Origin of the sequence: Mycobacterium novum, from assembly GCF_010726505.1 — a bacterium.
Taxonomy (GTDB): domain Bacteria; phylum Actinomycetota; class Actinomycetes; order Mycobacteriales; family Mycobacteriaceae; genus Mycobacterium; species Mycobacterium algericum.
In genome coordinates, this window is sequence record NZ_AP022562.1 from 2763699 (window position 1) to 2819897 (window position 56199).

Below are 56199 nucleotides of genomic sequence, written 5' to 3' on the forward strand. Positions count from 1 at the left end.
GCGGGTCATGGTCAACTCGTCGCCCTCGGCGAGGTTGTCCAGCAACCAGTTCGACACCTTCCCGCCGGGCACCCGCTTGACCGTGGTCATCAGCTCGGTGTCGGTCTCCGGGGCGCTCGACATGGAGTAGGACCGGTAGAGCTCCTCGCCGTCGACGTGTACCTGGAACGTCGAGTACTGACCGGCCCGGTAGGGGAACGTCCCCTCATGCGGTGCCAGCACGAACGTGTACGCGTCGGCGGTCTCCTTGACGATGCGGGTCACGGTCGCCCGCTGGAAAACATGAGTGACCGCCATGACCACCCCTTCCGGTTTGCGTTCTTCGTTACAGAGAATACTATTCTCTCAAACCGATAGGATCTTCTCAAATGTCTTCTGGGCTGCGTGCGTCATCCACCGCGGTGCTCACGTTCGAGGACCGGCAGTTACCCCTGCCGGAGCTTGACGCACGGGCCGGCGCGCTGGCGGCCGCGCTGGCCGCCGACGGCGTGACGGCCGGTGACCGGGTCGCGTTGATGGCGTCGAACCGGCCCGAGTTCGTCGTCGCCGTGCAGGCCATCTGGCGGCTCGGGGCGGTGGCCGCCCTGATCAGTCCCGCCTGGAAGCGCGACGAGGTGGCGCACGCGCTGGCGCTGACCCAGCCCCGCTACGCGCTCGGCGACCAGTCGGTGCTGGCCGAGCTGATGCCGATGCGGCATCTCGACGACGAGATCGCCCCGGTGACGGCCGTGGCGCCCGCCGATGACCCACCGGAGCCGGGCGCCGACGCACTGCTGGTGTTCAGTTCCGGTACCACCGGCCTGCCCAAAGCGGTACGGCACACCCACGCCTCGCTGGCCGCGGGAGTGCGGCACTGGCGGGATGCGCTGGGGCTGACCGCGGATGACCGGATCCAGGTCGTGACCCCGCCGTCACACATCCTCGGGCTGCTCAACATCCTGACCGCGCTGAGCGTCGGGGCGCAGGTGCGGCTGCACCGCCGCTTCGACATCGACGTGATGCTGGCAACGATCGGCCAAGACCGGATCACCGTGGAGATGGCGGTGGCACCGATCGCGCTGGCCATCGCCGCACACCCGGAGCTGGAATCGTTCGACCTGTCGTCGCTGCGCTACATCATGTGGGGCGCCACGCCCATCACCGCCGCCGTCGCCGAACAGGTCACCCGGCGCACCGGGGTCAGCTGGGTGCCCGCCTACGGCACCAGCGAGCTGCCGGTGCTGGCCTGCAGCCCGACCGACGGGGCCCGCGGGGACGAGGCGGTGCTGGACACCGTCGGTCGCCCGGTTCCCGGGGTGGCGCTTCAGGTGGTGGACATGGCCACCGGCGAGCCGCTGCCGCCGGGCGTCCCCGGTGAGATCCTGGCCCGTTCCGAGTCGTTGATGGCCGGCTATCTTCCCGACGAGGCGACGTCGGAAGTATTGCGCGACGGCTGGTTTCACACCGGTGATGTCGGCTACCTCGACGCCGGCGGTTGGTTGCGGATCACCGACCGCTGCAAGGAGATGATCAAGGTCCGCGGTTTTCAGGTGGCCCCCGCCGAGATCGAGGCGGTGCTGCACGAGCATCCGGCCGTCGCCGACTGCGGGGTGTTCGGGGTGCCCGATGAGCGCGACGGGGAGGCCGTCGTGGCAGCGGTCGCGCTGCGCGCACCGGTCAGCGAGGCTGAGCTGACCGAGCTGGTGGCCGATCGGCTCGCCACCTACAAGCACCCGCGCCGGGTCGTGGTCGTTCCCGAGATTCCCCGGCTGCCGTCCGGAAAGCTGTTGCGTCGACTACTGAAGGAGCGCCTATGGATGTCCGGCTGAATGCCGAGCAGCGACAACTGCGGGAGGCCGCGGCGAAGCTCGCCGACGATCTGGGGCCCGGCTCGGTCGCCGAACTCGACGATGCCGGTCGAGTGGCCCGGCTGGAAAAGGCTGTCGCCCAAACGGGTTGGCGCTCGCTGCGCTCCGACGGGGCGTCCGGCGTGGAGGTGGCGATCGTCGCCGAGGAGTTCGGCCGCGGCCTGGTCGACGTGCCGTTCCTCGGTCCGGTGCTCGCCGACGATCTGGGCCGGCACGTGACGCTGGGATCAGCGCCGGCCACGGTCACCCACCACCGGACCGCCGTCGACGCCCGCGGGGCCGAGCAGGCCGTCACGGTGCGCGAGCGCGCGGTACTGACCGTCCCGCTCGGCGCGCTGCGGTGCGGAGCCGACTTGACCCGGCCCGGCGCCGAACTGGCCGGGGAGCCGCACCAGCTCGGTGAGCTCAGCGCCGAGAGCGCCGCGGCGTGGCAGGCGCTGGCGCTGGTGACCACCGGCGCCGACCTGGTCGGCGCCGCGCGCGGCGCGCACGCACTGGCATGCGACTACGCCAAGATCCGCGAACAGTACGGCAAACCGATCGGCAGTTATCAGGCCATCGCCCATCTGCTCGCCGAGGGTCTGGCACTGATCGAAGGCTCGGTGAGCGTGCTACGGCATGCCGCCTGGGCGGTCGACGAGGCCGACGCGGCCGACGCGGTCCGTGCCGCCCGCATCGCCAAGATCTACTGCGCCCGCACCGCCCGGACGGTCTGCGAGACCGCGATCCAGGTGCACGGCGGTATCGGCAACACCTGGGAATGCCTGGCGCATGTGTACCTGCGGCGTGCGTTGACCTCGACCGGCCTGTGGCCCGTGACGATTAGGGAGATCGCTGATGGACTTTCGTGACTCGCCCGCCGAGGCCGACTTCCGCAACCGGCTTCGGTCCTGGCTGACCGAGCGGGCCGGCACCTTTCCCGCCGCCGGCGACGACGAGTACTGGGCGCGCCAGGGCGAATGGCACCAGGCCCTCTACGGCGCCGGCTTCTTCGGGGTGTCCTGGCCCCGCGAGTACGGCGGCCAGGAGCTGCCACCGGTCTACGACGTGATCGTCGACGAGGAACTGGCCGCCGCCGGCGCCCCGCCGCGACCGAGCCTGGGCTATCTGGTCGTCGGGCTGGGCCGCCACGCGAGCAAGGAACTGCAGCAACGGTTCCTGCCCGGGATGATCGACGGCACGCAGCGCTGGTGCCAGGGGTTCTCCGAGCCCGGAGCCGGCTCGGACCTGGCGTCGCTGACCACCACCGCGACCCGCGATGGCGACGATTACGTTATTCACGGCCACAAGATCTGGACCAGCTACTCCGACGTCGCCGACTGGTGTCTGCTGTTGGCCCGCACCGACAAGGACGCGCCGCGGCACCGCGGTATCTCGGCGTTCATCATCTCCATGCACCAGCCCGGCATCGAGCAGCGGCCGCTGCGGATGATCAACGGTGTCACCACCGAATTCGGGCAGGTGCTCTTCGACGGCGCCACCGTTCCGGCGAGCCAGCTGGTGGGCGAACCGGGCGAGGGGTGGAAACTGGCGATGACCGTCGTCGGCCACGAGCGCGAGCCGTCGACGCTGGGGTACTCGGCCCGCTACGGTAAACTCGTCCGCCAGATGGCGGCTCGGGTGGATCGTGCCGGTGCCGAGGTGCCCGAGGAATTGGCTTGGGCGGCAGTGGAAACGGAGATGCTGCGGTTACACGTCCGTCGGCGGCTCTCCGAACAGCTTGACGGCCTGTCGCACGGGCCCGAGGGCTCGCTGGACAAGCTGCTGATGACCTGGGTGGAACAGTCCGTCGGCCACGCCGCGCTGGCGGTCGGTGGCGTCGACGACCCCGACCTGCTCAGCGCCTACCTTTACAGCCGCGCCCAGAGTGTGATGGGCGGGACCTCGCAGATTCAGAAGAACATCATTGCCGGCCGAATCCTGGGATTGACCGAGTGATCGCGAACGCGGGCGAAGCCCGGGTGAAGCGGGTCACGACAAGATAAGGGAGTCTAGACATGTACGACATGCCTGCTGAAATCGACGTGCGCGCCGATGGTCCGTTGCGCATCATCACGCTCAACCGCCCCGACGCGCTGAATGCCGTCAATGACGCACTGCACTGCGGCCTGGCGAAACTGTGGACACAGCTCGACGAGGATCACGATGCCCGTGCCGCGGTGCTGACCGGCAGTGGGCGGGCGTTCTCTGCCGGCGGCGACTTCAGCTATCTCGACGAGATCCGCCGCGACAACAAGCTGCGCGCCAAGACGATTGCGCACGGCCGGGAGATCGTGCTGGGCATGGCGCGCTGCCGCACCCCGGTGATCGCCGCGGTCAACGGGCCCGCCGTCGGGCTGGGCTGCAGCCTGGTGGCGCTCAGCGACATCGTCTACATGGCCGAAGGCGCCTATCTCGCGGATCCGCACGTGCAGGTCGGTCTGGTCGCCGCCGACGGTGGACCGCTGACCTGGCCGTTGCAGATGAGCCTGTTGCAGGCCAAGGAGTACGCGCTGACCGGAGCCCGGATTCCGGCTGCCCGCGCAGTCGAGCTGGGCTTGGCCAACCACGTGGTGGAAGATCCGGTGGCCGAGGCGATCTCGTGTGCCAAGCGCATCATCGAGTTGCCCCGCCAGGCGGTGGAGAGCACCAAGCGGCTGCTCAACATCCACCTGGAGCGCGCCGTGCTGGCCACCTTGGACTTCGCGAACATGGCCGAGGACCAGTCGTTTGGAACCGACGACTTCAACGCCATCATCGATCGGCTCACCGCGAAGCAGAATTGACCCCGCCGATGCAGATCGCCGAGTTGCTCGTCGCGGCGCGGGCCGGCTCGGTGCGTGCCACCGGCCGACTGCTCAGCCTGGTCGAAAGCGGCCGGCGGACCGAGGTGCTGTCCGCCGTCGGGCCCGCCACCACCCGGGTCATCGGAGTGACCGGGCCGCCCGGCGCCGGCAAGTCCACCACGATCGCGGCGCTGGTCGGGGCGTATCGCGAGCGGGACCTGCGGGTGGCGGTGCTGGCCGTCGACCCGTCCTCGCCGTTCAGCGGCGGCGCGCTGCTGGGTGATCGCATCCGGATGGCCGCGCACATCAACGATCCGGCGGTGCTGATCCGCTCGGTGGCCTCTCGCGGCCACCTGGGCGGGCTGGCCGAAGCGGTGCCGGCGGCCATCCAGTTGCTGGCCGGGCTCGGCTACGACGTGCTGCTGCTGGAGTCGGTCGGGGTGGGCCAGTCCGAGATCGAGATCGCCGCGATCGCCGCGCCGACGATCGTCGTGCTCAATCCGGGTGCCGGGGATGCGGTGCAGGCCGCCAAGGCCGGACTGCTGGAGGTGGCCGACATCGTGGTGGTCAACAAGGCCGACCGCGAAGGCGCGCAACAGACCGTACGTGACCTCCGGGTCGAGCTGAAGCACACCGGCGCGCCGATACTCACCCTGATCGCCTCGCGGGGCGAGGGCCTCGGTGAGCTGGTCGACACCATCGAGGCCCACCACCGCACCGACAGCCGGGAGCGCCGGCTGGCGCGGGCGCGGTCACAGATCCTGTCGCTGGCACAGACCCGGCTGCGGTCCCACCCGGCGCTGGGCAGACTCGCCGAGTCGGTCGTCGACGGCAGCGATGACCCCTATTCGGCGGCGGAGCGGTTGTTGTCGCCGGAGGACGAATGAGGCTTCAGGACCGCTTCCGGGCCGACCAGCGCGGCAGGTGCAGCGGCAGATCGTTGTAGGTGGCGATGCCCGGCTCGGCGGCGACCACGGCCGGGATGGCGTTGATCGGCGGCATCGCGGTCATGATGTGGCCGAGCTCGAAGAAATCATCGATCGACTTCGCCGAGGCGATCAGGTCCGGCGGCGGCGTGAAGCCGACTTGCATGTTGACCGTCGGGCGGCCGTCGATAGTGATCTTCCAACCGTCGCCGTCGAGTTGCCAATCGGGTTCCAGCGTCTGGCCTTTGCGCCACCGCACGTTGATGTCGATTACGGTCTCACCGCCCGCGATGCCCCGCCAGCTGGCGAACACCCCCGCGACGTGGCCGGCCGGGATGGTCCACGACGCCATCGTCAGATCCTCGGTGGTCTGCGCGTATTCGGATACGCAGGTGATCTCGTCGAGCTCGACGCCGATCGCGTCCGCGACCAGCTGCACCGCCTCGGTGAACACCGCGGTGCCGTTGGCGGCCATCGGCGCCAGGTCCGGGTCGTCGATGGCGGCGCCGAACCCCACCGGGCGCTCGGTGTCGGGCGAGTCGTAGAGCGTGGTGTCGGCCGTTTCGGTGATGGTGATCTTGTCGACCCGGTCGCAGGCCGTCGCCGCCACGATGGCCAGCAGTTCGGCGAAGCCGGGACTGACACCGGAACCGAACAGCGTGGCGCCGCCCTTGCGGCACGCCTCCTCGAGGCGGGCCCGATCGTCGCCGAGGTTGCGACCGGTGATGAACGACGCCGACGTCACCACGTTGGCGCCCGCCGACAGGATCTCGACCAGTTCGTCGACGTTGATCCACATCGGGTTGTAGACCACGCAGTCGGGTTTCAGCGCCAGCAGCGCCGCGGCGTCGTTGGTGGCCGGGATCCCGAGCGGATCGATGCCGACCAATTCGCCCGCGTCGCGGCCGACCTTGTCGTCGGACCATGCGAAGAGTCCGACGAGTTCGTAATCGGGATTGGCGGCGATCGCCCGGACGGAACTCTTGCCGACGTTGCCCGTCGTCCACTGGACGATCCGATAGGGGACGGTCGCCATATGTATCACCTTGTCTTGCCTACATCTGCGCCCAGACGACCTTCGTCTGGAGATAGGTCTCGATACCGGCCTTGCCCGACTCGTAGCCCCAGCCGGATTGCTTGTACCCGCCGAACGGCATCGAGTGGTCGAACTGCATCTGGCAGTTCAACCCCACCGTTCCGGCCTTGAGACGCTTGGCCAGCCGGTGGGCCCGGCCCAGGTTGGACGTCCACGCGGTAGCGGCCAACCCGTAGGTGCTGTTGTTGGCCAGCGCGATCGCCTCGTCGTCGTCGTCGAACGGCAGGATCGTGACCACCGGCCCGAAGATCTCCTCCTGGAACAGCCGGCTGGAGTCGGGGTCGACGTCGGTGACGACGGTGGGGTGCACGAAGTAGCCCTTGCGGTCCAGCCGGTGTCCACCGGTGACGAGCTCGGCACCGTCGGACCTGCCTTGCTCCAGGTAGCCGAGCACCCGGGTGAGCTGCTTCTGGCTGATCAGCGGTCCGATCATGACGCCGTCGTCTTTGGGGCCGCCGAGCTGCATGCTGTTGGCCATGTTGGCGACGCCCTCCACGACCCGCTCGTAAACGCCGCGCTGGGCGAAGATGCGCGAGCCGCACACGCACGCCTGCCCGGAGTGCACGAACGTGCCGAACGAGGCCATGGTGATGGCCATGTCGAGATCGGCGTCGTCGTAGATGAGCACCGGCGACTTGCCGCCGAGTTCCAACGTCACCTTATTGAGATTGCTTGCGGCCGAGGCCCGTACGATCTCCCGGCCGACTTCGGTGGAACCGGTGAACGCGACCTTGTCCACGTCGGGATGCGCGGTGATGGCCGCACCGGCGGTGTGCCCGTAGCCCAGCACCATGTTGACCACGCCGTCGGGCACCCCGGCCTCGGACAGGATCCGGTCCAGCACCAGTGCCGAGAGCGGGGTCTCCTCGGCGGGCTTGACGACACTGCTGCAACCGGCGGCCAGCGACGGGGCCAGCTTGGCGCAGAAGTTGAAGACCGGGCCGTTCCACGGGAAGATCAGCCCCACCACGTCATAGGGCTCGCGCAGCGTGTAGACGTGCTGATGGGATTCGATGCCGGTCAGGCCGCCGGTGTTCACGTCGCGTGCGATGCCGTCGATCTTGGTGCACCAGCCGGCGTAGTAGCGGAACCACTCCGAGCCGACCTTGGTGATGATGGCGGCCTGGGCGGCGGGGATGCCCGCATTGACGGACTCGAGTTCGGCGAGGATCTCGGCGTTCTCGTCGATCAGGTCGGCGATGCGCCACAGCACGCGGGCCCGGTCATAGTCGGCCATCTGCGACCACACGCCGGACTCGGCGGTGGCCTTGGCACGGGCGACGGCGTCGTTGACGGCTTCGGGTCCGCAGTCGGTGAACTCGGTGAGCTGCTCTTCGGTGGCCGGATCGATGATCGGGATCACGTCACCGGTGCCGGGGACCTTCCGGATGTCGTCCAACACCGTCTGCACCGACATGGGTAATCCTCTTCTCGCATGCGGATAATTGGGTTCGCAGCATGAGGCTATGCGCTTCACGAGGGGAAGTCCAGGGTTCCGGAATTGCCGGAGCCGCCGCGGAGCGCTCCGCTCGCGCTCGGCGATCAGCGGGCGGACGAACCGGGTCGAGCGCGGCGGTCAGCTGCGCGCGAAGCCGTTCGCGCAGAAGTCCCACACCTCATCGGCGGTCAGCGGTTTGACTGCCGGATCGGTTGAGGCCGGGCTGGATTGGGCGTTGAACATGACCGTCTGCATGATCATCGCCGCCACCCGTTTGGGGTTGGAGCCGGCGCGCAGCCGCCCGGCGGCGGCCGCGTCTTCGGTCAGCTCGGTGAGCAATGCCAACAGCGGGGTGTGGGCGACCTTGACCTCGGCGGGGTGGGTCAGCAGCAGGCTCGGGGCGAAGTCGGTGAACAGCGGCCGTTTGGCCGCCGGGTCCGGCCGCGACGACTCGAACAGCAACTCCACGGCGACTTTGAGGCGTTCGAGCGGATCGGTGTAGTTGGCCGCCGCGGCGCGGATCTGTTCGGCCGCGCGGCTTAGGGCGTCCTCGAACAGCGCCAGCAGCAGCTCGTGCTTGCCGTCGAACTGCAGGTAGAAGCTGCGCAGCGATTGCCGCGAGCGGTCGACGACCTCCTGCACGGTGAAGTCGGTGCTGCCCTTCTCGATGATGATCGACTGGGCCGCGTCCAAGAACCGCTGGACGCGTTGTGCCGCGCGAATTTTCGCTGTCTTGATGGAGCGTTCGACCGCGCGCTGCTTCCAGGCGGGTTCTTCGCTCGGGCTGGTCACCGCCACTCCGGGCGGGTGTGCGGTAGGCGAGGCACAGCGCAACTGTACTGGACGGTAACCAGCCGGCGTCGCGCCACACCGGATCGGTGCTGACGATTCTGAGATCGCAACTTCTCCATTCGAGAATGATATTCTCATCGCTGCGTCTATGGAAGCGGACTCGCAACATCCGAGCCGGTCCGGACGGAGAGCCCGAGACGCCCGAGCCGAGGAGTGTCGGTGCAGCTGGCCTTTGATTCCGACGTCGAGAATTTCCGGGCGGAGTTCTCGGCGTTCCTCGACGAACATCTACCCACCGACGCCGAGGCGCTCGAGCGGTCTCGGTCGTGCTCCCACGTCCCGGACTGGGCACGGCGCTGGCAGCGACTGCTGTTCGACAACGGCTGGCTGCTGCCCGGCAACCCGCCGGAGTACGGCGGCCGCAACGCCACGATCCTGCAGCAGTACGTGCACTCCGAGGAGTTGTCACGCCGGCGGATCTACCCCAGCTTCAATCCGCAAGGGGTCGGCATCATCGCGGCGTCGCTGCTCTCATTCGGCACCGATGAGCAGAAGCGGCGGTGGGCTGTCCCGATCCTGCGTGCCGAGATCACGGCGTCGCTGGGCATGAGCGAGCCGGGCGCGGGCTCGGACCTGGCCGGATTGCAGACCCGCGCGGTACTGGACGGCGACCATTTCGTGGTCAACGGTCAGAAGGTATGGACGTCGGGCGCCCACGACGCCGACGTGCTGTTGACCTTCGTACGGACCGACCCGGACGCCCCCAAACACAAGGGCATCAGTGTCTTGCTGATCCCGACCGATACCCCCGGCGTGGTGCGGCGGCCGTTCGCGTCGGCGTGCGACCACGACGACGTCGACTTCAACGAGGTGTTCTTCACCGACGTGGTGGTTCCCGCCGAGAACCTGGTCGGTCCGCTCAATGGCGGCTGGGGGGTGGCCAACGGCTCGCTCGGGCACGAACGGACGCTGCTGTGGATGAGCTTCGCCGATCGGTTGCGGGACCTGATCCACGACTTCCGGCCGGTCGGGGCGCTGAACCGCGACCGTTTCGCGACCTTGCTGATGGATCACCAGGCGTTGCAGCTGCTCGGCTCGGTGGCACTGGCCCAGGCGGCGCGCGGCGAACAGGACGTCCCTGCGCTGTCGGTGCTGAAGCTGCTGGGCTCCGAGGCGGTGCAGACCGCGGCCGAGCACGCGCTCGACGCGGCCGGCAGCGGCGGCCTGGCACACCCGGGCAGTTCCGGCACCTACATGCCGATGAACGAGGACTACGCGACCGCCGGCTGGTTCGATCGCTACCTGCGCAGCTTCTCGGGGACCATCGCCGGTGGCACGTCGGAGATCCAGCGCAACATCATCGCGCAACGGGTGCTGGGCCTGCCGCGGTAAATAGCGCGAGCAGTCCCCCGCAAGCGGGAGGTGCCCCCAGCTAAAGCCCCCTAAAACGCGTGGATTTGGGGGCTTTGGCGTCTGCTCGGCGGTCTAAAGCTGCGCCAGCCGGGGCGCCGAGCCGCGGGCCCGCAGGCCGCCGCCGACCCGGCGCGTCAGTTCCCGGGAGCCGCCGAGCAATCCGTCGAGCACCAGCACCCGCTCGACGTGACGATGCAGGTCGTGCTCGGCGGTGAACCCGATACCGCCCAGCGCCTGCTGGCAGTGCTTGGCCGCGGTCAGTGCGGCCTTGCCCGCGGCGGCCTTGGCCAGCATGGAGGACAGGTCCGGGCTTTCCGCGGTCAGCGCCGCCAGCGTCGCCTCGGCGCCCTCGATGGCCACCAGGGTCTCGGCGAGCCGGTGCCGAACGGCCTGGAAGGACGCGATTGGCTTACCGAACTGCACTCGGTCCAGGGCGTGTTGGCGGGCCAGGGCGAGCATTGCGCGCGCCGAGCCGATCAGCCACCAGCACACCGCGCGCCGCGCCTCGCCGAGTCGCATCAGCTCGCCGTCGGGCACCTCTCGCAGCGGAAGCCCACCGAGGGCGGCGGTATCGCCCTCGTGCCGGCCGCGTTCCCAGATCACCCAGCGGCCACCGGCATAGGGCATCGGCGGGGTGCCGCCGGGCAGGCCACCGATGGTCTCCAGGATCACGTCGTTGAGCACCGATGCATGTGAACCCGTCTCGCCGAGCAGCCGGAACACCAGCGGTATGGCCAGATCCGGGTTCTCGGAGAGCATTTCCGCCCAACCGAGCTCGGCCAGGGCCCCGTCCAGCTCCGCGCCGGAACATCCCAGCATGGTCTTGCGGAGGGTGCCCTCCAGCAGGGCCAGTGATGCCGCGTCGATCTCGCCGGACATCGTCACTCCTTCCCGAGCTCGAGCAGGCGGCGGGCGATGATGTTGCGTTGCACCTCGGCGGTACCCCCGTAGATCGTGGCGGCCCTGGAGTACAGGTACTCAGTGCGCCATTCGCCCTCGGCCAGCTCGATCGTGCCCGGCAGCAACTCGCGGGCGGTGTCGTAGAGCAGTTGTTCGGCGGCGGCCAGCAGCACCTTGTCGATCGAGGTCTCCGCGCCCAGCCGATGGCCGTCGGCCAGCCGGTGCTGGGTGGCCCGGGAGCGGCAACGCAAGGTGTGCAGCGCCAGATACACCGCGCCCAGGTCGCTGTCGATCTCGGCGCCCTGGCGCTTCACCGCGGCGATCAGTGCGTCGAAGCGCGAGTACAGGTAGGCGATGCGCTGCCAGAAGCAGGTGGACCGCTCATAGGGCAGCAGGTCCATGGCGAGTTGCCACCCGTCGCCGGGCTTGCCGAGCATCCGCGAGCCGTCGACGACCACATCGTCGAAATACACCTCGCAGAACTCGTCGACGCCGTGCATGGTCTGCAGCGGCCGCACCTCGATTCCGGGGCTGTCGACGTCGACGAAGAACGCCGTGATCGCCTGGTGGTTGGGCGTATCCGCGTCGCCGGTACGCGTCAGCAGAATGCACCGCTGCGAGTGCTGGGCGAAGCTGGTCCAGACCTTCTGCCCGTTGATCACCCACTGGTCGCCGCGCGGGGCGGCCCGGGTGGTCAGCGAGGCCAGGTCGCTTCCCGAGCCCGGCTCGGAAAAGCCTTGGCACCACTGCTCGTCGCCGCGCAACAGTCGGGGGACCATCTCGGCAGCGAGCTCGGGCCGGGCGTAGTCGATCATCGTCGGCGTGAGCACCTCGAGCATGGAGTACGGTCCCGGCTCCGCCAATCGGCGACCGACGACCTCTTCACCGACGATGGCCCGCAGCACGTCCGGGCCGCCGAGGCCGCCGGCGCGCTCGGGCCAGCCGTAACGGCCCCACCCGGCCTCGTAGAGCGCGCGCTGGACCCGGGCGAACTGCCGCATGTGCGCTTCCAGCGAGTCGTCCTCGGACGGCGCCAGATCATTGGCGTCGAGCCAGGCGCGTAGTTGGGTGCGGAACTCGGCGGGATCGTGCAGTGCACTCATCCCGCTTCGGGCCTGCCCACGGCGTGCGGCCGCCCCGCATCATGGGCGCCGCTGCGCCGGATGAACGTCATCTTGCGGGTCCGAAGCCGCCAGCCGTCGGCGGTGCGCACGTAGGTGTCGTTGTAGTAGCCGATGCGCATGTCGTGGCTGGCGTGGTCGATGAAGCACAACGGTTGGGTGCCGGTCGCGGTGTCGCCGTCCAGTTCGATCGCCGGGGTGCCGGTCATGAATAAGCCTTTGGGGGCGGCATCGACCAGCACCGGAAACCGGTCCAGCGAGTAGGTTTCGCCGAACGCGCTGTAGGTGCCGTCCGGGGTGAACACCGCCACCAGCCCGTCGATGTCGCCCTGGGTGATGGTCACCGCGTAGCGCGCCAGCGTCTGCTGGATCTCGACGAGGTCGTCAGTTCTTGTTGACATACACCTGACCGCCTTTCATGACGAACTGTACGTTGCGGGTAACGGTGATGTCGGACAACGGATCTCCCGGTACCCCGATGATGTCTGCGAGTAGGCCCTCGGCCAGCCGGCCGCGGTCGGCCGCGTTGATCAGTTCGGCAGCGGTCACCGTCGCCGCCTTGAGCACGGCGGCCGGCGGCATCCCCCAGTCGACCAGGGTGACCAGTTCGTCGGCGTTGCGGCCGTGCGGGATCGCCGGTGCGTCGGTGCCGACGGCGATCTTCACCCCCGCCTCGTAGGCGGCCTTGATGGAAGTGCGCGCCTTGGGGAACATCTCGGCTGCCTTGGCCTGCAACACCGGCGGGGCTTTGGAGACGTCCATCGCCTCGGCCAACCGCCGTGTGGTGACCAGGAAGCGGTCGTGCTCGACGAGCATGGCGATCGCCTCGTCGTCCATCAGGAAGCCGTGCTCGATGCAGTCGATCCCGCACGCCACCGCGTGTTTGACCGCCTCGGCGCCGTGGGTGTGCGCGGCGACGCGCAGCCCGCGGCGGTGCGCCTCATCGACGATCACGCGCAGTTCCTCGTCCGAATAATGTTGGGCGCCCGCCTCTCCGGTCAGCGACATGACGCCACCGGAACAGCACACTTTGATCAGTTGTGCACCGTGCTTGATCTGGTAGCGGACCGCCTTGCGGATCTCGTCGACACCGTTGGCGATGCCCTCCTCGACCGTCAACTCCAGCACGCCGGGCATGAATGCGGCGAACATCGTCGGATCCAGGTGCCCGCCCGTGGGCGTGATGGCATGGCCGGCCGGCACCACCCGCGGGCCTTCGATCCAGCCGGCGTCGATCGCCTTGCCCAGCGCAACGTCGAGCAGGTAGCCGCCGGTCTTGACGAACAACCCGAGGTTGCGCACCGTGGTGAAGCCGGCCCGCAGCGTGCGCCGGGCATTGCCCACCGCACGCAGTACCCGGGTCGGCGGATCGTCCTGGACCTGGGACAGGCCGGGGTTCTCACCCCGGCCGCCCATCAGCAGGTTGACCTCCATGTCCATCAGCCCGGGCAGCAGGATCAGGTCACCCAGATCCAGCACCTCGTCATCCGAGGCCGCGGCGTCGCCGATGCCGACGATCCGATCACCCTCGACCCGGATGACCCCGGGCCGGATGATCTCGCCGGAGTCGACGTCAAGCAGCCCGGCCGCCTTGAGCGTCAGCACCTTTAGACGACCGGTTCCTTGATGCAGTCGATCCAGGCGGCGCCGCTGTCCGGGACTCGCGGCTGCTTCCAGGCCTCGATCGGGAAGGAGACCATCACCAAAGACTGCATGAGGTGCATCAGCGAGCGTGCATCATCGGGCAGATCGTTCAGGTCGAACTTGTCCAGGTAGTTGATGGCGTCCTCGAGTCGCCCGAACGCGGCGTCGTAGAACTCCTGCATCTCGCCCATGGTGGAGGCCAGTCGCTTGGCGTAGCGCTCCGGCTCGGTCGCCAGATCCCAGTCGGCGTAGGGCTGCAGGTCAGCGAAGTCAGACGGTAGCGCCATTGGCGTGCTCCTTCTTGTATTCGGATACGTAGTCGCGGGCGGTCTTGTGCAGGTGTCGAATCAGGACCTCTTGGTCGCACAACAAGAAGTCGTCCACGACCTTCGTGCCGATCATGGTCTGGGTGGCTTCCAGGGTGTTGGCGTCCTGCAGCGCGTACTCCTTGAAGGTCACCGCGGCCAGTTCCTGGGCCAGACGCTCCCGGGCATTGCGCGGCGGCACGAAGTACAGGCTCGCCTCGAAGGTGTGCTTGTCGGCAGCGGTCGGCCAGTACTGGTAAGTCAGGTACCAGCCCGGCTCCCAGATCAGAATCATGAAGTTGGGGAAGAACACGAACGAGTCGATGCCCCACTGCGGCACTCGCTTGATGTTCACCGACGGTGGCAATTCCTTGAGGTCGGCGATGAGATCCGGCTTGTCCCAAGGGCCGAACAATCCGCTGCGCAGCGCCCGGTCCAGCGGCTTGACCATGTTGAGGTCGGCCGGCGGCGACTGACCGCCCCACGTTGATTGCAGGCTGTGTGGTCCGGCCAACTCGTAGTGCAGCGCTTCGTAGCCGTATTTCTGGATCTTGGCGGCTTCTTCCTTGGTGTACTGGCCCTGGTGCAGGATCGGCGCGTGGTAGAACTCCACGAACGCATCGAGGAACAGCTTCCAGTTGCTGCCGATTTCGGACTTGTAGGAGTAGACCTCGGTCATCTCGGCGAACGGGTAGCCCTCCAGGCCCTTGGCCAGCGATCCGAGGTATTCGTTGAGCGGGCCGGCGTTGTCGTCGAAGTTGACGAAGATGAAACCTTCCCACACCTCGCAGCGCACCGGGACCAGGCCGTACTGGCTCTTGTCGACGTCGAAGAACTCGCCCTCCTGCTGGATGAACGTCAGGTCGCCGTCGAGGCTGTAGCGCCACGCGTGGTACTTGCAGGTGAACTGGCGGCAGGTGCCCTCGGTCTCCTCGTTCGGGAAGTCGTTCCACACCAACTTGTTTCCGCGGTGGCGGCAGATGTTGTGGAACGCCCGGACCACGCCGTCCTTGCCCTTGACGATGATGATCGAGGTGCCCTTGCACACCGAGGGGAGTTCCCGGGTGAAGTAGCTGCCGGTCTTGGGCAGCCGCTCGACTCGCCCGACGTGTAGCCAGGTGCGCTTGAAGATCGCCTCCTGCTCGTCGGCGAAATGCGCCGGATCGAACGAGTCGGTGTAATCGACCGGCTCAGTGCCGAGCTCGGGATAGGCCTGCGTCCAGCTACCGGCTGCCGGCTTGGGGAAATGTGCCACGGAAATTACCTCCCTGATTCGGGTTCTTCATCGAGTTCAACGCCAAAAGTGTTGAAGGCCATGGCCAGCATGCTGTAGCAGCCGACCGTGAAGACGAGTTCCATCAGCTGGTGCTCGTCCAGGTGCTGGGTGAGGATCGCCTCGGTGGCGGGGGAGAGCCGGGAATCCTCGTCGAGCTCGTCGGCGGCGGTGAGCACCGCCTGATGCAACACGTCGCCCGCCGCGCCGTGTTGCAGGTCTTCGATGTCGGCGTCCGTGAGCCCGGCCTCTTTGCCGATCGTGATGTGGTGGACCCACTCGTATTCGCAGCCGCGGCGGTGGGCGGTCCGCAGGATGGCGAGCTCGCGCAACTTGTCGGGCAGCGTTCCGCGGTAGAGCAGTTCGACGTTGAACTTCAGGAATGCCCGGGCCAGTTTCGGGTGGTGGACCAGCATGGTCATCGCGGAGCCGGCGTCGCGCGGGTTGCGCCGATCGGCGGTCAGCACCTGGGCGAGCGCACGCTGGACCGCCTCATCGTCCCACTGGGACTGCGACAGCGGGGCCAGCCGCATCTGCTCCTCCTCGCTAGTGAGAATCACATTCTCATATTTGACCAATAGATTTCCATGTTTCTCGCGATTGGTCAACACTCGGCCGTCGCCGCTGGCAGGGCGGTCGGGCCGGGCGCGTTCGGGGGTTGTGCGACCGCGTCCGGCGGCGCCCGGCCCGCCGGGGCGGCCAGAAGGTTGATTCTCCGAAATGGGGAAGCTAGTTTTCATTGCAGACGTCAGAAGCGTCAGGGGACCGGCGCCGCTGCCGGACCCGGATCGGAGGCTGGGCCGTGAACAAGGACGACATGATTCTGGTCAGCGTCGATGACCACACCGTTGAACCGCCGGACATGTTCGCCAACCACCTGCCGCGCAAGTACCTCGATGACGCGCCGCGGCTGGTGCACAACGCGGACGGCTCCGATACCTGGCAGTTCCGTGATGTGGTGATCCCCAATGTCGCCCTCAACGCGGTCGCGGGCCGGCCCAAGGAGGAATACGGTCTGGAGCCCCAGGGGCTCGACGAGATCCGGCCCGGTTGCTACAACGTCGACGAGCGCATCAAAGACATGAACGCCGGCGGCATCCTCGGCTCGATCTGCTTTCCGTCGTTTCCCGGTTTCGCCGGGCGGCTGTTCGCCACCGACGACCCCGACTTCTCGGTGGCACTGGTGCAGGCCTACAACGACTGGCACATCGACGAGTGGTGCGGGGCGTACCCGGGGCGCTTCATACCGATGGGGCTACCGGTGATCTGGGACGCCGAGAAGTGCGCCGCCGAGGTGCGGCGGGTGTCCAAGAAGGGTGTGCACGCCCTGACGTTCAGTGAGAACCCGGCGGCCATGGGCTACCCGAGTTTTCACGATCCCTACTGGGACCCGCTGTGGAAAGCGCTGTGTGACACCGACACCGTGCTCAATGTCCACATCGGGTCGTCGGGCAAGCTGGCCATCACCGCGCCGGACGCGCCGATGGACGTGATGATCACGCTGCAGCCGATGAACATCGTGCAGGCGGCCGCGGACCTGTTGTGGTCCAAGCCGGTGAAGGACTATCCCGACCTCAAGATCGCGCTCTCCGAGGGCGGCACCGGCTGGATCCCGTATTTCCTGGAGCGGGTGGACCGCACCTACGAGATGCACTCGGTCTGGACCGGGCAGGACTTCGGCGGCAAGCTGCCCTCCGAGGTGTTCCGGGAGCACTTCTTGACCTGCTTCATCTCCGATCCGGTCGGTGTGAAGCTCCGGCACGATATCGGCATCGACAACATCGCGTGGGAGGCCGACTACCCGCACAGCGACTCGATGTGGCCGGGGGCGCCCGAAGAGCTCTGGGATGTGCTCAGCGCCAACAACGTCCCCGATGACGACATCAACAAGATGACCCACCTCAACGCCATGCGCTGGTACTCGTTCGACCCGTTCGCCCACATCCCGCGTGACCAGGCCACGGTGGGCGGGTTGCGGAAAGCCGCCGAGGGCCATGATGTCTCGATTCGCGCGCTCAGCCAGCACAAGCACGGTGAGCGACAGGCGAATGCACTGATGGACGCGGCGCGGTCGAACAGCTGAGCGGGGGCTTGCGTTGACGGGCACCCGCGGGTGTGAAAGTGTGTCGATCGTATTCGAGAATGGCATTCTCGGATGCGAGATCCAGGGAGTGGAGCGGGGCTCGTGATGAATCCGGATGACATCGATTTCTTTACCGACCAGGCGGTCGTCGGCGACCCCTACCCCTATCTGCACGCCCTGCGGGAGCGCTCGCCGGTCACCCGCGAGCCCCACCACGGCGTGATGATGGTGACCGGGTGGGATGAGGCGTGCGCCGTGGCCGGCAACGCCGACGTGTTCTCGTCGTGCATCGCGGTGACGGGCCCGTTCCCCGGCTTCCCGGTGCCCCTCGACGGCGACCTGGGCGGCGAGACCGTGGCGGGGCTGATCGACAAGCACCGCGACGAACTGCCGTTCAGCGACCAGCTTCCGACGCTGGACCCGCCGACGCACACCAACCACCGGGCGTTGCTGATGCGCCTGCTGACCCCCAAGCGCCTCAAGGAGAACGAGGACGCGATGTGGGAGTTGGCCGATCAGGTGCTCGACGGATTTCTCGCCCCCGGCGCCGGAGAGTTCATCAACGGCTTCGCCGCCCCGTTCACCCTGCTGGTCATCGCGGACCTGCTGGGCGTCCCCGATGAAGACCGCGACGAGTTCGTCAACAACATGGGGCGCAATGTGGGCGGCGGGATCGGCAGTACCGATGCCAAGGCGCTGGCGCACAGTCCGCTGGAGTTCCTCTACGCCACCTTCGCCGACTACATCGCCGACCGTCGCCGTAATCCGCGCGGCGACGTGCTCACCGGGATGGCCGAGGCGACGTTCCCGGACGGCTCGATCCCGGACCCGATGGACGTGGCGCGGGTGGCCGCCAACGTCTACTCGGCCGGCCAGGAGACGACGGTGCGACTGCTCGGGTCCGCGTTGAAGATCCTCGGGGAGACTCCCGCGATCCAGCAGCGGCTGCGTGACGACCGGGCACTGATCCCCAACTTCATCGAGGAGGTGCTGCGCTTTGAGACCCCGGTCAAGGGTGACTTCCGGCTCTCCCGGGTCGACACCGAGGTCGGCGGGGTCGCAGTCCCGGCCGGCACCACGCTGATGGTGCTGGCTGCCGGCGCCAACCGCGACCCACGCCGCTTCAGCGACCCGGACACCTTCGATCCCGCCCGCAGCAATGCGCGCCAGCACATCACGTTCGGGCGGGGAATCCACAGCTGCCCCGGGGCGCCGCTGGCCCGGGCCGAGACCCGCATCGCGCTCGAGCGGCTGCTGGATCGAACGGCCGAGATCAGCATCTCCGAAGAGCGGCACGGCCCGCCCGGCGCACGACGTTTCAGCTACATTCCGACCTACATCCTGCGTGGTCTGATCGACCTGAATCTGGAGTTCACCCCGGCCGGGGAGGGAACGCGATGAAGGCGTGGGTCGACCCGGATCGCTGTGCCGGCCATGGCATCTGCACCACGATCTGCCCCGAGGTCTTCGCCATCAACGACGACGGCTACTCCGAGGTCACCGTCGATGAGGTGCCGGCGCACCTCGAGGACGCGGTTCGTGACGCCATCAAACAATGCCCGGAACACGCCATCGACGATGTCACCGATTCGCAAGAGGAGAGCTAATGTCCAACGGGCCCAAGGGCTATGTCATTCTGACCGAGGCCATCAACGACCCGGAGGGCATGATCGCCTACGGTAAGGCCGCCCAGCCGACGATGGCAGCGGGCGGCGCGAAGATCCTGGCGGTCGACACCAAGGCCGAGGTGGTCGAAGGCGACTGGCACGGGAATCAAACCGTTGTACTGGAATTCGAGTCGGTGGACGCCGCCCGAGCCTGGTACCACTCCGAGGGCTACCAGCAGGCGGCGAAACTGCGGCAGGCCGCCGCCGACTGCAACGCCGTCATCCTCTCCGGGTTCCCGGCGCGCTAGTCGCCGTCCTCGACGATCGACAGCGCCTGCCGTGGGCACCGGCGGACCGCCTCGAGCACATCATTCTCGGTCTCGGGGGTGATGTCGGGCTGCAGGATGTGCAGGGTGTCGTCGTCATCGAGGTGGAACACGTCCGGGTTGATGCCCATGCAGATCGCGTTGGCTTCACACAGCCCGTAGTCGACGACGACTTTCCGGTTTGTCATGGGCGCCGGCACCTACCGGAGCACCCGGACCGGGACGTTCTGCCAGCCGGCGACGTTCTGCATGTGAACCCGTTGCAGGCCATCCCACTGCACCTCGTAGCGGGGCATGAAGTCCAACAATCGCTCCAGCGCGATGGTGCTCTCCATCCGGGCCAGCGCCGCTCCCAGACAGCTGTGGATCCCATAGCCGAGGCCCAGGTGCTGTGCCTCGGTCTGATCCCGGTCGATGTCGAAGGTGTCGGCGTCGGTGAAGGCATCCGGGTCGCGGTTCGCCGCGGCGTTGAGCAAGAACACCGGCTTGCCCGCCGGGATGGTGCCGCCGCTGACGTGCGCCTCCTTGAGGGTGTAGCGCACGTTGTACTGCACCGGCCCCTCGTAGCGCAGCAGCTCCTCCACGGCAGCCGGCACCTTGCTGCGGTCGTCGAGCAGTTTGCGCCACTGGTCCGGGTTTCGGGCGAAGATCACCGCGGCGTTGCCGACCAGCTTGGTGACCGTCTCGGCGCCGGCGCCGCCCAATAGCGCAGCGAAACCGGTGATTTCAATATCGTCGAGCCGGCGCGGCTGACCGTCGTCGCCGGGGATCTCGGCGGCGATCAGCCTGCTGAGCATGTCGTCCTGCGGGTTGGTCCGCCGTTCCTGCACCAACCCGTAGTAGTACATCGCGGTATCGATGTTGGCCTGCATGTTGACTTCGCTGATTTCGATCTGCCCGGGTTCGTGGTGCAGCGAGATATTCATCCAATGCCGCACCTGCTGCCGGAACTCATCGGGCACCCCGACCATTCGGGTGATCACCTCGACCGGGAACGGGCCGGAGAAATCCTGCACCACATCGAAGTGATCCGGGTTCGCGGCGCCGAGGAACCGCTCGACCTGCTCGATGATGGTCGCCCGCTGCGCCTGGATCGCCCGCGGCGTGAACGCCTTGTTGAGCAGGCTGCGCATGTGCCGGTGATCCGGCGGGTCCATGAAGATGATCGACTTCTGGGGGGGTTCATCCGAGCGCACCATCGCCAGGTCGCAACCGCGGGCCGAGGAGTAGGTCTCGAAATCCTTGAGTGCCGCCGCCACATCCTCGTGCCGGGTCAGTGCGTAGAAGTCCTCCTGCTCGTCGTAGTAGAGCGGGGTTTCTTCGCGCATACGCCGATAGATTTCGAACGGATCGTTGAAATACTCCTCCGAAAACGGGTCGAAGACGAGTTTCGGCTTGGTCATTGAATCCTCCTCAGCGGCGAGAACCGGCTGAAAAACGTGGTGACCGGGCGTTAGACCGTATGCCCAACTGTAAGATAAACAGGTCTACCGCGGAAGGGGATTCGGAAAGTCCGGCGTCGTCATCGCGGATGATCCATCAGCGCCAGCGCGGCGTCGGCGGCGTCGAGCACCGCGCCCGGTGTCGCCGCCGCCTGCTGTGCCAGATCGGCCACCAGGCGCACGTCCTTCTGCAACAGCGTCCCGGCCATTGCCGCCAGCCGATCCAGGGTTCCGCCGGATCCCCGGATGCTGTTGAGCGCAAAGCTGTTCGAACTGCCACGACTGACCACCTCGGCCAGCCGCTCCCGCGACACCCCCAGTTGCTCGCCCAGTGCCAGCGCGGTCGCGGCGGTGCCCAGATTGGCGGTGAACAGCAGGTTGTTGAGCAGCTTGGTCACCTGGCCCGATCCGAGTCCACCCAGATGCACGACGGGGTCGGCGTAGGTGTCGAATACCGGCCGGCACCGCTGCACCACCTCCTCGTCGCCGCCGGCCATCACCAGCAGCGTCCCGGCCTCGGCGGCCGGTCCGCCGCCACTGACCGGTGCGTCGATCAGCGACACGCCCTGCCGGGCGCAGTGTTCGGCCAACCGGCGACAGGTGTCCGGGTGCACGGTGCTGTGAATCGCGATGACGCCGCCGCGCTGCATCCCGGCCAGCACGCCGTTCTCGCCCTGCACCACCTGCTCGACATCGGCATCGCCGACCACACACAGGCAGACCAGGTCGCTGGCATGACCGAGGTCGGCCGGCGAGTCCGCGACGCGCGCCTCGGTGTCGGCGAAGGCCTCCAGCGTGGCGGCCCGGCGTGCCCACAGCGTCGTCGAGTAGCCGCCCTCGATGATGCGTCGCGCCATCGGCGCGCCTTGGCTGCCCAGTCCGATGAAACCGACCCGCATCAACTGACCTCCGAATTCCGCGCGGCGGTCGCCACGCACTTGTCGACGAATGACAACACCGAACGGTGGTAGTTGCCCGCACTGAAGCCGAGGCTGAGATTGTGGCCGGCCTCGGGTTGTTGATTGGTGGTGAAGCCGGCTGTGGCGGTGAACAGGGCGCGAATGTCGCGCTGCGCAGCCGCATCTGATTGCCAAATCTTCTCGTGTTCGGCGAAGGTGAAGCGCACCGGCACCCGGATCTGAGCGGCCAGCGAGGGAAAATCGTGCCGCGGCCAATCGGCCACCATGGCGGCTTCATACGGTGACCCCGGCGATGAGCTGGTGGTCCCGCGCAGAACCGCTTCGGGATACAGCGTTGCCGGCTCCCAGAGCAACTCACGCAGACCGACCGGACGCTGCCCCGGTCCAGCCGAGCTCAAGGCCTGCCGTGCGGCGCCCCGGTAATGCAGTCCGGTGCCGGCCAGTTCGAGCCCGAGTAACTCGGCGCGGCGCGCGTCGACCGCCATCCGCATCGCCAGCTCGCAGCCGTTGGAGTGGCCCAGGATGAACAGCCCGGCGCCTCGCGGCCGGTCACCGAGGACGGCATCGACGGCCAGGTAGGCCAACCGGACACGCTGTTGTGGGTCGGTCACCGCCTCCGGGTACAGCGCCGAGGTGCCATAGCCCGGCCGGTCCAGCGCGATCACCGTGTAGCCCAGTGCCGCACCGGTTCTCAACAGCGACAATTCGGGTTGTCCCGGGCAGTCGAAGTACAGCGAAGTGGTGCCGCCGCCGTGCAGGGCGACGACCACGGCACGCGGATCGGCAACTTCGGCCAGCAGCGCCGACATCGGTATCCCGTCGGCATTGACCGTGCGCGGCCGAACGGGGTGGCTCATCGGGCGGCCCTCACGAGTCGGCCCGCAGCAACATCACCCCGCTGGGAGTCAGCCCGCCACTGCTGGTCACCGCCACGCGGGCGCCGCTCACCTGGCGTGCACCGGCCTCGCCCCGCAACTGGGTGACCGCTTCGTGGATCAGCCCCATCCCGTGGGTGCGGCCGTGGGAGAGCTGCCCGCCGTGGGTGTTCAGCGGAAGCACCCCGTCGCGGGCGATGTTGGCCCCGCCGTCCAGGAAGCTCTTGGCCTCGCCGATGCCGCAGAAGCCCAGTGCCTCGATCCATGACAGGCAGTTGAAGCTGAACCCGTCGTAGAGCTCCGCGACGTCGACATCGGCCGGTCGCAGGGTGGTCCGCGACCACAGGTGCGCGGCCTGGCCCAGCACCTGCGGCTCATGGGTCAGCGTGCTCTGGTCCCAGTCGATCGGCTCGAGGATCTGAGTGCCGACCGCCTCCACCAGTACCGGCGGCTTGGCCAGATCACGGGCCGCGTCGGCCGCGGACACGATCACCGCGACGGCGCCGTCGCACGGGACGTCGCAGTCATAGAGCCCGAACGGCGTGGTGATCATCCGGGCGGACAGATAATCGTCCATGGTCAGCGGGTCGCGGTAGATCGCCGTCGGGTTCAGGGCGGCATTGGCGCGCTGGTTCAACGCGATCCAGCCCAGCGTCTCGCGGGTGGTGCCGTAGCGGTGGAAGTGCCGCTGGGCGTTCTGCGCCAGCGTGTGCGCCGCCGAGATCGCCCCGAACGGCATCTGCCAGCTCGCGGTGCGAGCGCCGCCCAGCGGGGCGACCTTGCCCTGCTTCATCAGTTCGTTGTAGGTGGCTTCCCACAGCGTCCGGAAGCACAGCACGTGCCGCGCCAGCCCGGTGGCGACCGCCAGCATGGCGGCGATCACTGATCCGCCCGGACCGAACGTCTCCATGCCGCCGTTGTGCCAGGTCGGCCGGACGCCGAGCGCCGCCTCGAGCGCGGTCACCCCGCCCTCGCCGAACGGGCCCGGTAGACCGCCGCCTGGATACGTCGACAGGCCGTCGATGTCGTCGATGCTCAGCCCGGCGTCGGCGATCGCCGCATTACAGGCCGCCACCGTCAACGACAGCGGCGGCACCAGCTGCCGGCGTCCCAGCGTCGACATGCCGATGCCGGTGAGCGCCACCTTGTCCTCGAACTTCTCGGTGGTCACCATCGGGCGCACATGCCGCGCGAAGTCCTCGGGTGCGATCTCGTCCTCGGGCAGCGGCTTGGGCGCTGCGCCTGCCGGGCCGTCTGCTCCGGCCGGCACCGGCCGGAACAGCGGCAGCCACACGTCGTCGATGTTTTCGAAGGCGACCTCCACCTGCTGGCCGAGCTCGAGGCCGTCCGGATCGCAATCGATGATGTTGGTGGTCAGGCGAACTCGGGGATCCTCGTTGATCGCCACCTGTGCCACCACGTACGGTGCCGGCATACCGGGCAGGCTGAACCGGTGATTGACGGTGAAGCCGGCCAGGGTGGCCCGCCCGGACAGGTCGCGCACTGCCAGGTTCTGGCTACGGCAGTGGCGGCAGACCGGTTGCGGCGGATGGATGAGGCCGGCGCAGTCCCGGCATTGCTGCATCCGCAGCACTCCGTCGGCGCCTGCGGTCCAGAAGAACTCGTTGTCCAAGGTGAGCGCCGGCAGCGGTCGTCCCGGTGCGTTCACTGGTCGTCGTCCTCGGTGATCTCGATGATGGCGTGCACCGGGCAGTCCAGCAGGGCACGCATGACGTCACGCTCATCCGCCTCGTCCACGGTGCCGTCGCCGGTCAGCGACGCATAGCCCCAGTCGTCCAGCGAGAAGTACTTCGGCGCGTGTTTGGCGCAGTAGCCGAACCCGTCGCACATCGTGCGATCCAGTCGGATCCTCATGCCGTCACCTCCTCGATCGCGTAGGGACGTTCGGCCCGGTAGGCGCCGCCGCGGCAGGTGTCGCAGCTGTCGGCAAGGTGCTCGGCCACCAATTCCGGGAACCGGGTGAGCAGGCTGGCCGCCACCGCGGTGGCACCGTCCAGCGTCCCGCAGGCGCCGCGCCCGGGCAGCACCCCGGCCCACCGCTGCAGTCGCTCGACGTCCTGCGCGGTCGCGACCCCGTCCCGCAGCGCTTCGGCCACTGCTGCCATCGCCACGGTGCCGTTGAAACACGACCCGCACTGTCCGGCGTTCTCCCGCCCGAAATAGGCCAGCACCGAGGCGGCGACCGCCACCGGGCAATCGTCGGTGAGAACGGCGACCGCCCCGCAGCCCAGGCCGCTGCCACCGGCGCGCAGGGTCTCGTGGTCCAGGGTGGCAGCCAATCCGTCGCGGTTGAGCAGTCCGGCGAAGTAACCGCCCATCAGTAGCCCGCGCACCTGGTCGAGCGGAATCCCGTGGAACTCGAGCAATTCGCCGATCTCGACACCGTGCGGCAGTTCGTAGAGCACCGGGGCCAGGCCGCCACCGGTCACCGTTGCCAGGAAGGTTCCCGGCGATGACGTGGTGCCCGCTGAGCGGAACGCCGCTGCGCCGTGGCGCTGCAGGAACGGCAGATTTGCCAGCGTCTCGACGTTGGAGACCAGGGTCGGGCGCTGGGCGACTCCCCGCTGGTAGGGCCGCGGCGGCTTGTCGGTCGGCTTGGCCGGACCGCCGTTGATGGCACGCACCGCTGCGGTCTCCTCGCCGGCCACATAGCCGCCGTCGACGGTGAACACGCTGACCGGCGGCCCGGCGATGGTTTCGGTGCTGATCTCGCCCAGCGCGGCCTCGATGCTGCGGGCCGCTGCCGGGTCGGAGACGTAGACGTAGGTGCGGGTGGCCGCCACGGCCGCGGCCGCCAGCCGCAAGCCGTCGAGCACCAGGTGCGGGCGATTGCGCAGCAGCCAGCGGTCCTTGATCGATGCCGGTTCCCCCTCTTCGCCGTTGGCGACGACGACGGCGTCGAGGCCACGGCGGGCGGCGGCGGCGCGCACCGAGCGCAACTTGACCCCCAGCGGGAACCCGGCGCCGCCGCGCCCGAGCAATCCGCTGCGGTCCACCTCGTCGAGGAATGCGTCGGCATCAGCCAGCGTCCGGTAGCCGCCGGCGGCGGCGTAGGCCGCGCCGTCCTCGACGCCGTCGCGCAGCAGTCGCGGCTCGCTGCCCGGCCAGGCGGCGACGGTGATGTCCGGGCTTGCCGCAGTTGTCGTCATTGCCACCTCGTTTGGTTAGGCTCGCGGTCGTGAGAACCGCGGTAGTGCGCATCGACGTCGACCCGGCCGGACAACTGACACAACAGCAGTTGAGGGCCGGGATGGCGACGTTGCGCGATCTGGTGGTGCCTGCCGGTGCCGGCCTGGTCGAGACTGACGTTGCGGCGATGCCGACGGGGCGGCGCCACGTTCGATTGTTGATCGCCGGCACCGACGCCGACATCATCGATGTCGGAATGCGATTGTGCGCCAAAGCGTTCGGTACCGAACCAGTGCCCGGCGTGGTGACCTATGTGAGCCGGGGGACCGATGACGACGCGCTCGGGGTGCTCGCGGGCCTGGGACTGACCGGCGAGATCGGCCGCACCCCGGGAGCAGACGGCCTCGACGTCGTCCATGTGACGCTGGCCGATGCCGACGTGGCGCGGGTCGGCGAGAGCCGTATCCACACCGCGCTGGAGGCGTCGCTGAACTGCGAGGTTCACATCCACACCCGTTGAGGCCATCAGCGCCCCAAAAATTCCAGGATCGCCGGGGCGGCCAGCACCCAGGTGTCGAACATGTTGAAGTGACTCACTTTTCCCGCGGCTCGCTCTTCGGCGGCCCGCTCCCAGGCGTCCTCCGGCCACGGCGGGTCGATCAGCTCGGATCCCTTGATCAAGCAATTCACCTCCAGTGAGGTGCGCTTCGGGTGGTCCCAATCGTTCTCGCCGCCCCGGATGATCAGTGTGGGAACCGTTATGCGGTCGAACATCTCGTCGTCGACTCCGGGAATCGTCTGGCCCGGCTTGGATACGAACGCGTTGAGCCAGCGCAGCATCACCTTGAGGAACGCGTCGCTGTCCATGTCGAGCAGTCGCTGCTTGTTGGCCGGATTCTCCTCGATCCGCTCCTGCCATTCGCGCATGGCCGGCAGCGCCTGAGTGCCGCCGCCACGCACTGCCAGGATGCTGGGGACCACGTAGTACGAGCCCAGTACGAAGGTGCCGTAGATGCCGCCGACGATGTTCCACAGCACCAGCTTGGTGACCAACTCGGGGTAGAGCATGGTGGTCAGCATCGAGTCCCGCGCACCACCCGAGCCGCCGGCCAGGATGACAGGTCCGGTGTCCAGGGCGGTGAGCAGGCCGTGCAGGGTGTCGGCTCGCATATGCGATTCGGACTGGCCGTAGAACTGCACATCGGAGGCCCCGCAGTTGGGGCGGTCCCACAACAGCACCCGGTAGCCGCCGGCAACGAGCTCATCGGCCAGCGGGCGTAGGCCGGGAATCTCCTTGGAGAACCGGCCGCCGGGAGTCAGTACGATCAGATCGCCGGTGTCGCCGAGGATCTCGTAGACAACGTTTCCGCCGTTGATTTCGACAGAGGCCACCGATTGCTCCCGTGTGCTAGGCCTGGACCAGGACGTCGTTGCCCACCACCCGCACCGGGTAGGTGCGGATGCTCCACTCCGGTTTGACCGCGGTGGTGCCGGTGGCGAGCTCGAAACCCCATTGATGCCAAGGGCAGTAGATGTATTCGAGGTCGCGGACCATGGCGGCGTCACCCGGCGCGCTCTCGTCGACCACGGTGCGGCCGCGCAGCCGCCCGGAACACAACGGGCCGCCCTGGTGCGGACAGAAGTTCGCGATCGCGTAGAACGTCCCGTTGATGTTGTACACGCCGACGCCGTGATGGCCGATCGGTACGAGTTTACGCGTGCCGGGCGGGATTTCGTCGACGGTGGCAACGATGTGCTCGCGGCCCTGGGCCAGCCGGGGCCGCTGTTTCTCTTCGCTCATTCAGAACACCCGCACCTGACCCTCGAGGGCCGGGACCGTGTCCGGAAGGTGGTAGGTCTTGAGGCCGTTCTTGAACATCACCGCTTCGCGAGCCGCCTTCGGTAGATGCTTGACCAGCCAGCGCGGATCATCGAAGGTCCAGTGCGGGTAGTCCGAGGAGTACAGCAGGATCTTTTCGCACTCCATCCACTCGAACGCCCGGGTCAACTCGGTCTTGTCCTCGGGGTAGTCCAGCGGCTGGGTGGTGAACTTGATGTGGTCCTTGACGTACTCGCTGGGCTTGCGTTTGATGTCCAGCCACGACTTGCGTGCTTCATAGATGGCGTCCATCCGCCACATCAGCGGCAGGATCCAGGTGAAGGCGTGTTCGACCAGCACGATGCGCAGGTTCGGGTGGCGGTCGAAGACGCCGTCGAACACCAGGCTCATCACCTGGTTGGCCGCCAGCAGCGAGTAGGTGACCATGAAATCGTGGTTGTAGCTGGGCATGCCCACCGGCGGCATCGGCAGCTCTTCATGGTGGCTACGCGACAGGTGGCAGCTGACGGTGATGTCGTGTTTGGTGGCCGCCGCCCAGATCGGGTCGTACTTGGGGTCGCCCCATGACGGCCGCGGCTCGGCCTTGATCAGGATCTGGGCCATGTAGGGGTGCCCGGCCCACCTTTCGATCTCGGCGACGGACCCCGCCGGGTCCTCGATGGCGATGCAGATCGAGCCGCGCCACCGCTGGTGCCAGTTGTTGTGGCTGTCCAGCCAATGGTTGGCCTGCCAGTCGTTGAGCGCACACGACATCGCATGCTGCGCTTCGGGAAAGCGGGCCGGGTAGGCGGCAGGCTCCAGGATCGCGAAGTCCGAGCCCGCCTCCATGATGAGCTGCTTGAACGCCAACTCCGGATCACTACCCGGGAATTCGCCGTCGGCCGGGAACGCATCGACGCGCATAGCGAACGCGTGCGCGTAGTCCGGTGCGTCGTAGTAGATCTGCTCACCGATGCGCCGGGTCAGAAAGTACTTGCTGCGCCACGGCTCCGGGATGTACTGGGTCAGTTCGCCGCGCCGCGGCACCGGGTGGACATCGGAGTCCACGCACCGCACCGCGATGCGCTCCGCCGCCGGTTTGCGCTCTGTGGCTGTCACGGTCATGGTGATCTCCCTTGATCCCAACTGCTCTCTAGTGTGCGCCCGCGGGGGCCGGTACGTCGATGCCGTAGAGCCGACTGGCGTTGCGCCAGCACAGCTTGTCGCGTTGCTCGGCGCTGAACGTGCTCGGAACGCTCACTTCGTTGCGCTGCCAGTGCGGATAGCTCGATCCGTACATCACCATGTCGTCCTTGCCGGTGAAGCCGAACCACTCGCCGGCGAAGTCGGTGTCCCCGGGACCGTCCATGGCGCCCTGCACGAAGAACACGTGGCCGGGCAGGTAGTCGCTGGGGATCTTCGGCGCCCACGGCGTCTGCTCCAGGTGTGGCCTGCCGAAGGTGTCCATTCGCCAGATGAACGGCGTCAGCAGATCCGCGGCGCCGTCGGCCCAGACGAACTTCAGCGACGGCATCCGCTCGAAGACGCCCTCGGCGATCATGTTCATCAGGTGGTACAGGTAGTTGCACGCCATGAAGCTGACGTAGTGCTCGTAGACGCGAGGCACCCCAGACGGCGTGGGTGAGGCGGCGACGCCGGAGCCGACCTCGATGTGTGCGGCCACCGGCAGGCCCGCGTCGATGGCGGCCTCCCACAACGGCCAGAACTGGGGTTTGCCGAAGAGTTCCCGCGATTGCAGCGGAACGCCGATCTGGACCACCCGGGGATGGTCCTTCCACCGGTCGATCTCGCGTAGTGCCCCAGCGATGTCGTCGGGGTTGACCCGGATGGTGCCGCGGAAGCGCTCGCCGTGCACGCTGTGGTCCAACCAGCGCGACACCAGGATTTCGTTGTGCGCCGCGGCCAGCGCCGACCCCAGATGCCGATCCGGCATGACGCCGCGGCTCATCGGGTGCAGCACCGCCACATCGACCCCGCGATCGGCGAACAGGTGCTGGGCGACCACCTCGGGATCCGAGCCCGGGTATTGGCCGTCGGGCCCCTGGGTGCCGGGAGCGTACTCGCCGCCCGGCGCTCCGTACCAGTCCATCTCGTAGTCCGGGAAGCCCCGGCTGCGGTACGGCTCGCGCAGGTGACCGCGCAGGTCCTTGTTGGATGCGGCGAAGATGTGCACGCTGGCGTCGATGACGGGGGTGCGGCTGCCATCCGGGTGTTCGATCATCAACGCCGCCCTTCGCCGTGTCGCCCGAGTCCGCGCCCGCCGCGGGGCGCGCCGTGCAGAGTCACCGGGAGGCCGAGTCCCGATGCCGACCATTGTATAGCTGTATTCTTTGCTTGCAAGAACTGGATTCTCGCAGCCTTGTGGCGGAGACGGTGCAGGCGGGCGCCGCCACGGCTACGGTAACCGCGCGATACGTTGTGATAGCGCGGTATCTCGCGGCGAGATCGTTACATTCGCTAACGAGAATGTTATTCTCGATCGGGCTGTGGAGGAGGTGACTGCAATGCTGTTGGAGTTTGATGAGGATCAGCGACTGTGGCAGGGCACGGTGCGCGACGTGGTGGGCAAGCAGTGCTCGCCGTCGCTGGTGCGCGGTGTCATAGAAGGAACTGCGGGTGGAGACGACGGTGCCGTCGACTCGTTGTGGAAGGTCTATGTCGATCTGGGCTGGACCGAGTTGCACGAGCCGGAAACCGCGGTAGAGCTGGCGATCGTTCTCGAAGAACTCGGCCGCGCCACCGATCCCACGCCGTTTCTGGCCACCATGACCCAGTTCGCGCCGTTGGTCGGTGAGCACCATCGACCGGACGGCTCCACCGGGGCGGCGGTTCTCGGCGGTGTGAGCGCCCACCGCAACGCCGCCGGCTGGGTGCTGGATGGAACCGCGCTGCACGTACTGGACGGTGACCGGGCCGATCGGCTGGCGGTGGTCGCCGACGCGGGGGTGTTCATGGTGGACGCCGCGGCGGTGACCACGCGGAGGTCCGCGGTGTTCGACCCGACGCTGCACGTGGCCGATGTGTCCTTCGCCGGGGTCGAGGTGCCCGACAGTGCCCGGATGCGGGTCGACATCGACCGGGCGCGCCATGTCGCGCTCACCGGGATGGCGATGACCATGGTCGGCGCCTGTCAGCGCATCCTCGACCTGGCGCTCGAGCACGTACGCGGCCGTCAGCAGTTCGGCGTACCGATCGGCTCGTTCCAGGCCGTCCAGCACAAGGCGGCCGACATGCATGTCGCGATCGAGCGGGCCCGCGCGCTGGCGTATTTCGCGGCGCTCACGATCGCGGCGGACGACCCGCGGCGCCGGATGGCCTCGGCGATGGCGAAGGCGGCCGCCGGGGAATGCCAGTCGGTCGTCTTCCGGCACGGGCTGCAGTTGTTCGGCGCGATGGGATTCACCTGGGAGAACGACCTGCAGTTCGCGCTCAAGCGAGCCAAAGCCGGTGAGTTGATGCTGGGCGGTGCCGCACAGCATCGCGCGACCATCGCCGAGGAATACCTTGCAACTCACATTTGATCCCGAGGTCGAAGAATTCCGCGCCGAATTCGCGGCCTTCCTCGACGCGAATCTTCCCGACGAGGCCGACACCGCGGAGCGGCCACGGTCGGTGTCCCACATGCCCGACTGGGCGCGCCGCTGGCAGCGGTTGCTGTTCGACAACGGCTGGCTGCTGCCCGGAAACCCACCGGAATTCGGCGGTCGCAACGCCACGCTGCTGCAGCAGTTCGTCCATTTGGAGGAGCTGTGTCGGCGCCGGATCTATCACAGCTTCAATCCGCAGGGCGTCAACATCATTGCGGCCTCATTGCTTTCCTTCGGCAGTGACGAGCAGAAGCAGCGCTGGGCGGTGCCGATCCTGCGTGCTGAGATCACCGCGTCGCTGGGCATGAGCGAGCCGAGCGCCGGCTCGGACCTGGCGTCGTTGCGGACCAGGGCCGACCGTGACGGTGATGACTTCATCGTCAACGGACAGAAGGTGTGGACCTCAGGCGCCCACGACGCCGATGTGCTGCTGACATTCGTGCGCACCGATCCCGATGCTCCGAAACACAAGGGCATCAGCGTCTTGTTGATCCCCACCGACACGCCCGGCGTGGTCTGTCGCCCGTTCCCCACGATCTGCGGCATCGACGACAAAGACTTCAACGAGGTGTTCTTCACCGATGTGCGGGTGCCGGCCGGCAATCTGGTCGGCCCGCTCAACGGTGGCTGGCGGGTGGCCAACGGATCCCTCGGGCACGAACGCACCATGATGTGGCTGGGCTTCGCCGACCGGCTCGACAACGTGATCGCCGACTTCCGCCCCGACGATGCGTTGCAGCGTGATCAATTCGCCACGGCCATCATGGATTACCAGGCGTTGCGCCTGCTGGGGTCGCGGGCGCTGGCCCGGGCCTCGCGCGGCGAGGAGGATGTGCCCGCGCTGTCGGTGCTCAAGCTGCTCGGCTCCGAAGCCGAGATGTTCGCCTCGGGCCACGCGCTGGATGCGGCCGGGGCGGCGGGCCTGGTCCATCCGGCGAATTCAGGGCCGTATGCGCCGATGAACCTCGACAGCTATTTCGCCAGCTGGTTCGAGCGTCATGCCCGCAGCTTCTCGGGCACCATCGCCGGCGGCACCTCGGAGATCCACCGCAATCTCATCGCCCAGCAGGTGCTGGGACTGCCGCGCGGCTGACCTTCGCCGAGTATTCCGCCCACTGTGCGGTTTCGTACGCACCCCGCGGTATGTCGCGTACGAAACCGCACAGTGGCGGCACGAAACTCAGTCGATGACCACCGATTCCTTGAGCTCGGTGATCGGCCGGGCGGCCCCCTGCTCGTCGCAGATCCGCTGCAGCTTCTCCAGCGTCTCGTCGAGCCCCGGGCCGATGCGCTTGCCGGGGGTGAAGGTAGCCGGCAGATGCCGCATGCCCTGGATGACACCGATGGTGTCGTAGTGCACCGCGCCGGCCGGATCGCAGCGGTAGTCCGGCATCCGGTCGAGCACCGCAAGCATCATCGACTTGAACACGGCACGGGCGACGTGTGAGCCGATGCAGCGGTGCACACCGAGGCCGAAACTGAAGTGCCGGTTGCCCTTCCGGTCCATGATGAGGCGGTTGGGGTCCTCGAACACCGACGGGTCACGGTTGGCCATCGCCCAGGACAGCCACAGCCGTTCGCCCTCCTTGACCTGCACTCCGGCCACCTCGACATCGTCGGAGAAGGTACGCCCGTCGCCGGGGGCCGGCGTGAAGTAGCGCAGGAACTCCTCGGTGGCGTGGTTGAACAGCTTCTCCCGCTCGCGACTGAGGCGCTCGCGTTCCTCCGGGTGCTCGCCCAGCCACTCCAGGCTGTGGGCGGTCAGCGCGGTGGTGGTGTCGAATCCGCCCCCGATCACCACGCCGACCATCGACAGGCCGTCGATGTCGGGAATCGGTTCACCGTTCCGCACCGCCTGGGTGAGCGCGTTGACGATTCCCGGCCGCGGATTCTGCTTGACCTCAAAATAATTGGTGGCCAGGTCCAAGCCCATCTGCCGGTGCATCTCAGCGACGCGCACCGAGTCGGGGTCGTGCTCGGGGGTGTACACCGCCGCATGGACCGGCTCGCAGTAGATCGTCCAGTTCTTCAGCGGGATACCGAGGATCGCCAGCGTGAAGACGGCCGGCACCACATTGGCCAGGTCGTCGACGAAGTCGATCCGGCCTTCCTCGATCTTCTCGTTAATCGCGGCGCGGGTCACCTCGTCGATGAACGGAATCCATCGCTTGATAGCCGCCGGCGACATGTACGGGTTGAGCAGTTCGCGGTAGAACTGCTGTTCATCGCCGTCCATTTCGAGCACGCCGCCGCGGGCCTGTGCCCGCTTCGCCGGCGGGATGGAGATGCCCTTGTAGCCGCGACGCTCGTTGTTGATGTCGTGGTCGTTGGAGACATGGGGGCACCGGGCCAGTTCGAATACCTCCGCGGCACCGGCCGCCACCCAGTGGCCGTCGTAGGTGTCGGTCCAGGCCATCGGACACTTGGCCTGCATCTCGTCGGTGATGTCGAGGAACCGATCACGGTATTCCGGCGCATGGCGGTCGAAGTAGTAGTAGCGCTGCTTCTTCTGCTCGTTCACTGCGCGGTCCAATCTGGCTGCCCCGCACCGGTTGCGACCTGGCCGGTGGAGTCCTTTCCGTCGACGAAGATCGCGCGTTCCGGGCACGATCGCATGGCTTCGATCACCACTTCCTGTTGTCCGGCGACGACGTCCTCGCTGACGGCCGTGGAGTGACCGTCGATGTCGTCGAGGTCGAAGGAATCCGGCGCGATCATCTTGCACAGGCCGTGGCCCTGACAGCGCTCCGGGTCAACCCAAACTTTCATGCTGCTCCTATCGAACACGGGCGAATCTGCGTCAGTCACTCCTCAGACGTGGTAGTCGTACCACTTGAGATATCCGCCGGCGTCCACCCGCAACTGCATGCCGGTGACGTACCGGGCCTCCTCGGACGCGAGCCAGAGCACCGCGTTGGAGATGTCTTCGGGTTCGATGAACGGCACCTTCATCGCCTGCTGCACGTAGAAGACCGGTTCGGCGTCGGCGCGCGTCGGGTGGTCCAGATCCGGCCGGAAGGAGCGGTACATCGGCTCGCTCTGCAGCATGTCGGTGTTGCAGTTGGTCGGGTGGATGACGTTGGCGCGAATGCCGCGCACCGCCAACTCGGTGGCCAGGTCGTGCACGTACTGCGCCATCAGGCGTTTGGAGGTCATATAGGCCATGCCGCCCGGGTCGTTGCCGGGGTTGGCCTTCTGGTGAGCGTCCATCAGCGCGGCGGCCGACGAGGTGGCGATGATCGAGGCGCCCTCGCCTAGGTGGGGCAGCGCGACCTGGATGCCGTTGATGGTGCCGACCAGGTTGGTGTTGATGACGTCGATCCAGGCCTGCAGCGGCGGGTTGCCCTTCATGCCGGCCACACCGGCCTGGGCGACGACGATGTCGAGCTTGCCGAATTCGGCCAGCCCGGCGTCCAGCGCGGTCTTCAGCGCCGCCGCGTCGCGCACGTCGGCCTGCGCGGTGACGATGCCGCGCCCGGTCTTCTCGACCAGCTTGGCGGTCTCTTCGAGGTCCTCCGGTCGGGCCATCGGGTAGCCGATGGTCTCGATGTCCTGGCACAAGTCGACGGCGATGATGTCGGCGCCTTCCTCGGCCAGCCGCAGCGCGTGGCTGCGCCCCTGCCCGCGAGCGGCCCCCGTGATGAATGCGACCTTTCCGGCAACGCGTCCCACAGCTGTTCCTTTCGTTGATGCACCGTCGGTATCGGGAGTGTCAGGTGTTGCGCCCGCCGTTGACGCCGAGGATCTGCCCGGTGATGTAGCCGGCCTCCTCGGATGCCAGGAAGGCGCACGCCGCCGCGATGTCTTCGGGCTTGCCCATGCGGCGCACCGGGGTTCGGGCGATGTTGTCGTCGATGTCGCCGAGGAATCCATGGCTGGCGGCATTGCGCAGCATCGGGGTGTCGATGAAGCCGGGCGGCACGGCGTTGACGGTGATCCCGCTGGGCCCATACTCCAGGGCCAGGGTCTTGGTGAGGCCGTTCACTGCGGATTTGGCCGCAACGTAGTGCGCCATATAAGGAACTCCGGAGTGGGTGCTCGACGAGGAAATGTTGATGATGCGTCCCCAGCCGGCCGCCACCATGTCGGGCAGCACCGCCTGGATGGTGTGGAAGACGCCGTTGAGGTTGACGTCGATGACCTGCTGCCAATCCTCGAAGCTGATGTGGTTGAACTTCTTGAAGCCGTCCAGCCCCGCGGCGTTGACCAGGATGCCGACCGGCCCGAGCTGTTCGCGGATCTGCGTCAGCGCGGTATCGATCTGCCCGCGATCGGTGACGTCGGCGGCGAACGACAGCTCGTCGTCGCCGGGTTTGAGATCGATGATCGCCACGCGGTGGCCGGCAGCGCGCAAGCGGTTCACCACCGCCGCGCCGATCCCCGAGGCGCCCCCGGTCACGACAGCCGTCCTCACGAGGTCCGTCTCGGCCACAAAGAATCCCCTTTCCAAGTCGTGAGAATCGTACTCTCGTACGACTGTTTCTGGCAAGGTTCCGGCGAAACCGCTCTCAACAGGGATGATGTCGCATCGCGGGCTTGCCGTGGTGCAGTTCTGCGGTATGGATGGCTTCCGTTTCCGGCTTGAGTTCTCCCTCTCGAGATGTATGATTCGCCGCACATGAGAATGTAGTTACCCGGCGGGAGGCTTGCATGGGTTCGCAGGAAACGGCAGCGACCATCACCGATGGTGCCGACGGTGCAAACGCCGCCGAGCACGTCGCCGCCCGGCACCTGCTGATCGACGGCAAGCTGGTGGGGGCGGACCGGACCTACCCCTCGCTGAACCCCGCTACCGGGGAAGTCCTGGGCTACGCCCCCGAAGCCAGTGTCGAGCAGGCCAGGGCGGCGGTCGCGGCGGCGCGGCGGGCGTTCGACACCGGCGACTGGGCCACCGACGTCGCGCTGCGGGTCCGCTGCCTGGATCAGCTGCACCGCGCTCTGGTCGAGCACCGTGATGAATTGGCCGCGCTGACCATCGCCGAGGTCGGCGCCACGGCGGCGCTGACCCAGGGCGCGCAGCTGGACCAGCCGATCGCGATCGTGCGTTACTACGCCGATCTGCTCAAGGACTATCCGATGACCGAGGATCTCGGCAACATCGAGAGCCGCGGCATGCTGCACCACCGGTGGGTGGAGAAGGAGGCCGCCGGCGTCGTCGGCGCGATCATCGCCTACAACTACCCGAATCAGCTGGCGTTGGCGAAGTTGGCTCCGGCGCTGGCGGCCGGGTGCACGGTGGTGCTCAAGGCCGCCCCGGACACCCCGCTGATCACGCTGGCGCTCGGTGAGCTGATCGCCAACCACACCGACATCCCGCCCGGGGTGGTCAACGTGCTCAGTTCGTCGGACCCTGCGGTCGGCGCGGTGCTGACCACCGACGAGGGCGTCGACATGGTCACGTTCACCGGGTCCACCCCGACCGGGAGGGCGATCATGGCCGCCGCCAGCGAGACGCTCAAACGGGTCTTCCTGGAGCTGGGTGGCAAGTCCGCGGCGATCGTGCTCGACGACGCCGACTTCAATATGGCCGCGGTGTTCGCGTCGTTCTCGATGGTCACCCACGCCGGCCAGGGCTGCGCGCTGACGTCGCGGCTGCTGGTGCCCAACAGCCACCACGACGAGATCGTGGAGTTGATCAAGACCAACTTTTCCCATGTGCGCTACGGCGACCCGACCGACCCGAAGACCTACATGGGTCCGCTGATCAGCGCCAAGCAGCGCGACAAGGTCGACGGCATGGTGCGGCGCGCGGTGGCGGCGGGCGCCACCCTGGTGACCGGCGGCGAGAAGATCGATCCCGGTTTCTTCTACACCCCCACGCTGCTCACCGACGTCGATCCGGACAGCGAGATCGCTCAGGAAGAGGTCTTCGGGCCGGTGCTGGCGGTGATCGGCTACGACGATGACGACGACGCGGTACGCATCGCCAACAACTCGATCTACGGGCTGTCCGGCGCGGTCTTCGGCAGCCAGGACCGGGCGGTGGCGATGGCCCGCCGGATCCGCACCGGAACGTTCTCGATCAACGGTGGCAACTACTTCAGCCCGGACGCGCCGTTCGGTGGCTACAAGCAGTCCGGCATCGGCCGCGAGATGGGCGTCGCCGGGCTCGAAGAGTTCATGGAGTCCAAGACCTTCGCCGCGCCCGTGGGGGCCGCCGAATGAGGCCGCTGGAGGGCGTCCGCGTCCTGGAGGTCGCGATGTACGGGTTCGTCCCGTCGGCCGGCGCGGTACTGGCGGAGTGGGGCGCCGAGGTGATCAAAGTCGAGCATGCGGTGACCGGTGACCCGCAGCGCGGGCTGCGGCAGACCGGCATGCTGCGGGTGGAGGGCGACCCCAACCCCAACATCGAGCACGCCAACCGCGGCAAGCGCAGCATCGGCCTGGACGTGTCGACGCCCGAGGGCCGCGAGGTGCTGCTCGAATTGGCAAAGCGCGCAGACGTTTTCCTCACCAGTTTCCTGCCCGGTCACCGCCGCAAGTTCGCCATGGACGTCGACGACATCCGCGCGGTCAACCCGAAGATCATCTACGCCCGCGGCAGCGCGCTGGGCCCCCGCGGCATCGAATCGGAGAAGGGCGGCTACGACATGACCGCCTTCTGGTGTCGCGCCGGCACCGCCGCGACCATCACCCCGCCAGGCATCGAGGGCATGATCGCGCCGCCCGGACCCGCCTACGGTGACACCATCTCGGGTACCAACCTGGCCGGCGGTATCGCCGCGGCGCTGTTCAAGCGCGAGCGCACCGGTGAGCCGTCGGTGGTGGACGTGTCCCTGCTGGGCAGCGGCCTGTGGGCCATGGGCCACACCGTCGCTTTGACCAGTCATCTGGGCGAGCGGCTGGTCCAACAGCCGCCCGGGGTGCACGGCTCCCCGATCAACCCGCTGGTCGGGGTCTACGCGACCGCCGACGAGCGCTACATCTCGTTCGTCATGATGCAGCCAGGAAAATTCTGGGCGGATGTGTGCCGACACATGGAGCTCGACGACTACATCGACGATCCGCGGTTCGCCACCGCGCAGTCGTTCGCAGAGCACACCCCGGCAGCGGTGGAAATCCTGCGCGAGGCGATGTCCAAGCGGACGCTGCCCGAGTGGAGTGAGCGCTTCGCCACGCTGGCCGGCCCGTGGGCGCCGGTCCAGGACACCTTGCAGGCCGCCCAGGACGCGCAGATCCGTGCCAACGAATACATCGTGCAGGCAGGCGAACTCGAGTTGGTCGCCAACCCGGTGCAGTTCGACGTGGCCGCCCCGGCGACCGGCCCGGCGCCCGGGTTCGCCGCGCAGACCGACGAGATCCTGGAAGAACTCGGATTGGACTGGGACCGCATCATCGAACTCAAGACCGCCGGCGCGGTCACCTAGGCCACGCGATGCCGCACGTAGCTTCGATCGGTACCTACCTGCCGTGCTGGGGAACCCTCCAGCGCCGGCTGATCGGTGACGACGAGGATGCCATCACGCTGGCGGTCGAGGCCGGCCGTGCGGCGTTGACCGGCGGTGGCGCGGTGGAGCGCCTGGTGGTGGTCAGCCGTGACTTTCCGCTGACCGACAGCAGCAACGCCGCGGTCCTGCTGGCCGGCCTGGGCCTCGATCCCGAACTGGAGGTGGTCGAGCGTCTCGGCGGCGCCCCGGCCGCCCTGGACGCGCTCAGCTCGGCCCGGCCGCGCACCCTGATCATCGGGGTCGACCTGGACCCGGCCGGCGCCGCGGCGGTGCTCACCGCCGAGAACGGCCTGCGTATCCGGACCGCAGCCCGTATCGCCCGCAGCCTGCCGGTGCGCACCCGCAACGACGGGGTGGTGCACGACTACGGTGACCCGCGGCTGCTCTACGAGCGCGGCGTGGTGGCGTCGCTGGTGGCCGCCTGGGCGGAGACACCGGTGATGCTCGCCGGGGTCGAACATGACCGCGCGGTGGAACTCTGCATCGGTAAGCCCGCTCCGCTGCCGACCACCGGTGCCAGCTCGGGGCTGTTCGCGCTGGCGGTCTTGGCCGAGACGCAGACGGTGGGTCCGCTGCTGGCGGTCGAGCAGGCCAACCTGTCCGGGATCACGGTGGTCGAAGGGGAGGCGCCGGTGCACCGGCACGAACCGGCGGCCCGGCCGATCCCCGAGCGGGTGCACACTCCCGGCGCGGACCTGCCGATTTCGCTGGCCGCCTACGAGCGTGCCTTCGAAGCCAAGGTCCGCTGGGAGGCGGGCAAGCATCCGGACAGCGACGAACTCGACTTCCCGCCGCGTTACCGCGTCGGCGACGACTCGACGCTGAGCACCAACTACGAGCTCGTTGAGCTGCCCCGCGTCGGCACGGTCTATACCGAGGTGACCGTACAGATCCCGGTGCCCGGGCTGACCACCCCGTACTCGCTGGTCATCGTCGAGCTCGATGACGTGGCGGTCCGCGCGCTGGTGAAGGTGACGGGAGCGCCGGCCGGCAGCGCCTGGATCGGTGACCGGGGCCGGCTGGTGCTGCGCCGGATCGCGGTGCGCTCCGGGGTGCCCGACTACGGGTACGCGTTCGAACCCTTCGACCCGTCGGAACAACCCGAGGCTGTCGCATGAGGAGCGGCGCATGAGACCGCCGGCGACGATGCAGAGCGGAGTCCCCAGCTGCGAAGCAGCGCGGGACGGAGTGATGCTGAGGAGCGGCGCATGAGACCGCCGGCGACGATGCAGAGCGGAGTCCCCAGCTGCGAAGCAGCGCGGGACGGAGTGATGCTGAGGAGCGGCGGATGAGACGCGTGGGCATCGTCGGCGCCGGTATGACGCCGTTCCGGGAGCACTTCGCGCTGGGCATCAAGGACCTGCTGCCGATGGCCTTCACCGAGTGTGCCGCCAGCGTGGACAAGGGCCTGGCCAAAACCGATGTGCAGGCGGCCTGGTTCGGCGCGCTGGGCACCACCGACGGCTTTCCGTCCGGAATCCTGGCCGACACCCTGGGACTGCCCGACCTACCGGTCACGCGGGTGGAGAACTCCTGCGCCACGGGCAATGACGCGGTCCGCAACGCGTTGTTCGGCGTCGCGTCCGGGGCGGTCGACGTGGCGCTGGTGATCGGTGCCGACAAGCTGCGGGAGACCGCCACCAAGGACATGCTCTGGGCCTGGGAGGAAACCGCGCGCGACATGGCGTGGGACTACCCGCTCGGGTTGGTCGCGCCGGCCGGTTTCGCCCTGCACGTACGGCGCTACCTGCACGAGTCGCCCGCTACCCGCGAGCACCTGGCGATGGTGGCGGTGAAGAACCACCGGCACGGGGTCAGCAACCCCCGCGCGCGGCTGCGTTTCGAGATCACCATGCAGCAGGCCCTCGAAGCGCCCATGGTGGCTTCCCCGTTCGGGGTGTACGACTGCGCCCCGCAGAGCGACGGCGCCGCCGCCCTGGTGCTGGCCGCCGAGGACGTGGTGGATCGCTTCACCGATCGGCCGGTGTGGATCCGCGGGGTGGGATTGGGTCTGGATGCGGTGATGCACCAGCACAAACGGGACATGACTACGTTTCCGGCGACACTGCGCGCCGCCAAGCAGGCATTCGCCATGGCAGGGCTGACGCCGTCGGACATCGATGTCGCCGAGGTGCACGACTACTTCACCGGTGTGGAGATGATCAGCTACGAAGACCTCGGCTTCGCCGAACGGTTCGAAGCCCACAAGTTGCTCGAAGCCGAGGTGACCAGTGTCGGCGGCGCGTTGCCGGTCAACCCCAGCGGTGGTTTGAAGTCCAAAGGCCACCCGCCGGGGGCCACCGGTGTGGCACAGTGCGTAGAACTCTTCGAGCAGTTGCGCGGGACAGCGGTCAATCAGGTCGATGGTGCCCGGATCGGCTTGGCGCACAACATCGGAGGGCCAACTGCGGTGGCGGCGGTCACCATCGTGGAAGGGGGCGGCGATGGCGTTTAGCGGCGGGTCGGCGCTTCCAATTCACATTGACGTGACCGTCAATAACTCGGCGGCGGTGCGGTAATGGTTCTCGGGGCGACCGCCGATCCACCGATGGACCGGGAACGCGGTGAGCAGACCCCACGGGGGGCTGCCGCAGGGCGGCATCGGCCCACCGGCCAGCGGCGAGAGTCGCCGGCCTATGTGCGGCCGATGATCGGGCTGCTGACGATCCTGACGATCGCGGCGCTCGTCGCGCTGCCGATCGCGCTGTTCCGCGGCAGCTTCACCCGCACGGTGCCGGTCACGGTGCTGTCCCAGCGCGCCGGCCTGGTGATGTATCCCGACGCCAAGGTCAAGCTGCGCGGCGTCCAGGTGGGCAAGGTCGGGTCCATCGAGCCGCTGGCGGATGGCACCGCCGTGCTGCGACTGGAGATGCAACCGGACCAGCTGCGGTTGATCCCGGCGAATGTCACCGCCCGAATCGCCTCCACGACGGTGTTCGGTGCCAAGTCCGTCGAGCTGGTGGCGCCGCCGGACCCGGAGGCGACGCGGTTGCACGCCGGTCAGGTGCTGGCCGGCGAACACGTCACCGTCGAGATCAACACGGTGTTCCAACAGCTGGTGCGGGTGTTGGACAAGATCGACCCGAAGAAGCTGAACGAAACGCTGAGCGCCGTCTCGACGGCGTTCAACGGACGCGGGCAGAAACTGGGTCAGGCGCTCACCGACTTCGACAAGCTACTGGCAGAGATCGAGCCCAGCCTGGACACCCTCGAACATGAGGCCGCCACGATGCCGCCGGTGTTCCGGTCTTACGCCGATGCGGCGCCCGATCTCACCGCTGCGCTCAACGCCACCAGCACCATGAGTGAAAGCATCGTGCAAGAGCGCAACAGCCTGGACACCTTCCTGCTGAGCGCCATCGGCCTGGCCGATACCGGCAACGAGGTCCTGGGCGAGAATCGGCAGGGACTGACCGACCTGACGCGGGTGCTGGAGCCGACCGCACAACTGCTGGACAAGTATCACGACGAACTCGGCTGTTCGATCGGCGGGTTGGTGCCGTTCGCCAAATCCCCGCCCTTCAACGTCCCCGGCATCATCATCACCGCCAGCTTCACCCTGGCCAAGGAACGCTACCGCTACCCCGACCACCTACCGAAGGTGGCGGCCCGCTCCGACCGTTCCTACTGCACGGAACTGGGCCTGCCCGACGTACCGCCCGAATACCGGGTGCCCGCGTTGATCGCCGACGTCGGAGCCAACCCGTACGAATACGGCAACCAGGGCATCCTGCTGAACTCCGACGGCCTCAAGCAGGCGCTGTTCGGGCCGATCGGCGGACCGCCGCGCAACAGCGCCCAGGTGGGGATGCCCGGATGACACGCCCCTTTGGTCCCCTGCTCAAATTCGGCGTCTACGCCGCGGTGATGGTGCTGGCCACGATCTTTCTATTCGCGATCTTCGCCGAGGTCCGGACCGGACCGACGGCGGGCTACCAGGCGGTCTTCTCCGACGCCTCCCGGCTGAAAGCCGGGGACAGCGTGCGAGTCGCCGGAGTTCGGGTCGGCACGGTCGGTCGCGTCGCGCTGCGCCCGGACGGCACGGTGCTGGTGAAATTCCAGGCTGACCGCAACATTTCGCTCACCACCGGCACTCAGGCCTCGGTGCGCTACTTGAATCTGGTCGGCGACCGCTACCTGGAACTGACGGACGGGCCCGGCTCGACCCGGCTGTTGCCGGTGGGCTCGGAGATCCCGCTGGAGCGGACCGCGCCCGCACTGGATTTGGACCTGCTGCTCAACGGCCTCAAGCCGGTGATCCGCGGACTGAACCCACAGGACGTCAACTCGCTCACCGCATCGCTGATCCAGATCATGCAGGGGCAGGGCGGCACCATCGACTCACTGATGTCTCGGACATCGTCGTTCTCGAACTCCCTGGCGGACAACAACCAAGTTATTGAGTCCCTGATCGACCAACTGCGCACCACGCTGGCCACCTTGTCCAACGGCGACAAGCGGTTTTCCGGGGCGATCGATCGACTCAACAAGCTGGTCGCCGGCTTGGCAGCCGACCGCGACCCGATAGGGACCGCGGTGACGGCCCTGGATCGCGGCACCGCATCGCTGGCTGACCTGCTCGGCAACGCCCGTGATCCACTGACCAACACGATCACTCAGGTCGATCGGTTGACCACCGCGATCAACGCCGACCTGGCCGGCCTGGACATGTCGATACAGAAGGCGCCGGAGAACTACCGCAAGGCCATCCGGCTCGGCGCCTACGGCGGATTCATCCAGTACTACATCTGCGCCGTGCAGATCCGGGTCAGCGACACCCAGGGCCGTACGGCGGTGTTCCCCTGGATAAAGGCGGAGGAGGGCCGATGCAGCGACACCGACTGAGCGGCGTGCTGCTCGCTGCTGCGCCGGCACGGCGGGGGACCGATCGATGCTGAAATACCGCGGCAGCCAGTTGAGCAGGATGGGCCTGATCGGCATTGTGGTCGTGGCCTTCATCGTCGCGATCGGGCTGCAGCCCGAGCAGTTGATCCAGTGGGCCACCAGCGTGCGTTACCAGGCCCGGTTCGCCGAAGCCGGTGGCCTGAGCACCGGCGCCGACGTCACGCTGTCGGGGATCAAGGTCGGCTCGGTCACCGATGTCGCACTCGACAACGGCGACGCTTTGGTGACGTTCACGCTGGCCGGCAAGTACCCGCTGGGCTCGCAGACCACCGCGCACATCCGCACCGGATCGTTGCTCGGCGAGCGGGTGCTGACGGTGGAGCCGGCGGGCGGCGACAAGATGCGCCCGCTGGATGTCATCCCGCTCACCCGCACATCGTCGCCGTACTCGCTGGTCGACGTGGTCGGCGAACTGACCTCCAATACCGCCGGCACCGACACCGAGTCACTGAACCGGTCGTTGGACACCCTTTCGGAAACCATCGACCAGATCGCTCCCCAGCTGGGTCCGACGTTCGACGGCCTGAGCAGACTCTCCCGAGCGGTGAACAACCGCAATGAGGGCCTTGCCGACCTGCTGAAATCGGCCGCCGAGCTCACCGGTGTGCTCTCCGAACGCAGCCAGCAGATCAACTCGCTGATCCTGGACGCCGACAGCCTCGTCGAGGTGCTCAACACCCGTCGGCAGGCGATCGTCAACCTGCTGGTCAGCACATCGGCGGTGTCGCGGCAGCTGTCTGAACTCGTCGCCCAGAACAACGAACAGCTCAAACCGACGCTGGACAAAGTCATCGAGCTGAACAAGATCCTGGAGAAGAACCGGGACAACCTCGCCAAGGCGCTGCCCGGTCTGGCGAAATACGAACTCACCCAAGGCGAGACGGTGTCCAACGGGGCCTACTACAGCGCCTACGTCCCGAACCTGTTCCTGCCGCAGCTGTTCCAGCCGTTCTTCGACTACATCTTCGGCTTCCGCCGCGGCGTCGACGCCGGGCAGCCGCCGGACAATGCCGGGCCACGTGCCGAACTGCCATTCCCGATCAATGGGATTCCGCAACCAGGAGACCTGCCGCCCCGATGACGACTCGTAAACCACTGCAGATCGCGGCGGCCGCCGTGGCGGCGCTGCTGGTACTGGCCGGCGCGGGCATCCTGATCCGTCAGACCGTCCTGAAGCCGACCAAAATCACCGCGTACTTCTCCACCGCAACCGCAATCTATCCAGGTGACGAGGTTCGGGTCGCCGGGGTGAAGGTCGGCACCATCGACAGCATCGAACCGCAGGGCACCCAGGCCAAGCTCACCTTGCGCGTCGACCGCAAGGTGCCGATCCCGGCCGATGCCAAAGCCGTCATCGTCGCACCCAACCTGGTGGCGGCGCGGTTCGTTCAACTGACCCCCGCCTACCATCGAGGCGACGGGCCGACCCTCGCCGACGGCGCGGTGATCGGACGCGAGCACACCGCGGTCCCGGTCGAGTGGGATGAGGTCAAGACCCAGTTGAACCGGCTTGCCGCGGAACTGGGTCCGCGCAGCGGTGTTTCGGGGACGTCGGCGTCGCGCTTCATCGACAGCGCGGCCAATGCGATGGACGGCAACGGCGCCAAACTGCGCGAGACCTTGGCTCAACTCTCCGGCATGGCCCGGATTTTCGCCGAGGGCAGCGGAAACATCGTCGACATCATTACGGGCCTGCAGACGTTCGTGACGGCGCTACGTGACAGCGATCAGCAGATCGTGGTGTTCGAGTCGCGGCTTGCCACGTTGACGAGTGTGGTCAACGACAGCCGATCCAACTTGGATGCGGCTCTGACCGACTTCGCCGGCGCGATCGACACGGTGCGGGATTTCGTGGCGGGGAGCCGCGCCGAAACCGCCGAGGCGCTGCGTGGCGTGGCCGCTGTCAGTCAGACGCTGGCTGATTCGAAGAACGCGATTCGCAATATCCTGCATATCACCCCGAATGCGATTGCCAACACGCTCAACATGTACAACGTGACCAGTGGGACCCCGGTGGGCTCGTTCGCGTTCGCCAACTTCAGCAACCCGGTTCAGGCGATCTGCACGATGACCGGCGCGGTCGGTAACGTGACGTCAACGGAGACCGGCAAGTTGTGCGAAGGGTACCTCGGACCGGCCATGCGGCTGCTGAATTTCAACGGGCTCCCGTTGCCGATGTCCCCATACCTGACCAAGGCGGCCAGCCCGGAGAAGTTGATCTATACCGACCCGGCGTTGATGCCGCACGCCGAGCACCCCGGAAACCTGCCGGAACAGGAACCGTCGATCTCGGCCTACACCGGATTGCATGGCGATGTCCCGCCGCCGCCGGGGTGGACGGATCCGTTGCAACCGCGCGGTTCCTACGTGCCGGACGGGCTGCCCGCCACGGCGACGCCGCCGCTGATCCCCGGTGCGCCGCTGCCCAGCCCGACCACCTTCGACGGGATGCTGCTGCCCGGCGGTCCGCCGCCGGGGCCGGCGCCCGGCTTGCCCGGTCCGTTGCCCGCGGAAGGGACACCCTCGCCATGATCGGTCTACGTTTCCTGCGGCGCAGCGCGGCGGTCGCCGTCTTGGTCGCCGCCACCACGACCGGCTGCGCCTTCGGCGGACTGAACTCGGTGGCGCTGCCGGGTGTTCAAGGCCGCGGTTCCGGAGCGCAGCATTTCACCGTCCAGCTGGCCAATGTCGGGACATTGGAATCCAATTCGCCGGTGATGCTCTCCGACGTGGTGATCGGCAGCGTCGGCAAGATGACGGTCACCAACTGGCACGCCAACGTCGACATCGCGGTCAACCCCGGCGTCGAGGTCCCGGCTAATGCGGTGGCGACCGTCGGGCAGACCAGCCTGCTCGGTTCGATGCACCTGGCGCTCAATCCGCCGATCGGGCAGCAGCCGACGGGGCGGCTGGCACCCGGCGCGACCATACCGCTGAGCGACTCGTCAACGTACCCCTCCACCGAGCAGACCCTGTCGTCGCTGGCGGTCTTGGTCAACGGGGGCGGACTCGGCCAGATCGGTGACATCATCCACAACTTCAGCGCCTCCATGGCGGGCCGGGAGGCCGATATTCGCGATCTGATCGTTCGGCTGGACCACTTCACCGGGGCGCTGGATCGGCAGCGGAACAACATCGTCGAGGCCATCGGTGAGATGAACCGGACGGCCACCACATTCGCCGGGCAGCGCGACACCATCAATCGTGCGCTGGACAAGATTCCACCGGCGATCGACGTCTTGATCAAAGAACGCCCCAAGTTCGTCACCGCGTTGACCAAGCTGGGCCAGTTCGGCGACCTGTCGGCCGGGCTGGTCAACGACTCTGGGCGCGAACTGGTCGCCGATCTCATCCACATCGAACCGGCGTTGCGGTCGCTGGCCAACATCGGCCCGGAGCTCAACTCAGCGGTCGCCTACGCCTCGGCCTTCCCGTACGGCCCCAACGCGATCGAGCGCGCCGTGCGGGGCGACTTCCTGAACCTGTTCGCCGTCTTCGACCTCACCAAACCGCGACTCAAGCGGGCGCTGTTCGCCGGCACTCAGTGGGGTGACGAAGATGCGAAACTCGTTCCGGCGCCGGGCGACCCGTGGTATCTGAACTATTCCTACGACCCGCTGCAAGAACCGATTCTGCAGTCGTCGAGCGAAGGCTTACCACCCGGAGCCGTCGGGTCGGGAGGCGGTGGATAGATGCTGACACGCTTCGTACGCATTCAGCTGGCCCTGTTCCTCATAGCATCGGTGATCGGCGTGTCAGCCATGATCTTCGGCTACATGCAGGTGCCGACCCTGCTCGGGATCGGCCGGGTCACGGTCAAGCTGGACCTGCCGGAGACCGGCGGACTCTACCGATTCTCCAACGTCACCTACAACGGGGTGCAGATCGGCACGGTCACCAATGTCGAGCTGACGTCGGGCGGCGTGCGCGCCACGTTGTCGCTGAGTCGATCACCGAAGATCCCGGCCGATCTGGTGGCCGCGGTGCGTAGCGTTTCGGCGATCGGCGAGCAGTATGTCGACCTGCTGCCGCGCAGCGACGGCGGTCCGTACCTGCGGAACGGTTCGGTGATCGCGGCGTCCGACACCGAAGTACCCCAACAGGTCGGGCCGATGCTGGATCAGGTCAGTGCCTTGGTCGACAGTATCCCGAAGGACCGGCTCAGCGACTTGCTCGACGAGACCTTCCAAGCCTTCGACGGCGCGGGTTACGACTTCCAATCACTGCTGGATTCGGCGACCACGATCAGCGGCGACGCCAACCGGGTCTCGGATAAGGTGCGCAAGCTGGTCGATGACGGTGCGCCACTGCTGGACTCCCAGGAACGAAGCACCGACGCGATCCGGACCTGGGCGCGCAGCGTGGCCGGGATCTCCGAACAGGTCGCCGTCAACGACCCGCAGTTGCGCGCCATCCTGCAGCGCGGTCCCGGATTCGCCGACGAGGTGTCCGGTCTGATGACCGATCTCAAGCCCACGCTGCCGATTCTGCTGGCGAACCTGAACACCCTGGGGCAGGTGTTGCTGGTCTACAACCCCTCGCTGGAGCAATTGATGGTGCTGCTGCCCGGATACATTGCGGCCCAGCAGTCGTTCGGTCTTCCCAAGAACAACCCGACCGGTCTGCCGCAGGGCGACTTCACCCTCACCTTCGGTGACCCCAACCCGTGCACCGTGGGGTTCCTGCCGCCATCCTCCTGGCGCTCCCCGGCCGACACCACCACGATCGACACCCCCGATGGGCTGTACTGCAAACTTCCGCAGGATTCCCCGGTGTCGGTGCGCGGTGCCCGCAACTTCCCGTGTATCGAGCACCCGGGCAAGCGCGCGCCCACGGTCGAACTGTGCGACGACCCGAAGGGCTTCGTGCCCATCGCGATGCGTCAGCACCTCACCGGCCCCGGACCCATCGACCCGAACCTGCTCAAGCAGGGCATCCCGATCGACGACCGGGCCGATTTCAACGACCGGATCTTCGCGCCGACCGGGGGCACCCCGTTGCCGCCGTGGGCCACCCCGTCAGGGACATCACCGGATTCCCCACGGCCGGTGGTGCCGGCGCCGCCCCCCGAAGCCCAGGATGCGGCTCCCTCGTCGAACGCCGGCCCGGGACCGTCGGTCGCGGTGCTGCCCTACGACCCGAACACCGGCAAGTACATGACACCCGACGGGCGCTACGAGCAGCAGACGAACCTGGTGCCCGGTTCGGGCCCCAAGACGTGGACCGACCTGATGCCGTCGTAGCCGAAGGAGGACAAAACATGCGCGCACTTGAATCAGCCGTCGCCGCAGTGGCTGTCAGCCTTGTCCTGGCGTCGTCACCGGCACCGCCGGCGCATGCCGCCCTGGGCTTCGAGCTCAACGGCCCCTACCGGGTCACTTCGAGCGGGGACTGGGCCAAGACCAACGAAGTGTTCATGGACGAAGTCACCGTCTCGTCGGTGTGGACGTTCAGCTCCAGTTGCGAGAACGCGCATGTCTGTACCGGCCAGGTCAGCAGCGACCAGGGCTGGACCGCGCCGCTGGAATTTCGCACCTCGCGGTGGATCGTCGACCGCTTCCATGAGAACTGGCAGACCTGCCCGGACGGCACCACCTCGCCGGGCCGGCAGCGCTACCAGTTCCAGGGCAGCGACCTCAACGGCCAGTACGACAAACGCAACATTGATCTGCTGGTCGGCTACGACAGAACGATCGGGGTCTCGGGGGCCTGTGGACGCAACCAGCCCACGGTGATCGTCATGCCGCTGAGCGTGCGGCGACTTTAGGTAGTAGGGGAGACCATGCAGACGACTCAGGTGATGAAAGCGCTCGTCGGGGCGGTAGTTGCCGCCGGGGTGGTCGTCGGTGTGACGCCCGCGGCGCCGTCGGTTGCCGACCCCTACGTGCCGATGTGTGACGTCCCGGCGTGCACACCGGGAATCGCGCCGAATGTGGTGCTGGGTGCGCCGTGCTCCAACACCACCTACTTCGTCTTCGGGTCCGCTGTTGCCGGCCCGTCGACCCTGCCGGGCAGGCTGGTGTACTGCGGATCGCCTCGCCGGTACGAGCCGCGCTGGTTCCGTTCCCCGGAGATGCACGGCATCAAGGAGGAGAACAGCAGGTGCGACGAGTACGTCGGCGAGGTGGCGCAGGCGCCCGACGGACTCTTCCTGGCCTGCGTTGCCGACGGCGAGGCCCTGTGGCGTCGCGGAGACCTCTAGCGACAACAATCCTGGCAAGTTGAGGGAGTCCGACCCATGATGCGAACCACTGTCGGTGCAGCGCTCGGCGCGCTGCTGGTTGCAGCGGCCGCCACAGCTGTGGCACCGACCGCGGCGGCCGATATGCGCTACGGCAACTACGAGGTGCTGAGCAACCGGTGGACCGATGCGACGTGGGTGTGGGCGGCCTACCCGTGCGAGACGATGGGCAAGTTCGACGACCTGCCGGCCGGCTGTGTTGAGGTGAGTGCGATCGACCGACCGCATTTCTTCGGTCGCGGATACTACGGCGGCACCGCCAAATTGGTGGACGGTCAGTACTCGTTCACCTCGGATTACCCCAACGGTCTCACCTGCCCGTTCGGCCCATCGATGCCGACCCGCGACACTTACACCTGGGATGCCAACACGCTGGCCGGCGTCGTCGAATCACATTTCGAGGTGGGCTGTATGAATGGTCCGGGCGGAGTGAACACCTGGACGTTCGCGCTGGTGCGGATGTAGCGCCCCGGCAAGCGGGTTGGCCTACACCGGATCGAACGAGGAGATCAGCCACCGACCGCCGTGCTTCTCCAAGCCGACCTTGACGCTGCTCATCGAGTAGGAGCCGTCGGGGTTCGTCTTGCTGATCGTGGTCTGGTTGAGATAGATCAGCACTTCGGCGGAACCGGGACGCAACGACACGATGCCCTTGCGAACCACTGCGGCGATAGTCTGCACTTCTTTCTCTTTGACCGCCGGGGTGACGACCTTCTGGGTGAAATCGGTGTAGTGCGAGAGGAAGTCACCGGTGAGGTGGCTCTCGGCGGCGGCGAAATCCTGCTCCATCGTCTTCGGCGCGTACGTCAGCACGGCGACCGCACCGTCGGCGGCGGCGGCCATCACGGCCTGCTCGCCCGCGGGTCCGAGTTGCTGATCTGCCCGGAGCACACCGAAGTACAGCCAGCCGGCCAGCCCCGCTGACGCCAACAGCAGCAAGCCCAGGGTGGCGGCGATCCAGCGCGACGTTGAGACCGTCGGCGCGGCTTGGGATTGATCGGCAGGTGACTCCGCTGCCGCCGGCTCGGTGGGCTCCGGGGCCACGTCGGCATCGGCAGTCACGGAATCGTCTTCGACCGCTTCAGGTGTCATGTCATCCCTGTCGGATTCGCTCATGCCGCGAAGTCCACCTTCGACATCTTGACCTGGTCGCCCTCGCGGGCCAGGTGCACGGTCAGGCGCCAGCTGCGGGGTTCCTCCTTGGCTCCGGCGGTATTGGTGACCTTCGTGGTGGCCGCGACCAGCACCACCGCCTCGTTGTCCGACATCGATTCCACGCCGGAGACCACCGTGTCAACCGAGGTGACGGTTTTGGACTCGCGGGCCACCTTGGCGAAGTCGCCGGCGTGGGCTTCGAAATCCTTCTTGAACTCACCGGTGGAGTTGTCCAGGATCGCCTTGACGTCGTCGTCGACGGTCTCGTAGTTCAGCGACATCAACGTGACCACGCCCTGACGGGCGGCCGCGGCGTACTCGCCCAATTGATGTTGGCGCAGGGCAACGTCGCGATGGTGGGACAGCATCAGCACATCAACGGCGAGGAACCCGCCGATTGCGAGTACGGCCAGCGTCGCCGCCACCCACCCCAGTTGTCTGCGGATGCCGATGGACTTGCGCGGCTGTTCAGCCGGTTCATCGACAGCAGCTTCGCCGGCACCCGGCGCCGGATCATCGGCTTCGATTCGCGCAGGCTCGACGTGCGGTGCGGTTTCCAGCTCGACCGCTTGGGTGGCTTCCGACTCGGAGCCCTGCTGCGCCTTGAGCAGCTCCGCGCGGGCGCGGGCCAACTCCGCTGCAGCCTCGGCGGCCTTCGCCTCGGCTTCTGCCAGCGTCAGCGCATCTTTTGAGGTGCGCTTGGCGGCATGCTTTCCCCGACCGCCCGGTTTGGCCGGATCACGCGACGGCATATGCCCTCCTGTCCGTTGTCCACCCAGCTCCGGCAGGGTCCCCCACAAGGCCAAGCACTCTCGCAAGCCCGCTCCGAAACGGTAGCACCAGGTCTCTCACCAGGTGCGGAGCGAGCAGAGCGCCCCTTTGGTGCCGGCGTCGGTGGCGACGACGACGTCGTCGATGCGCAGTTCGCAGACGAACCCGGGTGAGGCCAGTTGGGGATGCATCCCGGGCAGCGACACCACCACCATGGCCCAGTCCTGCGGGTCGGCCAGGGTGGTCTCGAAGATCCAGGGCTGGTTCGGCCCGATGGTGACGTCCGCACGCGGACTGTACTGGTAGGGGTTGTGGCTGTAGTCGCCGAAGTTGGGCGGCTGAACTTCACGGTAGTAGATGTTCGCCTGGGCGGTTTCGGTCGCACTGACCAAGTAGCGCACCCGGTGGGGTGCGGAGTCGTCGGCGGCTGCCGGGGCGGCGGTGGCGAGCGGGCCGGTGAACGCCAGGGCTAGAACCAGGGGCGACGCCGAGAACTTCCTGGTTGTCACGGGCTCCTCCGGTGCGTTCACCTGCCAAAGACTCAAATTCTTTGCGCAGAAGAATAGCATTTCCAGTTCGGTGGCGGCGGGCGATTGTGCGGCTCGTCAGACGCTCGAATCACCGGCGGCCGCCGCGCGTCCGGCACGGAAGCCGAAGACCATCGCCGGTCCGATGGTCCCGCCGGCGCCCCCGTAGGCCCGGCCGGTCACCCCGGCCATCGCGTTGCCTGCGGCGAACAGGCCGGGGATCGGCCGCCCGGTGACGTGCAGCACGCGACCGTCGGCGTCGGTGCGCGGACCGCCCTTGGTGCCCATCGCTCCCACCGACAGCGGTACGGCGTAATAGGGCGCGGTGTCGAGGGGACCCAACGTGCGGCCGGCCGGGGTGTCCGCCTGATCGTCGCCCCAGTACCCGTCGTAGGCGCTGGCGCCGCGCCCGAACTCGGGATCGGCGCCGGCCGCCACGCCGCGGTTCCAGGAGGCCACGGTCTGGGCCAGACCGTCCGGGTCGATGCCGGTCCGGGCGCCCAGCGCCGCCAGGTCGGGCGACTCGCAAAACCACTCCGGCGCCGCGTCGTCGGGGGCGACGCCGAGGAATCCGTACCGGCGCAGGTGCTCGGCGTCGAAGACGATCCACGCCGGATCGTTGACGTAGCCACCGCGCGGCTCCAGGTAGTGAAAGGCGCCGGCCATCGAGTTGTAGTCACACGCCTCGTTGACGAACCGCCGACCGGACCGGTTGACGATGATGCTGCGCGGCCGGGTGCGCTCCAGTCGTACGCTGCGGCTGCGCTGCTGGCCGTCGATGGTGTCGCCGGGGATCCGGACGATGGGAACCCACCACGCCTCGCCCATGTTGGCCAGGTCGGCGCCGTGCGCCATGGCCATGCGCAACGCGTCACCGGTGTTGTTCGGTGGTGACACCGCGCCCCGCATCGGCCCCCGCAGGAAGGCCTCGACCATGGCGGTGTCCCATTCGAATCCGCCGTTGGCCAGGATGACGCCGCGGCGGGCGCGCACCCGCCGCGCCGCGGTGCCGCAGTCGACCCGCACGCCCGCGATGCCGCCGTCGGAGCCGGCGATCAGTTCCACGCCGCGACAGCCGGTCGCCGGCGTAACACCGTGATCCAGCGCGCCCTTGAGCAGCCCGGCGATCAGCGCGGTGCCGGCCACGCACAGATCGCCCGCAGCGGTGTCCGCGTCTATGTCGGCGTGCAGCCGGGCGCGGGTCTCGGCGTCGAATCCGACGTTGCTGTAGTCGGCCGGGAACGCGGTGATCCGGTCCTGCCAGGAACCCAGCCGGGAGATGTCGTAGGGCAGCGGGCTCAGCGAGCGCCCGCCGCCCGGGCGCCCGCCGGGCAGCTCCGGCTTGTAATCGGGGAAGCCGGACGCGACCTCGAAGCGGACGTCGCTGTGCTTCTCGACGAAGTCGACCATCTCCTGGCCGGTGCGCACGAACGTCGACACCAGCTCGTCGTCCATTGCGCCGAACGACTGCGCCCGCAGGTAGTCCAGCGCGGCCTCGACGGTCAAATCAGGGGCCCGGGTATGCGCGGGAATCCAGGCGATACCACCGGAGACCGCGGTGGTGCCGCCCACGGTCGCGGACTTCTCGTAGACGGCGACCGAGGCGCCGTTGACCGCTGCGGTGAGCGCGGCGGTGAGCCCGGCTCCGCCGGTACCCAGCACCACCACGTCGAACTCGTCGTCCCAATCACCGACTGTCAATGACGTTTTCCTTTCGGGCACAGCGGGTTTCAGCTGAGGATCTCAGACAGTTTGTCGGCCGCCGCGAGTACGGCATCCCGGCCGCGCAACACAACGTCCTCGCGGTGGGAGATCAGGTTGATGCAGGTGGGCGGCGAGGGAGGGCGACGACGGACCGGAACCGCCAACCCGAACGTGCCGGGCTCGATCTCGCCGTGGGTGACCACCCAGCCGCGTTCGCGGGTCTGCGGGACGATGTCGCGTTCGTCTGGGCGTCGCGGCATGGCGGCCGACAGCGCGATCCCGGCGGCGCCGAGGCTCAGCGGGTGGCGACTGCCCTCGTGGAACGCCAACTGATAGCCGACCTGGGTCGGCACGATGACGGCGACGGCCACTTGTTGGTCACCCTCGGCCACCAGTAGCGACACGGTGGTGCCGAGCTCGTCGGCGAGCGCGCGCAGCGTCGGCAGGCTCAGCTGGCGGACGTTGTTGTCGAACGACGCACCGAGGACGGCCAGGGCCGCTGCCGAGCGGAACCGGCCGTCTTCGCCCTTGGCCACCAATCGGTGACTCGTCAGCGTGTTCAGCAGCCGGTAGGCGATGGTCCGGTGGACGCCGATCCGGTCGGCGACCTGCTGGATGGTCAGTCCGTCGGGCGTGGTGGCCACCGCCTGCAATGCGGCCAGTCCGCGGGCCAGGGTCTGTGACCCCGGAGCGGTACCGGCGGCACCGTCGGGCTTCAGCCTGGTCATCAGCTCGGCCTCCTTGACATCTACCCATCTGAGAGTGATGCTCTTCAATATAACGTACATCTATGTGCGATAAAAGCACGTTTAAATATCGGAAAATGAGAATCACATTTCCGCGACTGCGCAGGGAGAGGTGGCCGGTGCCGGAGTTCGAGAGCATCTGGAGTGATCTTCAGGGCGTTGTGTTCGAGCAGGGGTATCTCGATGCGGGCGGGGTGCGCACCCGCTACCTTCGGGCGGGCGACCCGAGCAAGCCGGTCCTGGTCCTGCTGCACGGTTCCGGTGGTCACGCCGAGGCCTATGTCCGCAATCTGGCCGCGCACGCGGAGCACTTCTGGACTTGGTCCATCGACATGCTCGGCCACGGCTACACCGAAAAACCCGGTCATCCGCTGGAGATTCCCCACTACGTGGCGCACCTGACCGCGGTGCTGGACGCCATCGGCGCCGGGCAGGCCAGCATCAGCGGTGAATCACTCGGCGGCTGGGTGGCGGCGCGCGCCGCCATCGACCACCCGGACCGCGTGCAGCGCCTGGTGCTCAACACCGCAGGCGGCTCCCAGGCCGATCCCGAGGTGATGAAGCGGATCATCACCTTGTCGATGGCGGCGGTGGAGAACCCCGACTGGGAGACGGTGCAGGCCCGCATCAAGTGGCTGATGGCCGACAAGTCCAAGGGCTACGACGACATCGTGGCCAGCCGGCAGCGGATCTACCGGCTGCCCGGCTTCATCGACGCGATGCGCGACATCATGGCGCTGCAGGATCCCGAGATCCGCCCCCGCAACCTGCTGGGACCGGGGGACTACGGCAAGATCACCGCGCCGACGCTGGTGGTCTGGACCAGTGACGACCCGACGGCCGACGTCGAGGAGGGCAAGCGGATCGCCTCGATGATCCCGGGTGCCCGGTTCGAGCTGATGCCGGGCTGCGGCCACTGGCCGCAGTACGAAGACCCCGCGACGTTCAATCGCCTCCACCTGGAATTCCTGCTGGGGCGTTAGCGTGACCGCTGAAACGAGTGCAGCCGTCGACGTCGACGTGGTGATCGTGGGTGCCGGGCCCGTCGGCCTGACGCTGGCGAACATCCTCGGCCTGCAAGGGGTCCGGACCCTGGTGGTCGAGGACCGCGCCACCCTCATCGACTATCCCCGGGGGGTCGGGCTCGACGACGAATCGCTGCGCACGTTCCAGGCGATCGGCCTGGTGGACGCCATCCTGCCGCACACCGTGCCCAACCAGATCCTGCGATTCTTCGACGGTAAGCGGCGACTGCTGGCCGAGATGGCGCCCGCCGACGCATGTTTCGGCTGGCCCAAGCGCAACGGCTTCGTACAGCCACTGGTCGACGCTGAACTGCTGCGCGGCCTGGA

At 67.5% G+C, this 56199-nt stretch carries 57 protein-coding genes and 2 pseudogenes (2 of these 59 running past the window's edge); 28 read left to right on the plus strand and 31 right to left on the minus strand.

Going from position 1 to position 56199, the window contains the following annotated elements:
- Positions 1 to 297: the beginning of a ferredoxin--NADP reductase gene (locus G6N19_RS12700; protein WP_013830443.1), read on the minus strand. The gene continues 723 nt to the left of window position 1, outside the view; the window shows 297 of its 1020 coding nt (coding positions 1-297); its start codon is at positions 295 to 297; its stop codon lies off the left edge, out of view.
- A gap of 71 nt (positions 298 to 368) precedes the next feature.
- Between G6N19_RS12700 and G6N19_RS12705 the strand changes: the two genes are divergently transcribed.
- From G6N19_RS12705 to meaB, 5 genes are read left to right on the plus strand one after another with little or no spacing between them, the layout of a single operon-like run.
- Positions 369 to 1808, plus strand: coding sequence for a class I adenylate-forming enzyme family protein (locus tag G6N19_RS12705; RefSeq protein ID WP_013830442.1), 1440 nt, complete (start codon positions 369 to 371; stop codon positions 1806 to 1808).
- Positions 1793 to 2698, plus strand: a complete 906-nt coding sequence (locus tag G6N19_RS12710; protein WP_013830441.1) for an acyl-CoA dehydrogenase family protein — start codon at positions 1793 to 1795, stop codon at positions 2696 to 2698. Before G6N19_RS12705 ends, G6N19_RS12710 begins: the two co-directional genes overlap by 16 nt.
- Complete coding sequence (locus G6N19_RS12715; RefSeq protein ID WP_013830440.1) at positions 2685 to 3785, plus strand: acyl-CoA dehydrogenase family protein; 1101 nt, start codon at positions 2685 to 2687, stop codon at positions 3783 to 3785. The genes G6N19_RS12710 and G6N19_RS12715 overlap by 14 nt, the downstream gene beginning before the upstream one ends.
- A gap of 59 nt (positions 3786 to 3844) precedes the next feature.
- Positions 3845 to 4612, plus strand: a complete 768-nt coding sequence (locus G6N19_RS12720; RefSeq protein WP_013830439.1) for an enoyl-CoA hydratase/isomerase family protein — start codon at positions 3845 to 3847, stop codon at positions 4610 to 4612.
- Between the two features lie 8 nt (positions 4613 to 4620).
- Positions 4621 to 5499, plus strand: a complete 879-nt coding sequence (gene meaB / locus G6N19_RS12725) for a methylmalonyl Co-A mutase-associated GTPase MeaB (RefSeq protein WP_013830438.1) — start codon at positions 4621 to 4623, stop codon at positions 5497 to 5499.
- A 4-nt stretch (positions 5500 to 5503) separates the two neighbouring features.
- Here meaB and G6N19_RS12730 read toward each other — a convergent pair whose 3' ends face one another.
- From G6N19_RS12730 to G6N19_RS12740, 3 genes are all read right to left on the minus strand, one after another.
- Positions 5504 to 6574 (minus strand): NAD(P)H-dependent amine dehydrogenase family protein, encoded by a 1071-nt coding sequence (locus tag G6N19_RS12730; RefSeq protein ID WP_013830437.1) that lies wholly within the window; start codon positions 6572 to 6574, stop codon positions 5504 to 5506.
- Between the two features lie 19 nt (positions 6575 to 6593).
- Positions 6594 to 8051, minus strand: a complete 1458-nt coding sequence (locus G6N19_RS12735) for an aldehyde dehydrogenase family protein (RefSeq protein WP_013830436.1) — start codon at positions 8049 to 8051, stop codon at positions 6594 to 6596.
- A 159-nt stretch (positions 8052 to 8210) separates the two neighbouring features.
- Positions 8211 to 8864 carry a TetR/AcrR family transcriptional regulator gene (locus G6N19_RS12740; RefSeq protein WP_193465049.1) on the minus strand — a complete coding sequence of 218 codons (654 nt, stop codon included), beginning with the start codon at positions 8862 to 8864 and terminating at the stop codon, positions 8211 to 8213.
- A 219-nt stretch (positions 8865 to 9083) separates the two neighbouring features.
- Here G6N19_RS12740 and G6N19_RS12745 point away from each other — a divergent pair, with 219 nt between their 5' ends.
- Complete coding sequence (locus G6N19_RS12745; protein WP_193465050.1) at positions 9084 to 10256, plus strand: acyl-CoA dehydrogenase family protein; 1173 nt, start codon at positions 9084 to 9086, stop codon at positions 10254 to 10256.
- A gap of 93 nt (positions 10257 to 10349) precedes the next feature.
- Here G6N19_RS12745 and G6N19_RS12750 read toward each other — a convergent pair whose 3' ends face one another.
- From G6N19_RS12750 to G6N19_RS12780, 7 genes are read right to left on the minus strand one after another with little or no spacing between them, the layout of a single operon-like run.
- On the minus strand, positions 10350 to 11156 hold the full coding sequence (locus G6N19_RS12750) for an acyl-CoA dehydrogenase family protein (protein ID WP_013830433.1): 807 nt from the start codon (positions 11154 to 11156) through the stop codon (positions 10350 to 10352).
- A 2-nt stretch (positions 11157 to 11158) separates the two neighbouring features.
- The gene (locus tag G6N19_RS12755; protein ID WP_013830432.1) at positions 11159 to 12280 is read right to left on the minus strand and encodes an acyl-CoA dehydrogenase family protein; all 1122 of its coding nucleotides are present in this window, start codon (positions 12278 to 12280) and stop codon (positions 11159 to 11161) included.
- On the minus strand, positions 12277 to 12699 hold the full coding sequence (locus G6N19_RS12760) for a nuclear transport factor 2 family protein (RefSeq protein ID WP_013830431.1): 423 nt from the start codon (positions 12697 to 12699) through the stop codon (positions 12277 to 12279). The genes G6N19_RS12755 and G6N19_RS12760 overlap by 4 nt, the downstream gene beginning before the upstream one ends.
- Positions 12683 to 13903 carry a metal-dependent hydrolase family protein gene (locus G6N19_RS12765; protein WP_013830430.1) on the minus strand — a complete coding sequence of 407 codons (1221 nt, stop codon included), beginning with the start codon at positions 13901 to 13903 and terminating at the stop codon, positions 12683 to 12685. Before G6N19_RS12765 ends, G6N19_RS12760 begins: the two co-directional genes overlap by 17 nt.
- 2 nt (positions 13904 to 13905) lie before the next feature.
- A complete protein-coding gene (locus G6N19_RS12770) occupies positions 13906 to 14229 on the minus strand; it encodes a hypothetical protein (RefSeq protein ID WP_013830429.1) in 324 nt (107 codons plus the stop codon).
- A complete protein-coding gene (locus G6N19_RS12775) occupies positions 14213 to 15502 on the minus strand; it encodes an aromatic ring-hydroxylating oxygenase subunit alpha (RefSeq protein WP_013830428.1) in 1290 nt (429 codons plus the stop codon). The genes G6N19_RS12770 and G6N19_RS12775 overlap by 17 nt, the downstream gene beginning before the upstream one ends.
- A gap of 5 nt (positions 15503 to 15507) precedes the next feature.
- Positions 15508 to 16053, minus strand: a complete 546-nt coding sequence (locus G6N19_RS12780) for a carboxymuconolactone decarboxylase family protein (protein ID WP_013830427.1) — start codon at positions 16051 to 16053, stop codon at positions 15508 to 15510.
- A gap of 269 nt (positions 16054 to 16322) precedes the next feature.
- On the opposite strand from G6N19_RS12780, the gene G6N19_RS12785 reads away from it, so the two are divergent.
- The 4 genes from G6N19_RS12785 to G6N19_RS12800 all read left to right on the plus strand — a co-directional run bounded on the left by G6N19_RS12785 (position 16323) and on the right by G6N19_RS12800 (position 19518).
- Positions 16323 to 17603, plus strand: a complete 1281-nt coding sequence (locus tag G6N19_RS12785) for an amidohydrolase family protein (protein WP_083037584.1) — start codon at positions 16323 to 16325, stop codon at positions 17601 to 17603.
- Positions 17604 to 17708: 105 nt separating this feature from the next.
- Positions 17709 to 19004 (plus strand): cytochrome P450, encoded by a 1296-nt coding sequence (locus G6N19_RS12790; RefSeq protein WP_083037585.1) that lies wholly within the window; start codon positions 17709 to 17711, stop codon positions 19002 to 19004.
- Complete coding sequence (locus G6N19_RS12795) at positions 19001 to 19210, plus strand: ferredoxin (protein ID WP_013830424.1); 210 nt, start codon at positions 19001 to 19003, stop codon at positions 19208 to 19210. Before G6N19_RS12790 ends, G6N19_RS12795 begins: the two co-directional genes overlap by 4 nt.
- The gene (locus G6N19_RS12800; RefSeq protein WP_112683978.1) at positions 19210 to 19518 is read left to right on the plus strand and encodes a DUF1330 domain-containing protein; all 309 of its coding nucleotides are present in this window, start codon (positions 19210 to 19212) and stop codon (positions 19516 to 19518) included. Before G6N19_RS12795 ends, G6N19_RS12800 begins: the two co-directional genes overlap by 1 nt.
- Here G6N19_RS12800 and G6N19_RS12805 read toward each other — a convergent pair.
- From G6N19_RS12805 to G6N19_RS12835, 7 genes and pseudogenes are all read right to left on the minus strand, one after another.
- On the minus strand, positions 19515 to 19724 hold the full coding sequence (locus G6N19_RS12805) for a ferredoxin (protein WP_083037587.1): 210 nt from the start codon (positions 19722 to 19724) through the stop codon (positions 19515 to 19517). The genes G6N19_RS12800 and G6N19_RS12805 overlap by 4 nt on opposite strands.
- 12 nt (positions 19725 to 19736) lie before the next feature.
- Positions 19737 to 20939: a cytochrome P450 gene (locus G6N19_RS12810; RefSeq protein WP_083037588.1), complete on the minus strand. Its 1203-nt coding sequence runs from the start codon at positions 20937 to 20939 to the stop codon at positions 19737 to 19739.
- Between the two features lie 119 nt (positions 20940 to 21058).
- Complete coding sequence (locus G6N19_RS12815) at positions 21059 to 21877, minus strand: NAD(P)-dependent oxidoreductase (RefSeq protein WP_013830420.1); 819 nt, start codon at positions 21875 to 21877, stop codon at positions 21059 to 21061.
- Positions 21877 to 22755 carry an alpha/beta fold hydrolase gene (locus G6N19_RS12820; protein ID WP_041318738.1) on the minus strand — a complete coding sequence of 293 codons (879 nt, stop codon included), beginning with the start codon at positions 22753 to 22755 and terminating at the stop codon, positions 21877 to 21879. The genes G6N19_RS12815 and G6N19_RS12820 overlap by 1 nt, the downstream gene beginning before the upstream one ends.
- Before the next feature lie 10 nt (positions 22756 to 22765).
- On the minus strand, positions 22766 to 24442 hold the full coding sequence (locus G6N19_RS12825; RefSeq protein ID WP_193465051.1) for a thiolase C-terminal domain-containing protein: 1677 nt from the start codon (positions 24440 to 24442) through the stop codon (positions 22766 to 22768).
- Between the two features lie 11 nt (positions 24443 to 24453).
- Positions 24454 to 24648, minus strand: a pseudogene (locus tag G6N19_RS12830) (ferredoxin); the annotation flags it as partial.
- Positions 24645 to 25943 (minus strand): NADH-ubiquinone oxidoreductase-F iron-sulfur binding region domain-containing protein, encoded by a 1299-nt coding sequence (locus G6N19_RS12835; RefSeq protein ID WP_193465053.1) that lies wholly within the window; start codon positions 25941 to 25943, stop codon positions 24645 to 24647. The pseudogene G6N19_RS12830 and the gene G6N19_RS12835, both read right to left, overlap by 4 nt.
- Positions 25944 to 25972: 29 nt before the next feature.
- Between G6N19_RS12835 and G6N19_RS12840 the strand changes: the two genes are divergently transcribed.
- Positions 25973 to 26443, plus strand: coding sequence for a hypothetical protein (locus G6N19_RS12840; RefSeq protein WP_041318735.1), 471 nt, complete (start codon positions 25973 to 25975; stop codon positions 26441 to 26443).
- Positions 26444 to 26448: 5 nt separating this feature from the next.
- On the opposite strand, the gene G6N19_RS12845 is transcribed toward G6N19_RS12840, so the two are convergent.
- The 4 genes from G6N19_RS12845 to G6N19_RS12860 are packed head-to-tail and all read right to left on the minus strand — an operon-like array spanning position 26449 to position 29984.
- Complete coding sequence (locus G6N19_RS12845; RefSeq protein ID WP_013830414.1) at positions 26449 to 27315, minus strand: alpha/beta fold hydrolase; 867 nt, start codon at positions 27313 to 27315, stop codon at positions 26449 to 26451.
- Between the two features lie 16 nt (positions 27316 to 27331).
- A complete protein-coding gene (locus tag G6N19_RS12850) occupies positions 27332 to 27724 on the minus strand; it encodes a Rieske (2Fe-2S) protein (RefSeq protein WP_013830413.1) in 393 nt (130 codons plus the stop codon).
- A complete protein-coding gene (locus G6N19_RS12855; RefSeq protein WP_013830412.1) occupies positions 27725 to 28867 on the minus strand; it encodes an amidohydrolase family protein in 1143 nt (380 codons plus the stop codon).
- Between the two features lie 28 nt (positions 28868 to 28895).
- Complete coding sequence (locus G6N19_RS12860) at positions 28896 to 29984, minus strand: amidohydrolase family protein (RefSeq protein ID WP_013830411.1); 1089 nt, start codon at positions 29982 to 29984, stop codon at positions 28896 to 28898.
- A 283-nt stretch (positions 29985 to 30267) separates the two neighbouring features.
- Between G6N19_RS12860 and G6N19_RS12865 the strand changes: the two genes are divergently transcribed.
- Together G6N19_RS12865 and G6N19_RS12870 are read left to right on the plus strand one after the other, a co-directional pair.
- A complete protein-coding gene (locus tag G6N19_RS12865; RefSeq protein WP_013830410.1) occupies positions 30268 to 31284 on the plus strand; it encodes an acyl-CoA dehydrogenase family protein in 1017 nt (338 codons plus the stop codon).
- The gene (locus G6N19_RS12870; protein ID WP_083037595.1) at positions 31268 to 32443 is read left to right on the plus strand and encodes an acyl-CoA dehydrogenase family protein; all 1176 of its coding nucleotides are present in this window, start codon (positions 31268 to 31270) and stop codon (positions 32441 to 32443) included. Before G6N19_RS12865 ends, G6N19_RS12870 begins: the two co-directional genes overlap by 17 nt.
- Positions 32444 to 32530: 87 nt before the next feature.
- Here the strand turns inward: G6N19_RS12870 and G6N19_RS12875 are convergent, their stop codons facing one another.
- The 4 genes and pseudogenes from G6N19_RS12875 to G6N19_RS12890 form a co-directional block, all read right to left on the minus strand.
- Positions 32531 to 33871 carry a cytochrome P450 gene (locus tag G6N19_RS12875; RefSeq protein ID WP_193465054.1) on the minus strand — a complete coding sequence of 447 codons (1341 nt, stop codon included), beginning with the start codon at positions 33869 to 33871 and terminating at the stop codon, positions 32531 to 32533.
- 62 nt (positions 33872 to 33933) lie between these two features.
- A pseudogene (locus G6N19_RS12880) lies at positions 33934 to 34119 on the minus strand (ferredoxin); the annotation flags it as partial.
- Between the two features lie 42 nt (positions 34120 to 34161).
- A complete protein-coding gene (locus G6N19_RS12885) occupies positions 34162 to 35022 on the minus strand; it encodes a mycofactocin-coupled SDR family oxidoreductase (RefSeq protein WP_013830406.1) in 861 nt (286 codons plus the stop codon).
- Between the two features lie 40 nt (positions 35023 to 35062).
- A complete protein-coding gene (locus G6N19_RS12890) occupies positions 35063 to 35764 on the minus strand; it encodes an SDR family NAD(P)-dependent oxidoreductase (protein ID WP_083037653.1) in 702 nt (233 codons plus the stop codon).
- 236 nt (positions 35765 to 36000) lie between these two features.
- Here G6N19_RS12890 and G6N19_RS12895 point away from each other — a divergent pair, with 236 nt between their 5' ends.
- The 13 genes from G6N19_RS12895 to G6N19_RS12955 all read left to right on the plus strand — a co-directional run bounded on the left by G6N19_RS12895 (position 36001) and on the right by G6N19_RS12955 (position 50409).
- On the plus strand, positions 36001 to 37515 hold the full coding sequence (locus G6N19_RS12895) for an aldehyde dehydrogenase family protein (protein ID WP_013830403.1): 1515 nt from the start codon (positions 36001 to 36003) through the stop codon (positions 37513 to 37515).
- Positions 37512 to 38717, plus strand: a complete 1206-nt coding sequence (locus G6N19_RS12900; RefSeq protein ID WP_193465055.1) for a CaiB/BaiF CoA transferase family protein — start codon at positions 37512 to 37514, stop codon at positions 38715 to 38717. The genes G6N19_RS12895 and G6N19_RS12900 overlap by 4 nt, the downstream gene beginning before the upstream one ends.
- Before the next feature lie 8 nt (positions 38718 to 38725).
- Complete coding sequence (locus G6N19_RS12905) at positions 38726 to 39916, plus strand: OB-fold domain-containing protein (protein WP_193465056.1); 1191 nt, start codon at positions 38726 to 38728, stop codon at positions 39914 to 39916.
- A gap of 170 nt (positions 39917 to 40086) precedes the next feature.
- On the plus strand, positions 40087 to 41253 hold the full coding sequence (locus G6N19_RS12910) for a thiolase C-terminal domain-containing protein (RefSeq protein ID WP_193465057.1): 1167 nt from the start codon (positions 40087 to 40089) through the stop codon (positions 41251 to 41253).
- Positions 41254 to 41316: 63 nt separating this feature from the next.
- Complete coding sequence (locus tag G6N19_RS12915; RefSeq protein WP_158019498.1) at positions 41317 to 42618, plus strand: MCE family protein; 1302 nt, start codon at positions 41317 to 41319, stop codon at positions 42616 to 42618.
- Positions 42615 to 43643, plus strand: coding sequence for an MCE family protein (locus tag G6N19_RS12920; protein ID WP_193465058.1), 1029 nt, complete (start codon positions 42615 to 42617; stop codon positions 43641 to 43643). The genes G6N19_RS12915 and G6N19_RS12920 overlap by 4 nt, the downstream gene beginning before the upstream one ends.
- Positions 43644 to 43689: 46 nt before the next feature.
- Complete coding sequence (locus tag G6N19_RS12925; RefSeq protein WP_193465059.1) at positions 43690 to 44784, plus strand: MCE family protein; 1095 nt, start codon at positions 43690 to 43692, stop codon at positions 44782 to 44784.
- Positions 44781 to 46235, plus strand: coding sequence for an MCE family protein (locus tag G6N19_RS12930; protein WP_193465060.1), 1455 nt, complete (start codon positions 44781 to 44783; stop codon positions 46233 to 46235). The genes G6N19_RS12925 and G6N19_RS12930 overlap by 4 nt, the downstream gene beginning before the upstream one ends.
- Complete coding sequence (locus G6N19_RS12935; protein ID WP_193465061.1) at positions 46232 to 47395, plus strand: MCE family protein; 1164 nt, start codon at positions 46232 to 46234, stop codon at positions 47393 to 47395. Before G6N19_RS12930 ends, G6N19_RS12935 begins: the two co-directional genes overlap by 4 nt.
- Positions 47396 to 48946: an MCE family protein gene (locus G6N19_RS12940; RefSeq protein ID WP_013830393.1), complete on the plus strand. Its 1551-nt coding sequence runs from the start codon at positions 47396 to 47398 to the stop codon at positions 48944 to 48946.
- 17 nt (positions 48947 to 48963) lie between these two features.
- Positions 48964 to 49470: an Rv2253/PknI dimerization domain-containing protein gene (locus G6N19_RS12945; RefSeq protein ID WP_013830392.1), complete on the plus strand. Its 507-nt coding sequence runs from the start codon at positions 48964 to 48966 to the stop codon at positions 49468 to 49470.
- Positions 49471 to 49485: 15 nt separating this feature from the next.
- Positions 49486 to 49905, plus strand: coding sequence for a hypothetical protein (locus G6N19_RS12950; protein ID WP_013830391.1), 420 nt, complete (start codon positions 49486 to 49488; stop codon positions 49903 to 49905).
- Positions 49906 to 49941: 36 nt separating this feature from the next.
- A complete protein-coding gene (locus G6N19_RS12955) occupies positions 49942 to 50409 on the plus strand; it encodes a hypothetical protein (RefSeq protein ID WP_013830390.1) in 468 nt (155 codons plus the stop codon).
- A 21-nt stretch (positions 50410 to 50430) separates the two neighbouring features.
- Here G6N19_RS12955 and G6N19_RS12960 read toward each other — a convergent pair whose 3' ends face one another.
- The 5 genes from G6N19_RS12960 to G6N19_RS12980 all read right to left on the minus strand — a co-directional run bounded on the left by G6N19_RS12960 (position 50431) and on the right by G6N19_RS12980 (position 54829).
- On the minus strand, positions 50431 to 51060 hold the full coding sequence (locus G6N19_RS12960; protein ID WP_193465062.1) for a twin-arginine translocation pathway signal: 630 nt from the start codon (positions 51058 to 51060) through the stop codon (positions 50431 to 50433).
- A complete protein-coding gene (locus G6N19_RS12965) occupies positions 51057 to 51851 on the minus strand; it encodes a VirB8/TrbF family protein (protein WP_013830388.1) in 795 nt (264 codons plus the stop codon). Before G6N19_RS12965 ends, G6N19_RS12960 begins: the two co-directional genes overlap by 4 nt.
- 96 nt (positions 51852 to 51947) lie before the next feature.
- Positions 51948 to 52379: a hypothetical protein gene (locus G6N19_RS12970; RefSeq protein ID WP_013830387.1), complete on the minus strand. Its 432-nt coding sequence runs from the start codon at positions 52377 to 52379 to the stop codon at positions 51948 to 51950.
- 96 nt (positions 52380 to 52475) lie between these two features.
- Positions 52476 to 54098, minus strand: a complete 1623-nt coding sequence (locus G6N19_RS12975; RefSeq protein WP_013830386.1) for an FAD-dependent oxidoreductase — start codon at positions 54096 to 54098, stop codon at positions 52476 to 52478.
- Positions 54099 to 54127: 29 nt separating this feature from the next.
- Positions 54128 to 54829, minus strand: coding sequence for an IclR family transcriptional regulator (locus G6N19_RS12980; protein ID WP_013830385.1), 702 nt, complete (start codon positions 54827 to 54829; stop codon positions 54128 to 54130).
- A gap of 137 nt (positions 54830 to 54966) precedes the next feature.
- Between G6N19_RS12980 and G6N19_RS12985 the strand changes: the two genes are divergently transcribed.
- Positions 54967 to 55830: an alpha/beta fold hydrolase gene (locus G6N19_RS12985; protein WP_013830384.1), complete on the plus strand. Its 864-nt coding sequence runs from the start codon at positions 54967 to 54969 to the stop codon at positions 55828 to 55830.
- Position 55831: 1 nt separating this feature from the next.
- On the plus strand, positions 55832 to 56199 hold the start of the coding sequence (locus G6N19_RS12990) for a bifunctional 3-(3-hydroxy-phenyl)propionate/3-hydroxycinnamic acid hydroxylase (protein WP_193465063.1). Its footprint extends 1342 nt past the window's final position; 368 of the gene's 1710 nt are visible here — the first part of the coding sequence; its start codon is at positions 55832 to 55834; its stop codon lies beyond the right edge, outside the window.

Coding starts and splice junctions, on each gene's coding strand:
- G6N19_RS12865 (WP_013830410.1), top strand. CDS start 30,268: ATGCTGTTGGAGTTTGATGAGGATCAGCGACTGTGGCAGGGCACGGTG.
- G6N19_RS12755 (WP_013830432.1), bottom strand. CDS start 12,280: ATGAGTGCACTGCACGATCCCGCCGAGTTCCGCACCCAACTACGCGCC.
- G6N19_RS12895 (WP_013830403.1), top strand. CDS start 36,001: ATGGGTTCGCAGGAAACGGCAGCGACCATCACCGATGGTGCCGACGGT.
- G6N19_RS12900 (WP_193465055.1), top strand. CDS start 37,512: ATGAGGCCGCTGGAGGGCGTCCGCGTCCTGGAGGTCGCGATGTACGGG.
- G6N19_RS12855 (WP_013830412.1), bottom strand. CDS start 28,867: ATGACCGTGACAGCCACAGAGCGCAAACCGGCGGCGGAGCGCATCGCG.
- G6N19_RS12955 (WP_013830390.1), top strand. CDS start 49,942: ATGATGCGAACCACTGTCGGTGCAGCGCTCGGCGCGCTGCTGGTTGCA.
- G6N19_RS12905 (WP_193465056.1), top strand. CDS start 38,726: ATGCCGCACGTAGCTTCGATCGGTACCTACCTGCCGTGCTGGGGAACC.
- G6N19_RS12720 (WP_013830439.1), top strand. CDS start 3,845: ATGTACGACATGCCTGCTGAAATCGACGTGCGCGCCGATGGTCCGTTG.
- G6N19_RS12705 (WP_013830442.1), top strand. CDS start 369: ATGTCTTCTGGGCTGCGTGCGTCATCCACCGCGGTGCTCACGTTCGAG.
- G6N19_RS12925 (WP_193465059.1), top strand. CDS start 43,690: ATGCTGAAATACCGCGGCAGCCAGTTGAGCAGGATGGGCCTGATCGGC.
- G6N19_RS12915 (WP_158019498.1), top strand. CDS start 41,317: ATGGTTCTCGGGGCGACCGCCGATCCACCGATGGACCGGGAACGCGGT.
- G6N19_RS12980 (WP_013830385.1), bottom strand. CDS start 54,829: ATGACCAGGCTGAAGCCCGACGGTGCCGCCGGTACCGCTCCGGGGTCA.
- G6N19_RS12780 (WP_013830427.1), bottom strand. CDS start 16,053: ATGCGGCTGGCCCCGCTGTCGCAGTCCCAGTGGGACGATGAGGCGGTC.
- G6N19_RS12730 (WP_013830437.1), bottom strand. CDS start 6,574: ATGGCGACCGTCCCCTATCGGATCGTCCAGTGGACGACGGGCAACGTC.
- G6N19_RS12850 (WP_013830413.1), bottom strand. CDS start 27,724: ATGAGCGAAGAGAAACAGCGGCCCCGGCTGGCCCAGGGCCGCGAGCAC.
- G6N19_RS12930 (WP_193465060.1), top strand. CDS start 44,781: ATGACGACTCGTAAACCACTGCAGATCGCGGCGGCCGCCGTGGCGGCG.
- G6N19_RS12965 (WP_013830388.1), bottom strand. CDS start 51,851: ATGCCGTCGCGTGATCCGGCCAAACCGGGCGGTCGGGGAAAGCATGCC.
- G6N19_RS12820 (WP_041318738.1), bottom strand. CDS start 22,755: ATGAGCCACCCCGTTCGGCCGCGCACGGTCAATGCCGACGGGATACCG.
- G6N19_RS12790 (WP_083037585.1), top strand. CDS start 17,709: ATGAATCCGGATGACATCGATTTCTTTACCGACCAGGCGGTCGTCGGC.
- G6N19_RS12715 (WP_013830440.1), top strand. CDS start 2,685: ATGGACTTTCGTGACTCGCCCGCCGAGGCCGACTTCCGCAACCGGCTT.
- G6N19_RS12760 (WP_013830431.1), bottom strand. CDS start 12,699: ATGTCAACAAGAACTGACGACCTCGTCGAGATCCAGCAGACGCTGGCG.
- G6N19_RS12835 (WP_193465053.1), bottom strand. CDS start 25,943: ATGACGACAACTGCGGCAAGCCCGGACATCACCGTCGCCGCCTGGCCG.
- G6N19_RS12805 (WP_083037587.1), bottom strand. CDS start 19,724: ATGACAAACCGGAAAGTCGTCGTCGACTACGGGCTGTGTGAAGCCAAC.
- G6N19_RS12935 (WP_193465061.1), top strand. CDS start 46,232: ATGATCGGTCTACGTTTCCTGCGGCGCAGCGCGGCGGTCGCCGTCTTG.
- G6N19_RS12920 (WP_193465058.1), top strand. CDS start 42,615: ATGACACGCCCCTTTGGTCCCCTGCTCAAATTCGGCGTCTACGCCGCG.
- G6N19_RS12795 (WP_013830424.1), top strand. CDS start 19,001: ATGAAGGCGTGGGTCGACCCGGATCGCTGTGCCGGCCATGGCATCTGC.
- G6N19_RS12735 (WP_013830436.1), bottom strand. CDS start 8,051: ATGTCGGTGCAGACGGTGTTGGACGACATCCGGAAGGTCCCCGGCACC.
- G6N19_RS12950 (WP_013830391.1), top strand. CDS start 49,486: ATGCAGACGACTCAGGTGATGAAAGCGCTCGTCGGGGCGGTAGTTGCC.
- G6N19_RS12800 (WP_112683978.1), top strand. CDS start 19,210: ATGTCCAACGGGCCCAAGGGCTATGTCATTCTGACCGAGGCCATCAAC.
- meaB (WP_013830438.1), top strand. CDS start 4,621: ATGCAGATCGCCGAGTTGCTCGTCGCGGCGCGGGCCGGCTCGGTGCGT.
- G6N19_RS12770 (WP_013830429.1), bottom strand. CDS start 14,229: ATGGCGCTACCGTCTGACTTCGCTGACCTGCAGCCCTACGCCGACTGG.
- G6N19_RS12860 (WP_013830411.1), bottom strand. CDS start 29,984: ATGATCGAACACCCGGATGGCAGCCGCACCCCCGTCATCGACGCCAGC.
- G6N19_RS12810 (WP_083037588.1), bottom strand. CDS start 20,939: ATGACCAAGCCGAAACTCGTCTTCGACCCGTTTTCGGAGGAGTATTTC.
- G6N19_RS12710 (WP_013830441.1), top strand. CDS start 1,793: ATGGATGTCCGGCTGAATGCCGAGCAGCGACAACTGCGGGAGGCCGCG.
- G6N19_RS12960 (WP_193465062.1), bottom strand. CDS start 51,060: ATGAGCGAATCCGACAGGGATGACATGACACCTGAAGCGGTCGAAGAC.
- G6N19_RS12940 (WP_013830393.1), top strand. CDS start 47,396: ATGCTGACACGCTTCGTACGCATTCAGCTGGCCCTGTTCCTCATAGCA.
- G6N19_RS12910 (WP_193465057.1), top strand. CDS start 40,087: ATGAGACGCGTGGGCATCGTCGGCGCCGGTATGACGCCGTTCCGGGAG.
- G6N19_RS12945 (WP_013830392.1), top strand. CDS start 48,964: ATGCGCGCACTTGAATCAGCCGTCGCCGCAGTGGCTGTCAGCCTTGTC.
- G6N19_RS12815 (WP_013830420.1), bottom strand. CDS start 21,877: ATGCGGGTCGGTTTCATCGGACTGGGCAGCCAAGGCGCGCCGATGGCG.
- G6N19_RS12750 (WP_013830433.1), bottom strand. CDS start 11,156: ATGTCCGGCGAGATCGACGCGGCATCACTGGCCCTGCTGGAGGGCACC.